Raw genomic sequence first — 57,079 nt, 5'->3', positions numbered from 1 at the left:
GTATTGAAGCTTCAAAAACAATTTCTGATTATAATGATTATAAGTGTAGTTTTAAGAATACTTTCATTTGTGATAGGAGGATATTATGACAATGTTTATTTAGCTTTATACTGTTTTAGTTTTTCGAGCATACTGATTTACCTTTATCAAATGTTCTATCTTTTAGATAATGTAGGGGCAAAGCCTATAAATGTTCTCAGTTCTCTTTTAGAAGAATTAAAACCTCTTTTACTACCTTCTGTTCTATTGATTGTATTGAGTTTCTTAAACTTAAACATTTATATAAATTTAGGTTGCGTAGCGATAATTGCAGCATTCAGCTACTATAAAAAGGTTAGAAAAGTTATTTTGAAAAAAAATAAAAAGTAATTGTTTTAAAATTTCATGAAAAAGAAAATACTTATCATAGCCCAGTTGCAGGTGTGGGACATCAAAAAAAATGTTGGCAAAGAAGTAGTCAGCAAGACAATAGAGGCAATGTCTAAGGAATATGATGTTACAATAATTTCTCCTGATAAGAGTCTTGATTTCGAAAATGTAGATCATAAATATTTAGAAATGAATATTCAATTTAAATTGAATACCATTAAATACATAGGCTATTTGGTGAATACCGTTTTCTTTTATTTTTTCTATCAGAAAATAAAAAGTATAATAAAGAAAGAAAATATTTCTGCCGATATTGTATATTGTATTGGACACTGGTCTGGTTTTGCGGCAAAAAAAATATTCAAGAACAAAGCATTCATTGTTAATCGTTATTTTGGAATTGCATGGGACCCGAAAACCTTCTTCAGTTTCAGACAAAGGCTTAAATTTTTCTTTAAATTGATCAGCTATAAAAAGTTTGGAAATGTGGCAGTAATGACCAATGATGGTACAAAAGGAAGACAGTTCCTGGAAACTATCGGTTATCCAAAAGACAAGATATTGTTTATAAAAAATGGTATAAACAAAGAGTTTTCTATTGATGAAAAATTCATAGAAAATTTTAAAGAGAAGCATAATATTTTGCCGGATACCAATCTTTTTCTCACGGTAAGTAGGCTTGCAAAATGGAAAAGAGTAAATGTTTCTATTGAATTAATGGAGAAATTAATTGTTGATTATCCAAATTCAAAGCTCCTAATTGTTGGCTATGGAAGCGAGCTGAATGCTTTGAAAGAACTTGTAATCAAGAAAAACCTGCAGGACAATATAATTTTTGTAGGTTCTGTTTCAAGAGATGAAATCCATAATTTTTATAGTATGGCCAATATCTTTCTTTCATTTTATGATTATTCCAATGCTGGAAATCCGCTTTTTGAGGCAATGCTCCATGGAAAATGTATAATAACGCTTAATAACGGTGATACTGGAAGCTTTATAGACAAGAATTCGTGTGTTTTATTAGAAAATTTGGATGAAGATCAAATGATAAAAAAAACACAAGAGGTTTTGGCAGACAAAAAATTAAGGGATGATTTAGGGAAGGCCGCTCTAAATAAACTTAACGAAACATTTCAGAATTGGAATGAAAGAACAAGTACTGAATTTAACTTTATAGAACAGCATTATAAAAAATACAAACAGAACTGATCGTATAATGAGAAATCCAGAAAAATACATCTATTCATTTTTTGCAATACTCTTTGTTTACATTGCATCAATAGGTGTGTTGTTTCCAAAAGGTTCGATTGTTACAAAAGTGATGGGGATTTTTTTCTTCCTCTACATCCTGCTGCTCAATCTGAAGTATGTCAAACTCGTTTATTTCAAGAGCTTTGTCCTATTCCTGCTATACTTTTTTATTCTGGTGCTCTTGACCTCCGATGTTGAATCGTCCTTAAAATTATACCTGAAGTTTTCGCTGAGTTTATTGATATTTCCGCTTTCCTTTACACTCATCAATACACCAAAAAAACTAAAAGGCCTTTATTTGAGTTTGCTGGTCGTGGTGGTTTTGTATATAATAAATCTTGCTCTGTCAAATCTTCTGCACCTCGGAGGAACTTCCTATTCTGAAGATGGTATCGAGGTAGGGAATATCTTCTCTGAAGGATTGAACTCTATGGCCTATTTAGTTGTAGCAACGCCACTTTTCCTTTATTTCTTTCCAAATAGGAAAAATATTCTTTTGCCGCTGATGGTTCTTGTAATGATTTTGGTCCTTATCCAATTAAAGAGAATTTCAATCATTGCCATGGCATTTGGTATATTGATGTTTCTTATAATGTATAAAAAAAGGACTCAAGCTATCGTTGGGTTTGTGGCTGTAGCAATAACGTTCTTATTGGTCTTCCCGATATTCGAGGATATTTTTTACAAACAATTAGAAGCCAGGGAAAGAAAATTACAAGTCGAAAATTTGCAAAATGAAGGAAGGATTCTAGAAACCCAATGGATTTTAAAAGAGAATTCAGCTAATGTTTTTAACTTGCTTTTTGGTAAGGAAATGTTCAATTCTGCTGGAAATTACGGTAATCCCTTTAGCAAAGAACGACAGATTCATTCCGATTATAATGCATTCCTTCACGGTTCTGGATTTATCGGATTAATTATTTATTTGGTTTTTCAAGGCTCCATTTTTTATGCTTATTTAAAAATAAGACGGAAACTTCTGGCTTCTAAAATTAAAAGTGATTTACTAAGCTTGATGTTGTTTATATTTCCCACTTTTTTTGCCATGGGATTCATCATCATGATTTCTGGAGGAATATATTCAATGTTGTTCAACAGCATAAGATATGTAGTATTGGGGTCTTCACTCGGATTCCTGTACAACTTAAGTTATAGGTTGAAAAAACAAAAATTAAGAAGACTTTCAATAGCAAGAAATCAAGAAATACAAGCGCTATGAAAATATTTATACTCACAAACTACAAGAATAATTTTGGAAGCAAGTCCAAAGACAAACCTTACAGAAGCGGCTATGATTTGAAGCTACTCGAGAGCCTATTTCGTGAAAATGGATTTGAACCCATCATCATTTCTTTTTCGGAAATTAAATTTGAATTCGGTTTTTGGAAAGATCAGTTCGTGGTTTACACTTCTTCCGAAGAAAAGGAATATCAGTACAAATCCTATATTGAGGATGTTATTGCAGGACTCGAAAATTTAGGAGCAAGGACAATTCCTGGACATCAATTTTTAAGGGCCAATAATAATAAGGTTTTTATGGAAATTTTGTCGCAAACAATTATTCCAGAGAATCTGAATAACAATAAGGCACTGATTTTTGGAAGCTTGGAGGAAGTTGAAAACGCATACCAGAATAAAAAAATAGACCTTCCGTGCGTAATTAAAAAAGCGGCTGGTGCCAAAAGTAGGGGTGTTTTCTTGGCCAATAATTTCTCTGAATTAATTCAATATTCTAAAAAAGCGACAGACGTTTTTAACTTAAAATCCTTTCTGAAAGAGCGGATTAGAATGAAAAAACACAACGGGTATAAGCCGGAATCACAATATCAGAACAAGATTGTAATCCAGCCATTTATCCCCAATCTAAAAAACGATTGGAAGATATTGATCTATGGAGAAAAATATTTCATCTTAAAAAGGAGCATCCGTCCGAATGATTTTAGGGCAAGTGGCAGCGGTTATAATTATGCGGCCGGTTCAAAATCTGGATTTCCTTTGGAACAACTCAATTATGTGAGAAATTTTTTCAAGGCATTAAACATTCCAAACCTTTCGGTTGATTTTGCTTTTGATGGAGAGAAGCCGTATGTATTGGAATTTCAAGCATTGTATTTCGGAACATCCACCATATTGATGTCTGATGATTATTATGAATTTCAAAATGGCAATTGGGTGGTTAAAACGATAACTGAGAATTTAGAAGAAATCTATGTGAAAAGTATTGTTGAATATATCCATAAAAAATGAAAGTCCTGTTTGTCGCCAGCGGAAATAAAGGGAAAATCAATTCGCTGATAAAAGCCCAAGCTGAATCTTTAGAAAAAGTAGGAATCGAAATTGATTTTTTTCTGATTAAAGGAAAAGGAATTATCGGCTATTTAAAAAATGTTTCCCGATTGAGAAGACAATTGAAAGGCAAGCACTATCAAATCGTTCATGCACATTATTCATTTTGCGGGTATGTAGCCACATTAGCTGGCACGAGAAATTTGGTGGTTTCATTAATGGGAAGTGATATCAAAAGTAATGTGATACTTCAATTTTCAACGCAAATTTTTGCCCGTTTATTTTGGAAGGCTACAATTGTAAAATCCAAGAAAATGAGGGAAGACGTTCAAATTAAAAATGCATTTGTTATTCCAAACGGGGTAAATTTAAATCAGTTTGTACAAATATATCAGCCAGATGCTCAGCGAAATCTCAAATGGGATACTTCAAAAGTTCATTTGCTTTTTGCGGCGAATCCCAAAAGAAAAGAAAAAAATTTCGCTCTATTGGAAGGTGCTTTGAAAGGAATTGATGCATCTGAAATAAGCTTGCATACCTTGCAGGATGTGCCTTTTAGTGAAATGAATATGCTTTATAATGCTTGTGACGGCGTGCTTCTGTCGAGTCTGTGGGAAGGTTCGCCGAATGTTATCAAGGAAGCAATGGCTTGTAACAAGCCTGTAGTTTGCACAGATGTTGGGGATGTAAAGGAGAATTTCGGCAGTGTTTCAGGTTGTTTTATAAGTGGTTTTGAAGTAGATGACTATGCAGATAAGATCCAGCAATTGCTCGAATTCATCAATAATAAAAAGCAAGTAAACGGTTTGGAAAGGATTAAGGAGTTGGAAATTTCATCGAATAAAATTGCGGAGAAGATTTTAAAAATTTATCAATTAGCAGAAAAATAAGGTATTTTAAAGATATTCAAATTGAAAATATTAATCGACATAGGACATCCGGCTCACGTGCATTATTTTAAGAATTTCATTAAGATGATGCAGTCAAAAGGGCATCAATTTCTGATTACCGCAAGGGATAAGGAAGTGAGCCAGCAACTTTTGAAAGCAAACGGAATTGATTTTATTTCCCGCGGAAAAGGAAGCGATTCTGCCTTTGGAAAGATTATGTATATGTTGAAGGCTGATTGTATGCTTTTTAAATATAGTTCAAAATTCAAGCCTGATATTTATATGAGTTTTGGCTCGCCTTATGCCGCACAAGTTGCTTGGTTGAAGCGAAAGCCACACATTGTTTTTGATGATACTGAAAATGCCGTTTTGGGAAGAAAATTTTATTTGCCCTTTTCAGATGTGGTGCTAACGCCTGATTGCTTTAAACTGGATTTAGGGAAAAAACAGATCCGTTTTAGAGGATATATGGAATTGTGTTATTTGCATCCAAACTGGATTGAAAAAAGTCTTGTTTCTATAGATGATTTAGCAATTAAAGACGAAGAGTATGCAATCCTGCGATTTGTTTCCTGGAATGCAAACCATGATATAGGCCATAAAGGATTTAGCGAAAAAAATAAAAAACGAATAGCCGATTTACTTTCTGAAAATTTAAAGGTTTACATTACTTCGGAAAAGAAGCTTTCAGCGGATTTAGAGAAATATCAGATAAAAATTAGACCGGATCAGATGCATTCTGTATTGAAAAATGCCAGCATGCTATTTGGCGAAAGCGCAACAATGGCTTCTGAAAGTGCCGTTTTGGGAATTCCATCCATATACATTGATGACGCAGGAAGAGGTTATACAGATGAGGAAGAATCTAAATATAGCTTGGTATATAATTTTAAAGAATCGGAAGCCGATCAAGAATTAGCCATACAAAAAGCGGCTGAAGTTATCTCAAATGATGAAATTATTACAAATGCAAAAAAAGCCCAAGAAACGCTTTTAAAGGATAAAATTGATGTTACAAAGTTTATGATTTGGTTTGTTGAAAACTTCCCCGAATCAAAAACTATAATGCAATCCAATCCAGATTATCAATTGAATTTTAAGTGAGAACAATACTATGATTAAGATTCTAACCATCATTGGTGCTCGACCACAAATAATAAAAGCGGCGGCGATCAGCAGGGCTGTTGCAACTAAATTTCAAGACAAAATCAAAGAAATTATTGTTCATACGGGCCAGCATTATGATGCCAACATGTCGGATGTTTTTTTTGAAGAACTCAAAATTCCAAAACCAGATTACAATTTGAATATAGGTTCTGGAAAGCATGGCGATCAAACCGGGAAAATGATTTTTGGCATTGAGGAGATATTGGAAAAAGAATGTCCAAATTATATTGTCATTTATGGAGATACAAATTCTACTTTGGCCGGAGCAATAGCGGCATCAAAAATTCATATTCCAGTAGTTCATATTGAAGCAGGATTGAGGTCTTTTAATAAGCGAATGCCCGAAGAGATCAACAGGATTGTCAGCGACCATGTTTCGACCTATCTTTTTCCACCCACACAAACGGGAGTGATTAATTTAGTAAAGGAAGGTTTTAGTATAGAAAATAATCCGCCTTACAGCATAGACAATCCGGGAATATTTAATCTTGGAGATGTAATGTTTGATAACAGCTTGTTCTTTTCAGAGATTGCCGATGAAACTTCCAATATACTTTCTGATATGAATTTGGAAATCAATAATTATATTTTGGCTACCATTCATAGAAACAATAATACGGATGATAAAAATCGTTTGACACAAATTTTCAAAAGTCTTCATCATATAAGTAAACATCAGAATGTAAAAATTATTTTACCTCTTCATCCAAGAACATTAAAGCAGAAAGACAGTTTGCTTCAAAAAGAATTTTTAGAAGATTTGAATTCAAATAAGAACTTAATAATAATCGAGCCTGTATCATTTTTAGAAATGATAGCTCTTGAAAAAAATGCTAAGCTTATTATCACAGATTCAGGGGGTGTGCAAAAGGAAGCGTTCTTTTTTCAAAAGCCCTGCATCATCCTTCGGCAAGAAACAGAATGGGTCGAAATAGTTGAAAGTGGCGCTGCACATCTTTGTGATGCAGATTTTGATAAAATTATTGAAAGTTATAAATGGTTTGATGAAAATGGAGAGATCCAAGCTACAAACCTATACGGTGACGGAAATGCGGCGGAAAAAATTTTACAACATTTATTGAATGACTAACAATATTGTAATAAATAGCAACAAGGAATTAATCATTAGTCAAGTAGGTAATGAGGTTTTCGAGTTTATCAACCAAAATGTTGATGTCTCGGACAAAACCTTCATTACATCTACCAATACAAGATTCAATATCGATTCGCTTGATGACGGAGTCTATGATGCAATAGTGAATTTAAAGAGAGTAAATGATTTCCGATGGATCAATAAGTATTTCGAATCTGTAAATAAGAAACTTCCCATCGGTGGACTATTTATTGATTCTGTAGAAACCTATGCGGTAAGGAAAAATCGGCTTCTTAAAAAATTTCCAAAACCATTCAATTATATCTATTATTTTTTTGATGCTACAATAACAAGGGTTTCTCCGAAGATTAAGCTAACCCAGAATTTATATTTTTTTCTTACGAAAGGAAAAGGACGTGTTATTTCCAGGCCCGAAGTATTAGGAAGGCTCTATTCCTGTGGATTTGAAATCGTTAAAGAAGAAGTAATCAATAACAAGCTGTATTTTGTTTCAAGAAAAATTGCTGAGCCTAGTTTTAACCTTCAGCCCACTTATGGATTACTGATTAAATTGAACAGGGTAGGCAAGGGAGGAAAAGCGATAAAGGTTTACAAGTTTAGAACCATGCACCCTTATGCCGAATATTTGCAACAGTATGTCTTTGAAAAAAATAATTTAAGGGAAGGTGGAAAACTCAATGATGATTTCAGGATATCAACACCAGGAAAAATACTCCGCAAATATTGGATCGACGAATTGCCTATGATAATAAATTTATTCAAGGGAGATTTAAAAATTATCGGAGTACGACCTTTGAGTCCACATTATTTGAGTCTCTATACTTCTGAAATTCAAGAGCTCAGAAAAACTATCAAGCCTGGACTTCTGCCACCTTTTTATGCAGATATGCCAAAAACGCTCGAAGAAATCATGAATTCTGAAAAAACATATATAAATAAGTACAATAAAAACCCTCTTAAAACTGATATTGAGTATTTTTTTAAAGTTTTTTATAACATTGTTGTAAAAAAAGCGAGGAGCAATTGATTTGTTTTTGTACTGCATAAAGCTCTTAATTTACTATCCCAAGCATTGATTTTGCTGTAACCTCACATAAAAACATCTACCTGTAATATGTCAAGGTATCTTCTTGATAATTGATTTTTTTAAGAATGTTAACATAATTATTTACTAATACTTTGTTAATAATAAATTAAATTATACATTAGCTGTCAATCTAAAATTTATTAACATGATTAAGAATTACTATTCGAGTAAAAATCAGGAAGGTTTTTATTCACAAAAAAGTGATCCAGCCAAGAATTGTTGGCGATATCGCTTTTTATCGGTTTTTTTACCAATGTTTTTCCTTTTAATAGGAGAATTGGCAAATGCGCAGGTTTCTATTAATGAAACATTTGCTGGAAGTGTAACTCCAACAGGTTGGAGCTACACTGGTTTTTCTAGGAGTACAAGTCTGTCTTGTTCAGATGGGGCATTGAGAAGAAATTTCTATAGTGCAGGTACAGCTTCAGGAACTATTCAAACAACAGCTTGGGCTTCAAGTGGTCAAAATTTAGCTATTTCTTTTGATTATAAGATTCTTGATTATGATACAGAAGCTGGTTTAAGCAACACGCCTGACTGGGGAACATTAAAGACTGAAGTTTCTATTGATGGCGGAACAACTTACTCAATTGTAGCTGGTACTATAAGCGGTTCTAATCATGTTGTTAGCAGTTCATGTGCAACTGTGAATTATACAATACCTGGTAGCTCTTTGCCTTCAGGCAATAATTTAAAAGTTAGAATTAGTGGTGCTTGGAATTCAGCAAGTGGAAAGGATTATTGGATGGTTGTTGATAATGTAAAATTGACACAAGCATCTTTAACACCTCCAAACTGTGCAACGGCTTTATTGCCAGCTGCAGCGGCTACTGGTATTGCAAGAAATGCTACATTATCTTGGACGGCTGCTACTGGAGCTCCAACAAGTTATGATGTTTATTTAGGAACAGCAACAAGTCCTGCATTTGTAGCAAATGTTACAGGAACTTCATATACTCCGGCAGTTTTTACAGCTAATACAGTGTATTATTGGAAAGTTGTTGCAAAAAATGCAAATGGAAGTGCAGTTGGCTGTGCAGAGCAAAGCTTTACCACTGGAACTTCAGTAATATATTGTACATCTGCTCCAACATCTAATGATAATTCTGGGGTAACAAATGTTACAATAAACGGAACATCATTACCAATAGCTGATGTGTATTATTCAGATCAAACGGCGTCTGTAATCGATATTTATGGAGGAACTACTGTTCCTGCTTCTGTTACTTTCGCAACAGGATATGCTTATGGAACAAATATTTGGATTGATTTAAATGACAATGGTACTTTCGAAACGACTGAACTTATGTTTAGTGGAGAATCTTTGGCTACAAATCCTACTACTTTCGATACATCTTTTGCCTTGGCTGGAAGTGCTGTAGCGGGACAACATAGAATGAGAATCGGTACTGCGGATTCAGGGCAACAACCGCCAAACGCATGTTATTCAGGTACTTATGGGGTGACTATTGATCTTACAGTAAATGTAATTGCAGCAACTTTATGTGTTGGTACGCCAGATGCTGGAGCTGTTTCTCGTACAACAACAAGTGTTTGTAGTGGTGGGGCAATTCCTGCAATTTCTGTTACAGGAGTGACTACTGGAGTATCAGGGTTGCAACTTCAATGGGAACAATCTACAGATGCTGGTGCTAGCTATGTAAATGCAGTTGGAGGAAGTGGTGCTACAACCATGACTTATACTCCACCAGTATTTGGAGGTTCAAACATTCAATATCGTTTGAAAGTAACTTGTTCAGCTTCTGGTCTTTTTGATTATTCTGATGTTTCATCGGTTTCAGGGCCAACTGTGCCATCTACTCAAGCATCAGCTGTAACTGTGGTTAGCGGATTGTCAAGTGCAACGATAAGCTGGACAAATGGAAACGGAAATAGAAGACATGTTGTTGTAAATACAACCAATTCATTTACAGATCCTGTAGGAACTGCTGATGTTGCTGCCGCAAGCACAACTTATACTTCTGGGGAGCAAATTGTATATAATGGAACTGGAAATTCAGTAACCGTAACAGGTTTGACTAACGGAACATATTATGTTAGAGTTTATGAAAACTTTAGATGTACAGGAACTCCAAACACTAATTATTATAATGTTTCAACTGCTACAGATAATCCAAAATCATTTATAATTGATTCAAACGATGCTTGTGCTAATGCAAAAGTGATTGCTTGTAATGATGTAACCACAACATCTTTAGTAGGTTCTACAAATGAAAACCAAGCTGTATGTGGTATTTCGGGAGTAACTACTCAAAATTCAGGTGGTATTTGGTATAAATTTATAGGTACAGGTGGAGAAATAACAGTATCTACTGGACAAACAGTTGCTAGTGTTGATACTCGTTTAGCTGTGTTTTCAGGTGCTTGCGGTACGTTAACTTGTATTGGAGGAAATGATGATATAAACACATCTGCTAGTAATTATAGATCAGAAGTTTTATTTAGTTCAACATTGAGTACAGAATATTATATTTTATTGTATTCTTATAGTGCTACAACTCCTACTGATGCGATAACTTTATCAATTACTTGTGCGGCTCCATGTGCACCAGCAACTTCAAATGATGAATGTAGTGCTCCGGTAGCAGTTACAATTGGCACACCATTGACGACTAACAATACTTGTTCTTCTCCAAGTTCGGGAGTTGCATATCCATCAACAGGAAGTTCATTTGGAACTTATTATGACAGCTGGTATACTTTTAACTCTGGTGCTAATACAGCATTATCATTCACTACAACTTCTACAACTCCAACAGTAGTAGGTTATGCAGTATATACTGGTGCTTGTGGAACACTAACACAAGTATCTGGAAGTTCAAATTTAACAGGTACAAAGGTTACGCTAACAGGCTTAACTGCAAATACAGATTATTTGGTTAGGGCATTTTCTACTACACCAGCATCTAGAGGAACGTTTACATTATCAGTTGCGCTTCCAACCACAACAATCGCTACTGCAGATTGTGGTACAACAAAACAAGAGGTTGGATATGAAAGCATAGATGCAGTTGCAGTTACTGGAGCAGAAGACTATGAGTTTAAAATTGTAAACGGAAGTTTTTCAGCAACTGTTGTTTCTCCAGATGCTAGCGTATTCTTCTCTGAATTTGCAGGATTCCAATACGGTACAACTTATGATGTGTCTGTAAGAGCTAAATTTGCAGGAGTTTACGGTGAATATGGAGCAACTTGCCAGGTTTCTACAACTGCTACGCCAACAACAGAAATGCAATTTTGTGACGAAACTTTAGCAGCTGTGAACTCTAAAGTTTACTTTAAAGGGGTTCCATTGGCTACAGCTTACAGATATGAGGTAACTAATAAAACTTCACTTGCTGTAGTTATAACTGAAAGCGCAAACAGATATTTCTATATGAATACCTTGTCTAACTTTTCTTATGGTACAGAATTTTCTGTAAGAGCTCAAGTACAAGTAAATGGTACTTACCATCCTTATGGTGATGCTTGTGATGTTACTACACCAGCTGCGCCAACACAATTGAGAGCGGCGTATTGTGGTATTACACTAGCAACTATAACTACAAATGTTTATGCTAATTATGTTACAGGAGCAACTGCTTATAGATTTAAAGCTACAAACGGTGCAACTGTACAAGAATACACAACCACTACATCTGAGCCTAAGTTTGCAATCAGTATGTTGAACGAAGCTTTATTGAACACTACGTATTCAATTCAAGTTGCCGCTCAGGTAGGAGGTGTTTGGAGTCCTTACGGTGCAGCTTGTAACGTTACAACGCCAGCTTCTGCTCCATTGACAAAATTAAGAGATGCTTATTGTGGTGCTACATTGTCAGCTATCAATACAAATGTATATGCTAGCTATGTTACAGGTGCAACTGAGTATAGATTCAGAATAACTAATGGTGCAAACGTGCAAACAATTGATGTTACAGAGCCAAAGTTCATGTTTACAAGTCTTGGATCTTATGATCTTGGAACAACTTATACAGTTGATGTTGCATCTTTCGTAAATGGAACTTGGGGCGCTTACGGTGCAGCATGTAATGTTACTACTCCAGCTGCTCCTCTAACAAAATTAAGAGACGCTTATTGTGGAGTTACCTTAAACGCTTTAAATTCTAACATCTATGCAAAATCAATGGTAGGTGCCACAGGATTTAGATTTAAAGTAAGTAATGGAACTGCTGAAGAGGTATACGAAACAACTGGTATGCTTTTCCGTTTGACTTATTTGACAACAATTGTACCTCAAAATGGAACTACTTATTCTATTTCAGTATCTTACAATAATGGTACAGCTTGGTCTGCTTATGGTGATATTTGCTCTGTTACTACTCCAACACCTCCAGTGGCAAGACCTTCTGTAGATAATAGTGTGGTTTCATCAGAAAAATTACAAGTGAAAGCATATCCAAATCCATTTACAAACGATTTCACAGTTGGCCTTAACTTAGTTTCTGAGCTATCTTCTGAAATTTATATCTATGATATGACTGGTAAAATGATCGAAAGAAAAGTCTTAGATGCTAACCAGTTAGAAAAATCAGGACTTGGAAGCAATTTGCCAACAGGTGTCTATAATGTTCAAATTATTCAAGGAAATCAAGTTTATAACTTGAAAGTAATGAAGAATTAAGAACTATTAATTTTATTTAGGAAAGGCTGTCTTTTTAGACAGCCTTTTTTTATGAATTTATTCAATACAGCCTATAATTATTGGAGAATTTGCTTTTTTCTTAAACTTAATGTTTATACTTTTGGCTATATACTTAAATTTATAGAAAGAATTACTGAACCATTAATTTTTTTTAAGAATTATTAATTTTAAAAAGACGATTGAGGTTAACTTATTCGGGAAATTAAAGCTTTAAGCTAAACACATATTTCTGCAATAATTTAATTTTCCTTTCTCCATAAAACTATTCAAATGACAGATTACCAAGATTTTTTTGAAGATAATGACTCTAAGCAAAATAATGTTAACCTGAAGGAAAACATAGAGAAATATCTTATTCATTACAAATGGTTTCTATTCAGTATTGCAATATTTTTAGTTATTGGATTTCTTTATGTCAGATATAAGAACCCTCAATATCAGGCAACTACTACAATACTTTTGAAAAAAGACAAAGGTGGAGTGATGTCTGATTTTACATTGATGCAAGACCTGGGGTTTGGATCTAGTAATAGTTTTATAGATGATGAAATACAAATTATCAAATCGATTCCTATTGTTTCAAGTGTTGTAAGGGATTTGCAATTAAATGTACAATATTTCAAAAGAACTGAAATCACAAAAAGATTGGTTGAAGTTTACAGCAACAAACCATTTGGAGTTTTAGTAAAAAAAATAGATTCAACAAATACAAATCCTATTAATTTTTCGATTGAAATAATTGATAACAAAGAATTTATATATGTGGATTCCAATGCGAATGAAAAAAGGATGCAATACGGTCAAAACATAATAATTGGCAATAACATCTTTACCATTTTGCCTGATTTAAACTATTTAAAAAACTATCCCCAAGCTTATTTCGAAATTGTAATCAATCCCTTTGATGAAGTGGTGGAAAGCTATAGGTCTAACTTGATAGTAGAACCGATTAGTAAAACTTCAAATTCAATTCTGATCAGCTTAAAATCAAATCTTCTGGAAAAATCCAAAGACGTATTGAATAATGTGGTAGCACGTTATATAAGCGATGCCATAAACGATAAAAACAAAATTGCAAAAGCTACAGCTGAATTTATAGACAATAGAATAAATTTCCTGGATAAAGACTTAAATAAGCTTGAAAAAAGTGTTGAGGTTTTTAAAAGAGAAAACAAGCTGACGGACATAACATCTGAGGCAAAACAATTTATTCTGGGCCAATCTGAAATTGAAAAGAAAATCAACGAGACTAGTCTGCAATTGAGTCTTGTAAAATATATGAGTGAATATTTGAATGATAATAAAGAGGAACTCATACCCTCAAATATTGGACTTCAGGAGCCAAATATTGTATTGAATATCGATAAGTATAATCAGTTTCTCTTGAGGAAAAAGAACCTGTTGAAGACATCAACAGAGTCTAACCCTAATGTAATGACGTTGAATTATAATTTAAATGAAATAAGAAGTATTATTGAAGAAGGATTGAAAAATCAAAAGTCATCGTTGTTGATAACACTTAGAAATTTTTCAGAGCAGGATCAACTAGTAAATTCTAAAATAAGTAACATTCCGAGACAGGAAAGAGAATATCGAGATATCTTTAGACAGCAACAAACAAAGGAAGCCTTGTTTTTATTTTTGCTTCAAAAGCGAGAAGAAGCTACAATCTCGGCAGTATCTGCGCTTCCATCGGCAAAAGTTATCAATCATGCCTATGGTGGAAAAAAGCCTGTGTCGCCAATAAAACCACTTATTTTGTTAATTTGTATAGTTGCTGGTTTTATTATTCCATTTTTAATTATTTACATAAAAAATGCTCTAGATACAAAAATCAAAGACAGTAAGCAGCTTGAAAGACTCATCAATATTCCGATTCTTGGCAATATTGCGAGAGGGGAAAGTAATGAAAGAAAAATATTCAGCAAAAACGATAGGTCTACTGTTGGAGAGTCCTTTAGATTATTAGTAGCAAACCTTGAATTCCTGTTGAATGATAATAAAAAATGTAAATCAATTCTGGTTACCTCTACCATCAGCGGTGAAGGAAAATCTTTTGTTTCGTCAAATTTGGCTGCTAATCTTGCCTTTTCAGGCCATAAAGTAGTACTCATTGGTCTAGATTTAAGAGTTCCAAAACTGGATGAGTATTTCAACATAACTTCAAAATATGGTGTTACTCATTATATTAAGAATAATGATTTAATAGTTGATGATCTTCTGAACACGATTGAAGGTATTGAAAATTTGCAGGTTATAAATTCAGGATTGATTCTTCCAAATTTTATAGACATCATAAAAAATAACCGACTGCAGGAATTGATTAAAGAACTTCAGCAAAGATACGACTATGTTATCATTGATTCTGCTCCTATTGGACTGGTGTCAGATACTTTGCTACTGAATAATATTGCAGATTTATGCCTTTATGTTGTTAGGGCTGATTATTTGGACAAGAGATTGCTTGAAGTACCAGAAAAATTAAAGAAAGACAATCGATTTAATGATATTATATTGCTTCTAAATGATGTCGATATGAATAATTTTAAATATGGATATGGAAATGCTTATAATTATTCTGAAGATCAAAACCATAAAAATACCGGAATTTCAAAATTGATTAAAAAAATCAAGAAGAAATAATTAGCGGCGATATGTGTAACGACCTGTAATTTTATACTTAAAAAGACAATCCTCCAAAACCTGTCCGCCACCTACATTATGAACAATAAGGTTTCTTTTTCCGTCAGCCGATTTTTTATTGGTAACGATACCGATGTGGGGCAATTTGTCATTTATCATCCAAGTCACCAAATCACCTGTTTTATAATCTGAAGCATTATCTGAAATACCCAAACTTTTCCCTTTTCGGGTAAAAAATACTTGAAGATTTGGAACCCTTCGATGATCAATATTAGAATCTGTCGAACGTAATCCCCATGTTTTTGGATAAAGTGAGAAATTTCTTTTCATATCCTCGTGTACTTCTTTCTGCAAATCAATGCCGAGTTTTCTGTAGGCACGAATCACAACATCGGTGCATACGCCTGTGTTTTTAGGAACATCACCATTTGGATAGGGAATTGAAACATATTTCGGATCATAAGTCACTTTGTCTTTTGTAATGGAAATGGCGGCATCCGAAAGTTTTTCGGCGAAATCTTTTTCAACCACAAACGAAGAAAATCCCACAAAAAGAAACAAGATATAAATTGATTTCATAACTTAGTATTTGATATTCAAACGATGAAATTTCGGTTTAAGTATCAAAAAATTATAAAATCCATTTCAATAATTAAACGCCAAAAAGTATGGAAGAAAACACTCCTTTTTCAATAAAATATTGGGCGGAAGACGATAAGCCTCGTGAAAAATTAATGCTCAAAGGCAAAAGCGTTCTTAGCGATGCCGAACTTATAGCCATCCTCATTGGATCCGGAAGCCGTAACGAAAGCGCGGTTGATTTAAGCAAGCGTATCTTAGCAAGTGTCGAAAATCTGAATGCTCTCGGGAAATTATCCTTGCAGCAACTTACTGCTTTTAAAGGAATTGGAGAAGCAAAAGCGATAACCATCATTGCCGCAATGGAACTCGGAAGGCGCCGACGTTCCGAAGAAGCAGTTGAGCTTACAAAAATCACTTCGAGTAAATCGGTTTTCAATATCATGCAACCCATTATTGGAGAATTGCCTCATGAGGAATTTTGGGTTTTATATCTTAATAATTCCAATAAAGTCATTTATAAATCACAACTCAGCAAAGGTGGAATTACTGGGACGGTTGTGGATATACGCTTGATATTCAAAACGGCTTTTGAGCATAACGCCACAGCAATTATTTTAGCGCATAATCATCCATCAGGTGTTCTTCAAGCAAGCGATGCCGACAAACAAATTACGAGAAAGCTCAAGGATGCTGGTAAGAATCTGGATATAAATGTTTTGGATCACATCATTATAACCGAAAATGGTTATTTGAGTTTTATGGATGAAGGAATTTTTTGACTTTTATGGCACAATTATTGGTTCTTAGTTTTAAACCTCTTAAAACATAAAATCATGAAAGCAATTACCCTAAAGCCGTATTACTTTGTTTTGTTCTTCTTGTTTACAATCAGTGTTTCGTATGCTCAAACTGTTTTCGATCACAATGGAAATTTTGTAATTCAGCAAGATGAAGAGTATTATCCTGGTAAAATTATTCTAAAAACCAATGATACTTTGATTGGTAGGATTAGTTTGAACTATAGGATCAAAGAAAATTTTTCAGCATTGTTTAATGATGGTACCAATGATGTAAAAATTCCAAACAAAAGTATTGGAAAAATCATCCTTTTCGACAGAAATAATGAAGTGACTGAATTTGAAAGTCTTGACAACAGCAAACAACTTTATAGGATTTTATATTCTGGAAAAGTGAAAATCTACGACAGTTCTTCAAGACCTCAAGCAGGAAATCTGGTAGGGAGTGTTTTTATAAATGAAAACAATCAGGTTTACAGTCTTTTTAATTTTTGGAGTTCTGGATCAAAACAAGACCTAATCGATTACATCAATAAGAGAGATGGTGAAAATTTCAAAAGGCGTGATTTCAAAACGAATGATGCAATTTTTGCTTATCTTGACAAATAAATACTCTTTCACATAGTTGCTTTTATAAGTTTTGGTTAACATTTTTTGTCCCAAGTAATTCTTATCTTGCCGACTCTTGTAAAAAGAAATTACCTATGATTCAAACTCAAAATATCACTTTTTCATATACTGAGAAAGTGAATTTTGTTTTTCCAGATATCCGAACTGAAAACACCGAAACACTTTTGATTACAGGTGGTTCTGGAAAAGGGAAAACAACTTTACTGCATTTATTGGGAGGTTTGCTTCGTCCAAAATCCGGATCAATACTTATTGGAGAAACAGAAATTTCAAGTCTTTCTGAAAAACACTTGGATCAATTTAGAGGCAAAAATATCGGTCTTGTTCTACAGCAATCTCATTTTGTAGAAGCACTTTCGGTTTTAGAGAATGTAGTTTTATCTTCTTGGCTTGCTACAGGAAAAAAAGCGGAACAAAAAGCCAAGTCGCTTTTGAAAGCATTGGATTTGGAAGACCAAATGCATAAGCTTTCTTCGCAACTGAGTATTGGACAACAGCAACGTGTTTCAATCGCGAGAGCTTTAATCAATGAGCCGAAATTGCTTTTGGCAGATGAGCCAACTTCAAGTTTGGACGACGAAAACGCCTTTAAAGTTGCTGATTTGTTGGAAAATCTTTCAAAAGAATATAATGCTTCGCTGATAGTTGTAACCCACGACCAAAGATTAAAAGAACGTTTCCCTAACCAAATTTCTTTATAATGATAGCAAAATTAGCATGGAAAAATATTTGGTTTAAACCGTTGAACACTGCTTTAAGCGTAATTCTGTTGACAGCAAGTGTGGCGATAATCTCACTTTTGATTTTACTGCAGGAGCAATTCGAAAAGCAATTTTCAAGCAATATTGATGGCGTAGATTTGGTTATTGGTGCGAAGGGAAGTCCGTTGCAATTGATACTTTCATCCGTTTATCAAGTGGATGCACCAACGGGAAATATAAGCTACGATGAAGCCAAAATTTGGATGAAGCATCCATTCGTTAAAACGGCTATTCCATTAGCTTTTGGCGATAATTATAGAGGATTTAAAATTGTTGGAACAACACCAGATTATCTTGAAAAATACTCGGCAAAAGTTGAAACTGGAAAAATATTCGACAAGAATTTTGAAGTCGTTATCGGAAGTGAAATTGCCAAAAAATTAAATATAAAAGTAGGTGATAAATTCTTTGGTTCGCACGGAGATGCCGAAGAAGGTGAAATTCATGAAGAATTTGCCTATGTAGTTTCTGGAATCGCAAGCCCGACAGGAAAAGTAATCGATAATTTGATTTTATCCAATATTCAAAGTGTATGGGCAATGCATGATAGTCACAATCACGATGAAGCACATACAGAAAATCCTCCACATGGAGAAGAAGGTCATGTTCATGAAGAAGGCGAGGAAGAACACCATCATCATACTGCTCATGGCGAAGAAGGTCATGTTCACGAAGAAGGAGACGAGCATCATCATCACGAAGAAATCAGTGAGGAAGGAAAAGAAATAACGGCAGTTCTAATCAAGTTCAAAAACAAAATGGGATTTGTACTTTGGCCAAGATTGATTGCTCAAAATACCGATATGCAGGCCGCTTCTCCGGCTGTTGAAATCAACAGACTTTTTTCCTTATTCGGAATAGGATTGCAGGCTTTGCAGTATTTGGCTTATGGAATCATGCTGATATCAGGAATTAGTATTTTCATAGCGTTATACAACACGTTAAAAGAGAAGAAGTACGAATTTGCTCTGATGAGAGTCAGCGGAGCTAGCAGAATGCAATTGCTCGGATTAGTACTTTTTGAAAGTCTTCTGTTGTGCATAACAGGATTTGTTCTTGGTACAATTGTTGGTAGAATAGGGCTGTGGCTGATTTCATCAACAACGGAGCAAGAATACAAAATGGCTTTCGATCCTTTTGCTTTTGCCTTGGAAAAAGAAGGAGTTTTATTTTTAGTAACTATCTTTGTGGGCGTTATTGCCGCATTGATTCCAGCGATAAAAGCCTACCGATTAAACATTTCAAAAACTTTAGCAAATGCGTAAAATATATATTTTAATAGCTTTTTTAGTAATTGGTTTTATAGTTGTCGAGAATGAATTCTCTTCAAAAGAAGAAAAAATTGAAACAATAGGAAAATCAAATTCTTTAGAAACAGCATCCTTCTTTCCTGCCAATTTTGGAGCGGATGTAATTTCGGCTCCGACCGCTATCGATACCTTAAATTGGAAGTTGTTGGGTATGATCAAGTTTGTAAAAAAAGCCGACAAGGAGTATGGGGAAGTGATGTATCCGGTTATCAGTCCGCTTTTGAAACAGAAAAATAAGAAAAGAATTGCAATGACAGGTTTCATTGTTCCAATCGATAATGTTTCATTTGCTTTGAGCAAAAATGTATTTGCATCCTGTTTTTTCTGTGGAGCCGCTGGTCCGGAAACCATCATGGGAATCAAATTTAGAGGAGCAACTCCAAAATTGAAAACCGATCAATATGTTACCCTTGAAGGAAATTTCAGGGTAAATGAGAATGATGTCGAAGATTGGATTTATCATATCGAAGATGCCGTAATCGTTAAAGGAAAATAAATTGAAAGCAAAAATTTCAGACGTTTTTTTTGATTTGGATCACACGCTGTGGGATTTTGAAAAGAATTCTGCCTTGGCGTTTGAATATGTATTATCAAAGCATAAAATAGGAGTTGACATTAAGCAATTCATCGCTTACTACGTTCCAATCAACATAAAATATTGGGAGCGCTACCGCATTGATGAGATCACTCAAACGGAATTGCGTTACGGAAGATTAAAGGATACTTTTGATTTGTTGAAGTATGAAATCGAAGACGAAATGATTTTTTTTCTTGCCGATGAATACATACAGCATTTGCCAAATTACAATCATCTTTTTGAAGGAACAATTGAAATATTAGATTATCTGAAATCCAAATACAAGTTGCACATCATTACAAATGGTTTCCACGAAATTCAAAACAATAAATTGAGGAATTCCAATATTGGTAATTATTTTCAAACGATTACCAATTCAGAATCTGCAGGTGTGAAAAAGCCAAATCCTATGATTTTTGAATATGCAATTACTTCTGCCAATGTTAAAAAAGAAAACTGCATCATGATTGGCGATTGCATTGAAGCCGATGTTCGAGGCGCTCTAAACTATGGTTTGGATGCCATCTTGTTCAATGAATGTAATGCCGAAGTTCCTGAAAATATCAAGCACATCAATAATTTGCTAGCATTAAAAAACTACTTATAATATCATCATGAAAAAATACACCTACATTCTATTTTTACTATTCAGTTTTTCTTGTTTTGCGCAAAGTGTCAATGATTATGCCTATGTAATTGTTCCAACGAAATTTCAATTCCAAAAAAAGGAAAATGATTACAGATTAAACACACTAACAAAGTTCAATTTAGAGAAATACGGTTTTACAGCTTTCTATCAAACAGACAATTTAGGAATCAGTTACAATGATAGATGCAATTATTTAGCAGTAGATGTAAAAGATGATGGAAATTTCTTGACAACTAAATTGATAATTACTTTTACGGATTGCAATAATAAGGTGGTCTTTGCGTCTAAAGCGGGTAGCAGTAAAGAAAAAGATAGAAAGGTGGCTTATGTTGAAGCGCTTAATGAGGCTTTTGAATCTGTAAAAGCATTAAATTATCAATACAATGGCAATAAATCTGCTCTGGAGGTAATTGCTAAACCTGCTGAAAAACAAACTGTTGAAGTAGTAAAAACAGATGAGAAAATCAATCCAAATCAACTTTTTGCGCAAGCTATTTCAAATGGATTTCAATTGGTTGATACAACTCCAAAAGTGGTTTTAAAAATGTTTAAAACTTCACAAACAGATTATTACACTGCCGTTTCAGATTCTAAAAACGGAGTCGTTTTCAAGAAAAATAACGAGTGGTTTTTTGAATATTACGAAAACGACAAGCTTGTTTCGGAAAAATTAGATATCAAGTTCTAATAGCCGTATTTGTCTTTCCAACGGTTTTTTAGGAATTCCCTTGTTCCATTTTCCCTTGAATTATTTCCAGGTGTATAAATGGGAGTGTTGGAAATAGCGTCGGGTAAGAATTCCTGCTCGGCAAAATTATTCGCATAATCGTGTGAGTACTTGTATTCTTCCCCATATCCTAATTCCTTCATCAACTTTGTAGGAGCATTGCGCAAGTGGATCGGAACCGGCAAATCTCCCGTTTGTTTCACGATTTGTTGAGCCGTTCCGATGGCCATATAGGAAGAATTGCTTTTTGGAGATGTTGCCAAATAAACCGCACATTGGCTTAGGATTATCCTGCTTTCGGGATTTCCAATTGCCGAAACTGCCTGAAACGTATTATTGGCAATTACTAAAGCCGTTGGATTTGCATTTCCAATGTCTTCACTGGAAAGAATCAGCATCCTTCGTGCAATAAATTTCACGTCTTCACCGCCTTCAATCATTCTGGCCAGCCAATAGACTGCTCCGTTCGGGTCGCTTCCGCGGATTGATTTTATAAAAGCCGAAATAATATCGTAATGCTGTTCGCCTGTCTTGTCGTATAAAACAGTATTTTGCTGTACAAGATGCAAAACCAGCTCATTCGTAATTACAATCTTTTCCTCGTTGGAAGCATTCACGACCAACTCAAAAATATTCAGCAGTTTTCGTCCATCACCCCCAGAAAGTCTAAGCAATGCTTCGGTTTCTTTCAGTTTTATATTTTTGCTTTTCAGATGGACATCCGTTTTCATCGCCCTTTCAAGCAAGGCAATCAAATCGTCTTTGGAAAATGCATTTAAGATATATACCTGACAACGCGACAGTAAAGCGGGGATCACTTCAAAGCTTGGGTTTTCTGTGGTAGCCCCAATCAATGTAATCCAACCCCTTTCAACCGCCGCAAGCAAAGAATCTTGTTGCGATTTGCTGAAACGATGGATCTCATCAATAAACAAGATTGGGTTTTTAGCCGTGAACAATCCACCGCTTTGTTTGGCTTTTTCAATCACATCACGAATATCTTTCACACCAGAATTAATTGCACTCAGGATATAAAACGGTCGTTTTGATTCCTGTGCAATGATTTGTGCAAGCGTTGTTTTTCCCGTTCCCGGTGGACCCCAAAAAATCATCGAAGGAATAATTCCTTTTGAAATTTGGTTTGTCAACGAGCCATTTGGTCCAACTAAATGCGACTGGCTAACATAATCTTCTAATTGCTGAGGACGAATTCTTTCTGCTAAAGGTGCTTCCATTTTGTAAAATTACTCAAATATTTATTTTCAGGAGCAATGATCTTAGGTGTATTTCATAATCCTTTTTCCTGCTGTCCGTTACAATCTTTTTATCTCGTTAAAGGAACGAGATAAGAAGGATTTCCACTTCCATCAGGGCTAGAGGAATCTATGTCAATTTTTGTATGCTTCTGCCAAAATTGCATATAAAAAACTTTGGTTACATTGTTGATTCGGTGTAGAAAATAAAACCCTAATTTCCATCAACTCATGAACGACAATCATTTCAAGTTTTCACTATCCGTTTTTGCCTTGCCACTTATGTTCGTTTTGTTTTTGTGGTTGGTGTTTTGGTTTGAAATCACCTATAAAATAAACCTTACCGAATATGGAATCCATCCTCGAACCTTTACGGGATTAAGAGGAATTGTGTTCAGTCCGTTTTTGCACGGCAGTATGGAGCATCTTTATAATAATTCGATTCCTATTTTTATGCTGATTGCTGCTTTGCGATATTTTTACAGGGAGCTCTTTTTTAAGATATTGGGTTATGGTATTTTGCTTTCGGGATTTCTGACGTGGGTTATTGCAAGGGATTCCTATCATATTGGCGCCAGCGGATTGATTTATGTTTTGGTAAGTTTTATCTTTTTCAAGGGAATCATGACAAAATATTACCGCTTGGTAGCACTTTCGCTCTTGATTGTAACCTTATATGGAAGTTTGATTTGGTATGTTTTTCCTGGAGTAGAAGAGGGGATTTCTTGGGAAGGGCATTTGGCCGGATTGATTACGGGATTTGTTTTTGCAGCCATTTACAAGACGCCTGAATATGAAAAACTTATAAAATACGATTGGGAAAAACCCGATTTTGATCCAACGGGAGATAAATTTTTGGAACGATTTGATGAAAACGGAAACTTCGTAAATCCGCCGAAACCGGAGCCTGAATTGGAAATTTTTCCTGAAAACACTTCATTGCAAAACTTTAGGATAACGTATCACTTAGTGGAAAGCAAAAAACTTCCGGACGCAGAAAAGCCCGAAGATAAAAAGGATGCCTTTTGATTGTTTTCTAGCCCTGACTGGAGGGAAAATCCTTTTGTTTTTTTCTTTAAAAAAATAAAAGATTTGGAAGGAAGGCAGGAAAATGGATTTCAAACACAAACCAAGCGGTTCGCTCTTAAAAATCTAAATCTAAATCTACAATCTGAAATCTACAATCAGGATTGTCTTTGTCTTACGGTTTCGTAAAGGAAAGCGCCACAGGCCACGGAAACATTCAAAGAACCGATTGTTCCGAACATTGGGAGTTTTGCTTTTTCGTCTACGATTTTCAGTACTGAAGGGTTGATTCCTCTGTCTTCCGATCCCATGATGATGGCCAACGGTTCGTTTAGCGACAAGTCATAGAGGTTTGAGTCGGTTTTTTCGGTGGCTGCTACGGTTTTGATTCCGGAACCTTGAAGGAAAAAGATGGCGTCCTTGATGTGTTCTACTCGACAGATTGGCACGTTGAAAACGGCTCCTGCAGAAGTTTTTACGGTATCGCCATTTACGGGAGCCGCACCTGCTTTTTGAACGATGATGCCGCTTACCCCGGTACATTCTGCAGTACGGATGATGGCACCGAAGTTTCTTGCATCGGAGATTTGGTCAAGGATTAAGAACAGTGGTGTTTTGCCGCTTTCGAGTACTTGTTCGACTAGAGTTTCTAGGTTTTGGAAAGCGATTGGAGCAATGGTTGCTACGGCACCTTGGTGGTTGTTAGGTGTCAGTCGGTTCAATTTCTCTACAGGAACATAGGAGAAATTGACGTTGTTGCGTTTCATGACTTTCATCAAGTCTTTCATCAATTCGCCTTGTGCGTCTTTCTGAAGAAATACTTTGTCGACTTCTTTTCCTGCTTGAATTGCTTCTATGATTGCTCTAATTCCGAATATTTGATGCTCTTTTTCCATGGTGCAAATGTAATAAAAAAACCACCACTTTTAGGTGATGGTTTTAGAGTTATTGGGGTTGTATCTATAATGTGAGTGGAGGCCAATCCGTACCGTCAGTTCGGGTAAGGGTGGTGTCTCCAAATTCACCATATGTATTCTCCCAGTGGAATGATATCTGATTTCCAGTGACAACCAAATTTGTCATGGTATAGGTATCTCCAAAATTATCAGCACCACCAAATTTAATTTGGTTACAGATGTCAATGAGTGTCACTCCTTCTGAATCTCCAGGTCCATAAAGGGCTTCCCATCCACCAAAAGATCCATCGGAAATATCATAAACTCCACCACCTTTAGCGGTTAAAGTTACTGTTCCTGTAACGGGTCCTGCTACGGCTCCGCCGTCTGGTTCGCCAATGTTAGAAGTTGAAAATTGGTAAGTTCCTGCTAAATCTGAAGGGCATGAAACATTGTAGGATTGAACAACACTAAAAAGAGGTGAATTGGCTACATCGATTCCATAATTTGTACTTCCGTCGTCATTTAGCATCTTAATGACTGTGCCATTTTTTAGTGTAAGCTCAGTACTAACTATCATTTGGTCACCAATTTCAAAATCCTCTGGCGCATTTAATTCTGCAAAAGCGGCAATTAAATCAGTTTGTGTCAAGCTATACTCTTTAGGAAATGTGGTTACATTGGTTTCTAAAACCGCTTTATATGCTTCTTCGCCTTTGTAATAAAATAACACAACATCCATAGAGCTGACATCTCCTTGTGCTAAATCGATTGTAAAACCTATGTTGATATTTTCTCCTTCGTTAATTGCAATAAGGTTTATAAAGGAATCCGTGTTTTCGACTTTAGTGACATTTGGTACAGCTCCTGTTTGAAGATTTTGATTTGAATCTCCACCATCGTCTTGGCAACAAAGTAGAAATGTACTTATTGCTACAAGAGTGAATATTAATTTTATTTTTTTCATAATAAGTTTAATTTTTAGTTATCCCAGAATATTTTGTAAGTAGTAGGATCTTTCTGGGCCGGTGCATTTTGATTTACGTTTAGTTCATCTTGTGGCCAATAAAAAGATTGCTGGAATGCATTAGCCCCTCCGTTTAGAGTGGTTTGAGAATCAATTAGTGGGAAACCATCACCGTTATTTAGTTGATATTCCGGAGATGCTCCAATTGGATTTGCTAATACGGGATATCCGGTTCTTCTATAATCATTATATTGATCAAGAGGATCTCCGAAAGTGGCTACCCATTTTTGCGTCATGATGATTTCAAGTTTCTTTTCATCTGATCCTGCAGCAAATTCAGTCATTACATTGGTTATAAATGTTGTTACAGGTGCTTCTCCTACAAGCTTAGGGACTGTTTGAGGAGCATTATTCTGAGTAACAACTTGATCTACTTTAGCGAAACTGGCTTCCATGGCTTGCTGTAATTTATCGGCAACATTGCCACCTATCTTATTTACTTGTATCAACTCGGCTTCAATATACAAGAATTCATCATAAGTCAAAATACGATGTGGGGCTATTCCGGTTGGTCGAGGAGGTGCTCCCGTTGCCCCAGCCATGATATCGTTGATTCTGCCACCTTCATTATCATCATATCTTCCACCTGCAGGAAAAATTCCTGGATAGGTAACGGAATTTTCAACGCTGTGATCACGGTTTGGACCAACGGTTCCAAAACGAATGCTAAAGAAACCTGATTCTTGGTCCCAATAATCGGCTCTAGGGTCTCCGGTTGAAGTATTGCCTTGATCTGGCGGAAATTGTCCGTCAGCTAATTGGTTGAAAAAGTAGTATGGCATTCTTGGATCAGGATTTCCCGAATGAATGTTTGGGTTTACCCCTTTAAGAATCTCATAAAACCAAGGGCTTACATTGGATCCGAATTGTGTACTGTTGTAGGATTCAAGAAAGAGTTTGTTTCGTTCATCCGTTGGAGAAAGGTTGGCAGTTTGTTTAAATTGAAAGTCATCTTCTATTGAAGCAAAGAAATTATCTTCAGCAATTAATGCGTCAAAACCTGCTTGATCAAAATCCGGAGTCAATCTTGTTTGATTGTATAATTTCAATTTAAAAGTGTTTGCAAATCTAATCCATCTATCGGTATTTCCTTTGTAAAAGAAATCATCATTTCCAGGTTTTAGGGGTCCTTCATCGCTTGCAATATTTACTTTTGCTTCATCAATCAAAGCAAAAATTGCCGTATATATTTCTTTTTGATCGTCGAATTTTGGACTTGTAATTCCTGATTGCAATAGGAGTGCTTCTGAATAAGGAACATCCCCAAATAAATCAACAGCCACTGATAGTAAGTACGCCTTTTGCATCTGTCCAATACCTACATAAACCATATTTCCGCTCTCTGTACCTTGAAGTATGAGCGTTTCAATGTTTTTTAAAGTTAGATATATCTTGTTCCATTCATTAAGAAGTAAAATATTGTTTACACGAGTGCCGTATTGATCGTATTCTTCCCTAGTTGTCATTTGATGGGTGTATACCGATAAAATTGTGCCTGTGTAAAACTGATAATCAGTTACATCGTTAATGTTTACCTCTATGTTTGAAAGTAACAGAGATAAAGGTGCATTGGTTGGATTATCAGTATCAGTATCTACATCAATGAAATCGCTGCAACTCAAAAAAGTCATTGTTAGTCCTAATAAAACAATGCTACTTTTATTGTTTCGTATTAAATTTAAAAGTTTCATATAATTTTTTTTAGAATGTTAGGTTAAGTTTGAATCCATATCTCTTGGATGTAGGAGCTGCAGATACTTCAATACCTTGAAGGTTTGAAGAACCATAGCTTGTAGTATCAGGATCAAAGTTGGTATATTTTGGAACATTAGGAGCAAAATACCACAAATTGCTTCCCATGATGCTAAAACTGATGCCTCCAAATGGAGTTTTCTCTAAGAATTTTGATGGTACATCATAGGTTAGGCTAATTTCTCGTAACCTAAAAACAGTTCCGTCATATATGCTTGCTTCATCCACACTATTAATCCCGAATGTATTTCCGCCAGATCCACTACCTGGAGAAAAATACAGCTCGTTCATACTTAACTGTACAGTATTAGGAATTTGATTTCCGTTTCCGTCTAAAATTGGTTGTCCGGTATTTGGATCGCCATAGAAACCTGGAATGATAAACGTTTGCTCTCTGTTTTCGGTATCTCTAGTAACACCTCTTCCAAGCAAAGATTCTATAGTTGTGGATTTTACATCACCACCTTGTCTCCAATCAAATTGTGTTCTTAACGAAAATCCTTTGTACGATAAAGTATTGATAAAACTCATTTTGAAATCAGGATTAGGATCGCCAATTACACCCGGTGTAGGATCTTGAAGAATACCTCCACCAGATTGATTGATCAAGTAATTTCCATTTGCATCTCTTGCAAATTTTGTCCCGTAGAACACACCGAATGGTTGCCCTTTTATCACATACCCAATTTCATTTGCGTCTAAGGCAAAACGATCTAGACCGTCTATTAATTCAGTAACTTCATTTTTATTTTTTGTAAATGTAGTATTTAAAGTCCATCTGAAATTATCATTTTTGGTTGGTACAAGGGTTAATCCAAGTTCTACACCTTTATTAGTCATCTCACCTAAATTCGTGTTGTAGGTTGAGAAACCACTTGTTACAGGAACTGAAACTGGAGTTATTAAATCAGTAGTAACTTTATTATAAACAGTTGCATCTAAAATGATTCTACGATTAAAAAACTCTAAATCTGTTCCAAACTCAACTTCTTGAGTGAACTCTGGAGTAATCTTTTGATTACCTAAAAAAGTATTGTTTCCGATAACTGGATTATTATTGAAAGTTTGACCTAGCGAGAAAGTTGTATTCAAAAATTCAGCTGGTGCGTCGCGCCCTACTTTTGCAAACCCACCTCTAAGTTTTGCAAAGGTTAAGATCTTGCTGTCCATTTTGAAAGCTTCTGTTAAAATAATAGAAGCACTTACAGATGGATAAAAATAAGAGTTGTTGTCTTTTGGTAAAGATGAACTCCAGTCGTTTCTTGCAGTCGCATTCAGAAATAAAAAATCTCTAAACGAAAAAGTTACATCTGCAAATACACCAACATTTCTTTTTCTATCTCCTTCATCTAAAAGGCTCGAAATGTTTTTTGTGTTTTTCATTGTAAATAAATCTGGTAAGATTAATTCTTTTCCTGTAGGTTAAGCGTTGTGTTTCATTCTGTAAAACGTTATTACCAATAATTGCATTTAACCCAAAATCCTCACTCAATTTATAGTCAAAGTTTAATAAGAATGTTGATTCTAAATCTTCATTGTTAAATCTATCCGTAGTAATAGATCCGAGTCCACTTGCGGCTCTTGAGCCTAGGTCGCGAATTTCTTGTCGGTCTAAACTATATTTGTTAAAGCCTACTCTGTAAGAAGCTGAAATGTTTTCGTTGAATTTATAATTCAAATTCACACCAGCAACTGTTCTGTTGCTATTTGTGATGATTTTGTCATGTTCCCAAGACCATAAAGGATGGTCAAATTGAGCGCCGTTTGGAGTTACAGAATAACCTGTTGCTGGATGTTCATAGGGTAAATTCAAATCCCAGTTTCGAGCCAAAAATAAGACTCTAGCAAAAGATGAAGACGCGCCATCATATTGGTTCTCTCCAAAAAAAGCGCCCACTTGTTCTGTGTTTGAATAGCTCAAATTTGCACCAACGGTTAAATTATTCGCTAGTTTAAAATTACCACCAGCAGAAATGGATGTCCTGTCGTAGGTGTTAAAAGGAATGTATCCATCATGATCTAAGTCTGAAATGGTCACATTAAAGCTTCCTGCTTCACCGGAATAATTAAAGCCGATTGTATTATCAATAACTATTCCTGTACGAAATAAATCTTTTACGTTGTTTGGTTTAGCAACATAAGGAACTGTAGCTCCAAATTGATCTGGAAATGCTTCTAATATACTTGGCCACGTTGGAATTGTTTCTAAAGTGCCAAAGGCAGGTCCCCAAGAACCATTAGCATTAGAATACCCGAAGTTGTTACCTGCACCATACTTGTTTTGGTATTCGGGTAAATTTCCTATATTTTCAAAATAGGTTCCTGTTCCCACATTAATACTCATTTTCTGTCCTTTTTTTGAAGATCCAGATCCAGATTTTGTAGTGATTACAATAACACCGTTTACCGCTCTTGAACCATATAGTGCGGCTGCTGCCGAACTTTTTAGAATGTTAACAGAAGCAATATCATTTGGATCCAAGCTTGAAAGTGCAGATTCATATCCGCCACCACCATCAACTTGGCTAGAAGTTGTCAATTGTGTATTGTCATAAGCAATACCATCAACAATAAATAAAGGTTGTGTGTCACCAGTAAAGGAAGTGGTTCCTCTAATTGTAATCTGATTAGAAGCTCCTGCCACACCATTAGAAACATTCACGTTAACCCCGGCAACTTTCCCGTTCAAGGATCGAATCAAATCAGGTTCGGAGTTTTCAGTGAGTTCTTCTGCTTTTATACTGCTCACGGAATATCCAAGATCTTTAGGATTTCTTTTAATACCAAAAGCAGTTACTACAACTCCTTCTAATTCCGTAGCATCGTCGGCTAGTTTCACTTTTAAATTTGTAGATGAAGCTACAACTTCTTGGGTTTTAGTTCCAATATAACTAAAAACCAAAATTTGGTTGGGAGCTGCAGAGAGTGAAAAGTTCCCGTCAAAATCAGTCTGAGTTCCTGTAGATGTTCCTTTGATTATAATACTAACTCCCGGAAGCGGAAGCCCGTTACTGTCGGAAACATTACCAGTAACAGTCCTTTCTTGAGCAAATGTGATTTGCGCAAATAGCACTAATAGGAGTGCTAAGTAATTTGTTAATTTCGATTTCATATTAATTTGATTTAGTTATAAACCAAATTTCTTAAGAAAAAGTTAACTTTCCTATCATAAAAAAATAAAAATATTAGGAAATAATTTAGTATATTATCCGATATGGTATATTTTGATTGAAATATTCTAAAAAACAGTCTTAAAACTGATGTGAATAATGGAATTCGAAAGTTTAATCGTTTGATCCTTTGTGCTTCCATTCGCATAAACCAAATTCAACAATCCATTTTTAGTAAGCAATCCAAAACCGAAACCAAGGCCAAGTAGTCTGTCGCTGATATCTGAGGTCTTGTCTTGATAATATCCATAATCTGTTATGGTATGCACGTAAATGCTGGGTGCCAAAACATAACGGTATTCGGTAAGTATCGAAGCTAGGAAGTTTCCCTGAAGACTGTTTTCATTAAATCCCCGAATCGAGTTGATTCCGCCAAAGCGATACAATTCGTTGATGATGTAATTTTCGCTCTGCAGATAAAAATTCTGGCTTTTTATGTTGAAACTGTTTTTGTCGTTCAAGTAAATATTATGCTTAATATTGAAATCAAGAAAGCTTTGATTGTTCGATTCCAATTTTGAACTTCTTTTTCCCAAACCGCCTTTCAAGCTAATTCTTGTTTTTTCAGGAAACAGAAAATCATCTACTTTAAAATCTACAAACTCAAAAGTGCTTGTCACGAACGAATTCTCATAATCGCTGATGCTGAAATTATTCGTGTTCTGAATATCGCTCGATTCTGTTGATTGATAGCCAATATAAAGACGAGTATTATAGTTAAAGTAGTAGCCCAAGTCAATTGCGGTTTTGGTATTTTGGAACGTGCTGTCTTGTTTGAAGATATTCAAGTTGACTTTCAATCCAAACGGCGAATTAAAAATATAAGGCAATTCGATTCCTGCGTTAAAAGTACGTTGCTTGTTGCCGTCGCTTTTCCAATATAATGTAAATTCTTCACCAACATTCAAAGAATTGACGAGTAATAAATCCAAATAACCATTAAAATTTACCTTGTCCTCATCATCATTCGAAAAACCGATATAGCCGTCAAATTTATTCGGTTTTGATTTTTCCAAATAAACATACACCTTTGTCGTGTCCTTTGTAAATAAAATCTCAGGATAGCGCGTTTGGTTTACAAATCGGAACTTGTTAAAATCATCGTACACCTTCTTTAGGTTTTCCTGATTAAAAGTCTTGTTCCGATAAAGTCTCTTGATGTTTTTCTTGTGACCTTCCGGAAATTTATCATAACCATTAATCACAATATCGTTCAGCTGTCGCTGATTTCCAGTTTCCAAAACCAGTTCTGCAAAAAGAGCATTTGTGTCTTTCTTGAAATTGACCAATTTTAATCGTGCCAGCGAAAATCCTTTACGTTCCAATTTGGCCAATGTTTCATTCAAAAAGCTTTCGGTTTCTTCAAAACGCATCTTCAGGGTGTCTTTCCTTTCGTCAAAATAACTCGAAAAATCCTCACCTATATATATATGTATAAAATCCGTTTTTTTTCCTACTGCAAAACGAAACTGAAAAGTACTATCATTCGGCTTTTTCATTTCCAAAATCTCATTTTCAATAAAACCAAGCCTTGTCAGTTTTTCAGAAACTAAATTCCCTTCCTCAATAACCGATTTTGCATTTTCATGTTCCTTCTTGTAGCCTAAGGAATCAATTGTTTTTTTCGATTTCTCATTTTCGGAATCAATACTCAAACGCAAATTCTGACCGAAGCTATTCAGACAAAAAAAAGTAAAAATAAAAAGCAGAAATTTTTTCAAACTGTACAAATTATTAGGAGCAAAAGGCTTGGGTGTTTTTGGAATCCATTTTCCCGCTTTCCGTTGCAATCTTTTTATCTCGTTAAAGGAACGAGATAAAAAGGATTTCCACTTCAATCGGGGCTAGGGGATAAACCATTTGCCTTTTGGGAACCTTCGTAAAAGTAACGCAAAAAATCATCTTATAATATGTGAAAATCAAATCAATATTAATCTATTTGAAAATTAATGGATTATGATTTGTTTCATTAAAAATATTTACTACATTTGCAACCCCGTAAAAAGCGGGAATTTTAAAAAACATAAGAAATTTTTAGTATTAATTATGCCAACAATTCAACAATTAGTAAGAACTGGAAGAACTCAGATAACTAAGAAGAGTAAATCGGTTGCTTTAGATTCTTGTCCTCAAAGAAGAGGTGTTTGTACGCGTGTTTACACAACGACGCCAAAAAAACCAAACTCTGCAATGCGTAAAGTAGCGCGTGTACGTTTGACAAATGGTAACGAAGTGAATGCCTACATCCCTGGAGAAGGACATAATCTACAAGAGCACTCGATAGTATTAGTTAGGGGTGGAAGGGTAAAAGATTTACCAGGAGTTAGATACCACATCGTTCGTGGAGCGCTTGATACATCAGGTGTTGCAGGAAGAACGCAAAGAAGATCTAAGTATGGTGCTAAACGCCCAAAAGAAGCAAAAAAGTAATCTTAAAACCGTTATGAATTAGAGGATGAAACTGATAAGGAGTAACAAAAAAACGAAGAAATGAGAAAAAGACAGGCCAAGAAAAGACCTCTTTTACCAGATCCAAGGTTTAACGACCAATTAGTAACACGTTTCGTGAACAACTTGATGTGGGATGGTAAAAAATCAACTGCTTTTAAAGTTTTTTATGATGCAATGGACATCGTAGAAGCAAAAAAACAAGACGCTGAAAAATCTTCAGTAGAAATCTGGAAAGATGCTTTAACAAACGTTATGCCTCACGTAGAAGTACGTAGCCGTAGAGTAGGTGGAGCTACATTCCAAATTCCAATGCAAATCAGACCAGACCGTAAGATCTCTATGGCAATGAAGTGGATGATACTTTATGCACGTAGAAGAAATGAGAAATCTATGGCTCAAAAACTAGCTTCTGAAGTTTTAGCTGCTGCTAAAGAAGAAGGTGCTGCTGTTAAGAAGAGAATGGATACTCACAAAATGGCTGAAGCAAACAAAGCATTCTCTCACTTTAGATTTTAATTTTTAAGAAATGGCTAGAGATTTAAAATTTACAAGAAATATCGGAATTGCTGCTCACATTGATGCTGGTAAAACAACAACAACTGAGCGTATCCTTTTTTATACTGGAAAATCACACAAAATTGGTGAGGTGCACGATGGTGCTGCAACAATGGACTGGATGGCACAAGAGCAAGAAAGAGGTATTACCATTACTTCAGCTGCTACAACATGTGAGTGGAGCTTTCCTACAATTCAAGGAAAGACTACTCCAGATTCTAAGTCTTACCACTTTAACATCATCGATACTCCTGGACACGTTGACTTTACCGTAGAGGTAAACCGTTCTTTGAGAGTATTGGATGGATTGGTTTTCTTGTTTAGTGCTGTTGATGGTGTTGAGCCACAATCAGAAACTAACTGGAGACTTGCAGATCAGTACAGAGTTCCACGTATGGGATTCGTAAACAAAATGGACCGTCAAGGTTCTAACTTCTTGGCAGTTTGTCAACAAGTAAGAGACATGCTAAAATCAAACGCAGTTGCAATCACTTTGCCAATTGGTGAAGAGAATGATTTCAAAGGTGTTGTGGATTTGGTAAAAAACCAAGCTATCGTTTGGCATGATGCTACTCAAGGAGCTACTTTTGATATTATCGACATTCCAGCTGATATGGTGGATGAGGTAAAAGAATACAGAGATATCCTTATTGAAGCAGTTGCTGATTATGATGAGAACTTGCTTGATAAGTACATGGAAGATCCGGATTCTATCACAGAAGAGGAAATCAATGTTGCTTTAAGAGCTGCTACAATCGATATGGCGATCATTCCTATGATTGCTGGTTCTTCTTTCAAAAACAAAGGTGTTCAGTTCATGCTAGATGCAGTATGTAAATACTTGCCATCTCCATTGGATAAAGAAGGTATCGAAGGAATTCACCCTGATGATGCTGAATTGTTAGAAGAAGATCAAAAGAAAATCTTACGTCGTCCTGATGTAAAAGAGCCGTTCGCAGCTCTTGCATTTAAGATTGCTACTGACCCATTCGTAGGTCGTTTGGCTTTCTTCCGTGCCTATTCGGGTCGTTTGGATGCTGGTTCTTATATCTTGAACACTCGTTCTGGAAACAAAGAAAGAATTTCTCGTATCTACCAAATGCACGCTAACAAGCAAAACCCAATCGAATATATCGAGGCAGGTGATATTGGAGCTGCAGTTGGATTTAAAGATATCAAGACTGGAGATACAATGTGTGATGAAAAACATCCTATCATTCTTGAGTCAATGAAATTCCCTGCACCGGTAATTGGTATCGCTATCGAGCCTAAAACAAAAGCTGACGTAGATAAAATGGGTATGGCTTTGGCTAAATTGGCTGAAGAGGATCCAACGTTTACAGTTAGAACTGATGAGGCTTCTGGTCAAACAATTATCTCTGGTATGGGTGAGCTTCACTTGGATATCCTTGTAGATCGTATGAAACGTGAATTCAAAGTTGAAGTAAACCAAGGTGAGCCTCAAGTTGAATATAAAGAAGCATTTACAAGATCTGCTCAACATAGAGAAACTTACAAGAAACAATCAGGTGGACGTGGTAAATTCGGTGATATCGTATTTAGATTAGAGCCTGCTGATGAAGTTGACGGTAAAGTTCCAGTTGGATTACAGTTCGTAAATGAAGTTAAAGGTGGTAACGTTCCTAAAGAATATATTCCATCTGTAGAAAAAGGTTTCAGAGAAGCTATGAAAACTGGTCCTTTAGCAGGATACCAAGTTGATAGTTTGAAAGTAACTTTGTTGGATGGATCTTTCCACCCTGTGGATTCTGATGCACTTTCTTTTGAATTAGCGGCAAGAATGGGTTATAGAGAAGTAGCTAAAGCTGCTGGAGCTGTAATTCTTGAGCCAATCATGAAAATGGAAGTAATCACACCAGAAGAAAACATGGGAGATATCGTTGGTGATATCAACCGTCGTAGAGGTCAGGTGAATGATATGGGTGACAGAAATGGTGCTAAAACAATCAAAGCTGATGTGCCTTTGTCTGAAATGTTTGGATATGTAACTACATTGAGAACATTGTCATCAGGTAGAGCAACTTCAACAATGGAGTTTTCACATTACACTGAAACGCCTTCTAATATTTCGGAAGCGGTAATCAAAAAAGCAAAAGGTAACGCTTAATTCTAAAGAAAATGAGTCAAAAAATCAGAATAAAACTAAAATCTTACGATCACATGTTGGTAGATAAATCTGCTGAAAAGATTGTAAAAACCGTAAAAAGTACGGGTGCAGTGGTAACTGGTCCAATTCCGTTGCCAACTCACAAAAAACTTTTCACTGTATTGCGTTCTCCGCACGTTAACAAAAAAGCAAGAGAGCAATTCGAGGTAATGTCATACAAGAGATTGATTGATATTTACTCTTCATCTTCAAAAACTATTGACGCTCTAATGAAATTAGAGTTGCCAAGTGGTGTTGAAGTAGAGATCAAAGTATAATTATATTTTGAATTTATACAAGGGCGAAACATAGTTTTTTCTATGTTTCGCCTTTTTTTATGGAGTTTTTTTAGGTGCGAATTTTTATATGAAAAATATTCTTGCTTAATGCGTTGTAAATCAAAAAAAAGCAATACATTTGCAAACTTTTTGGGGTCAAATACGCCCAAAAGTAATTGTTTAATTAATAAATGTTTAATATGTCTGGGTTAATCGGAAGAAAAATTGGCATGACTAGTATCTTTGACGAGAATGGAAAAAACATTCCATGTACTGTTATTGAAGCTGGACCATGCGTTGTTACCCAAGTCAGAACCAATGCGGTTGACGGGTACGAAGCGTTGCAACTTGGTTTCGATGACAAAACTGAGAAACATTCCACACAAGCGGCCGTAGGTCACTTTAAAAAGGCTGGAACTGTAGCGAAGAAAAAAGTCGTTGAATTTCAAGAATTTGCAACTGAACAAAAATTAGGTGACATTATCGATGTTTCTATTTTTGAAGAAGGAGAATTTGTAGATGTACAAGGTGTCTCAAAAGGTAAAGGTTTTCAAGGTGTTGTGAAGCGTCACGGATTTGGTGGTGTTGGACAAGCAACTCATGGTCAGCACAACCGTTTAAGAGCGCCAGGTTCTGTAGGAGCTTCTTCTTATCCATCTAGAGTATTCAAAGGAATGCGTATGGCTGGAAGAATGGGAGGAGATAATGTGAAAGTACAAAATCTTAGAGTTTTAAAAGTAGTGGCTGATAAGAACCTACTTGTTATCAAAGGATGTGTTCCTGGACATAAAAACTCTTATGTAATCATTCAGAAGTAATGGAAGTAAAAGTTTTAAATTTCAACGGAAAAGAAACTGGCAGAACGATCACTCTTTCTGATTCAGTATTCGCAATCGAGCCAAACAATCACGCAGTATACCTTGATGTGAAGCAATATCTTGCTAATCAAAGACAAGGAACGCACAAAGCTAAAGAAAGAGCTGAAGTTGCGGGATCTACTCGTAAGATTAAAAAGCAAAAAGGTACTGGTACAGCTCGTGCTGGTAGTGCAAAGAACCCTTTGTTTAAAGGTGGAGGTACAGTTTTCGGACCAAGACCAAGAAGTTATTCATTCAAATTGAATAAAAACTTGAAAAGATTGGCAAGAAAATCTGCTTTCTCTATCAAAGCAAAAGAGTCAAATATTATCGTTTTAGAAGACTTCAATTTTGAAACTCCAAACACTAAAAATTTCATTAACGTTTTGAAAGCTTTAGGGTTAGAGAATAAAAAATCATTATTTGTGTTGGGTGATTCGAATAAAAATGTATATTTGTCGTCACGCAATTTAAAAGCTTCTAACGTTGTAAGTAGCTCAGAATTAAGTACTTACGCCATTCTTAACGCTAATAATTTAGTGCTTTTGGAAGGTTCTTTAGAAGGAATTGAAGAAAATTTAAGCAAATAATAGGAATATGAGCATCATAATTAAACCTATAGTAACTGAAAAAGTAACCAAAGAAAGTGAAGTTTCTAACCGTTTCGGTTTCGTTGTAGATAAAAAAGCAAACAAAGTACAAATTAAGAAAGCTGTTGAGGCTGCTTACGGAGTAAATGTAGTAGCTGTTAATACAATGAATGTTAGACCGGATAGAACTACAAAATACACTAAAAGTGGTTTGATCAGTGGAAAGTCTAATGCTTACAAAAAAGCAATGGTACAAGTACAAGAAGGAGAAACAATCGATTTTTATAATAATATCTAATAAATAAGGCAGTATTATGTCAGTTAGAAAATTAAAACCTATTACCCCGGGTCAGCGATTTAGAGTTGTGAATGGTTATGACGCCATTACAACTGATAAGCCGGAACGCTCTTTGATAGCGCCGATAAAAAACTCTGGAGGTAGAAATAGTCAGGGAAAGATGACCATGCGTTATACGGGTGGTGGTCACAAGCAGAGATATCGTATCATTGATTTCAAAAGAACTAAAGACGGGATTCCGGCTACTGTGAAATCAATTGAATACGATCCAAATCGTACTGCATTTATCGCTTTGTTGGCTTATGCTGATGGAGAGAAAACGTATATTATCGCTCAAAACGGTTTGCAAGTAGGTCAGAAATTAGTTTCTGGAGCTGAAGCACAACCGGAAATCGGTAATACATTACCATTGAGTAGAATTCCTTTGGGAACTGTTATCTCTTGTATTGAGTTGCGTCCAGGACAAGGAGCTGTAATCGCTCGTTCTGCTGGAACTTTCGCTCAATTAATGGCAAGAGATGGAAAATATGCTACAATCAAAATGCCATCAGGTGAAACAAGATTGATCTTGCTTACTTGTTCGGCTACAATTGGAGCAGTATCTAATTCTGATCATCAATTAGTAGTATCTGGAAAAGCAGGTAGGACTAGATGGTTAGGTAGAAGACCTAGAACAAGACCAGTTGCGATGAACCCTGTTGATCACCCAATGGGTGGTGGAGAAGGACGTTCTTCAGGAGGACACCCACGTTCAAGAAACGGAGTTCCTGCTAAAGGTTATAGAACACGTTCTAAGCAAAATCCGAGTAACAAGTATATCGTAGAACGTAGAAAGAAATAATAAGATATGGCACGTTCATTAAAAAAAGGACCTTTTGTTCATTATAAATTAGATAAGAAAGTTCAAGAAAATATTGAGAAAGGTAATAAAGGAGTTGTAAAGACATGGTCTAGAGCTTCTATGATTACTCCAGATTTTGTTGGACAAACTATCGCAGTTCACAACGGTCGTCAGTTTGTACCAGTTTACGTAACAGAAAACATGGTAGGTCACAAATTAGGAGAATTTTCACCAACAAGATCTTTTAGAGGTCACGCTGGAGCAAAAAATAAAGGTAAAAAATAAGAAGCAATGGGAGTTCGTAAAAGAGAAAGAGCTGAAGGCATCAAAGAAGCTAACAAGCAGATTGCCTTCGCAAAATTGAATAACTGCCCTACTTCACCTAGAAAAATGCGCTTAGTAGCAGATCTAGTAAGAGGTCAGAAAGTGGAAAGAGCTTTGAATATATTAAGATTCAGCTCTAAAGAAGCTTCAAGAAAGTTAGAAAAACTTTTGTTATCTGCAATCAACAACTGGGAGCAGAAAAATGCAGAAGGTAACGTAGCTGAAGCAGGCTTAATCGTTAAAGAGATCAGAGTAGATGGTGGAATGATGTTGAAAAGACTTCGTCCAGCTCCACAAGGTCGTGCACACAGAATTAGAAAACGTTCAAACCACGTTACAATCGTGTTAGGACAATTAGATAACACACAAGCAAAATAATTAAGATGGGACAAAAGACAAATCCAATTGGAAACAGACTTGGGATCATCAGAGGATGGGATTCTAACTGGTATGGTGGAAATGACTACGGTGATAAACTTGCCGAAGACTACAAAATCAGAAAGTATATCCACGCTCGTTTATCAAAAGCTAGTGTATCAAAAGTAATCATCGAGAGAACTTTGAAACTTGTAACCGTTACTATCACTACTGCTAGACCTGGTATCATTATCGGAAAAGGTGGACAAGAGGTAGACAAGTTGAAAGAAGAACTTAAGAAAGTTACTGACAAAGAGGTTCAAATTAACATCTTTGAAATTAAAAGACCTGAATTAGATGCTTACTTGGTAGGTACTTCTATCGCACGTCAAATTGAAAGCAGAATTTCTTACAGAAGAGCGATCAAAATGGCAATTGCGGCTGCAATGCGTATGAATGCTGAAGGTATCAAAGTTTTAATTTCTGGTCGTTTGAATGGTGCTGAAATGGCACGTTCAGAAGGTTTCAAAGAAGGACGTATTCCTCTATCAACTTTCAGAGCTGACATTGATTATGCACTTGCTGAAGCACATACTACTTATGGTAGAATGGGTATCAAAGTGTGGATCATGAAAGGTGAAGTTTACGGAAAGAGAGATCTTTCTCCACTTGTAGGCATGGATAAAAAACAAGCTGGTCAAGGTGGTGGAAAAGGTGGAGATTCTCCAAGAGGAGATCGTAAGCCTTTCAACAAGGACAGAAAACCAGGTGGAGACCGTAAAAGAAAGTAAATTTTTAAACTAAAGAAAAATGTTACAGCCTAAAAGAACAAAATACCGTAAGGTACAGAAGGGTAAAATGAAAGGGAATGCTAACAGAGGGCACGAACTTTCAAATGGAATGTTTGGAATTAAATCTGTACATGAAGATGGAATGTTCCTAACTTCTCGTCAAATCGAGGCGGCTCGTATCGCAGCAACTCGTTTTATGAAGAGAGAGGGACAGTTATGGATTAAAATATTCCCAGACAAACCTATCACAAAGAAGCCTCTTGAAGTACGTATGGGTAAAGGTAAAGGTGCAGTTGAATATTGGGCTGCCGTTGTTAAACCTGGAAGAATTATGTTTGAAGTTGGAGGAGTTCCTTTGTCAGTTGCAAAAGAGGCGTTACGTCTTGCGGCTCAAAAGCTTCCAGTAAAAACTAAATTCGTCGTTGCTAGAGATTTCGAAGCATAATCTATATTATTATGAAACAATCAGAAATAAAGAATCTTTCTGTAACTGAATTACAGGAAAAGCTAAGCCAATCTAAAAAAGCGTATGCTGATTTGAAAATGGCTCACGCTATTTCTCCAATTGAAAATCCGCTTCAAATTAGAAGTGCTAGACGTGTGGTTGCAAGAATAGCAACTGAACTAACTAAAAGAGAGTTGCAATAATTGTATTCTACTGAAAGATGGAAGAAAAAAGAAATTTAAGAAAAGAAAGAATTGGTGTAGTTACTTCAAACAAAATGGATAAGTCTATTGTTGTTGCTCAAGTAACTAGAGTAAAACACCCATTATACGGTAAGTTCGTGTTGAAAACAAAGAAATTTGTTGCACACGACGAAACAAACGACTGTAACATTGGAGATACTGTAAGAATTAGCGAAACGCGTCCTTTGAGTAAATCAAAATGTTGGAGATTAGTTGAAATCTTAGAAAGAGCTAAATAATTATGGTACAACAGGAATCAAGACTAAAAGTAGCAGATAACACGGGAGCAAAAGAAGTTTTAACTATCCGTGTTTTAGGAGGTACCAAAAGAAGGTATGCCTCTGTTGGAGACAAGATTGTAGTATCAATTAAAGATGCGACTCCAAACGGAAACGTAAAAAAAGGAGCTGTTTCAACTGCAGTAGTGGTACGTACTAAAAAAGAAGTGAGAAGAGCTGATGGTTCTTATATCCGTTTCGATGACAATGCATGTGTTCTTTTGAACGCTGCAGGGGAAATGAGAGGAACTCGTGTTTTTGGTCCGGTAGCAAGAGAACTTCGTGAAAAACAATTCATGAAAATTGTATCATTAGCACCAGAAGTGCTTTAATTATTTGCAAGATGATAAAGCTAAAAATAAAAACAGGAGATATCGTTAGAGTTATTGCTGGAGACCATAAAGGTGCTGAAGGTAAAGTTGTAAAGGTAGATCGTGAGAAAAACAAAGCGATTGTTGAAGGTGTAAACATGGTTTCGAAACATACAAAACCAAGTGCAAAAAGCCCTCAAGGAGGAATCGTTAAGAAAGAAGCTCCTATTCAAATTTCTAACATTGCTCTTATAGATCCTAAAACAAAGGAAACTACAAGAACAGGAGTTAGAGTAGAAGGAGATAAGAAAGTAAGATTTTCAAAAAAATCTAATCAAGTACTATAGTAATGGCATATACACCTAGACTAAAAGATGAATATAAGAACAGAGTAATCTCTGCTCTTAAAGAAGAGTTCGGTTACAAAAACGTAATGCAAGTTCCAAAACTTGAAAAAATCGTTTTGAGCCGTGGAGTTGGTGCAGCAGTATCTGACAAGAAACTTATTGACTATGCAGTTGATGAGTTGACAAAGATTACTGGACAAAAAGCAGTTTCTACAATCTCTAAGAAAGACGTTGCGTCTTTCAAATTGAGAAAAGGAATGCCAATTGGAGCAAAAGTTACTTTGCGTGGAGAAAGAATGTATGAGTTTTTAGATAGACTTATTACTTCTGCCTTGCCTCGTGTTAGAGATTTCAGTGGTATCAAAGCTACAGGATTCGACGGAAGAGGTAATTATAACCTTGGGGTTTTAGAGCAAATTATCTTCCCAGAGATTGACATTGATAAAGTGAACAAAATCTCAGGTATGGATATTACTTTTGTTACTACTGCACAAACAGATAAGGAAGCAAAGTCATTATTGGCTGAATTAGGATTACCTTTTAAAAAGAATTAAGACATGGCTAAAGAATCAATGAAAGCCCGTGAGGTGAAAAGAGCTAAAACGGTAGCGAAGTATGCTGAGAAAAGAAAAGCTTTATTAGAAGCTGGAGATTACGAAGGTTTACAAAAATTACCAAAAAATGCTTCACCAGTTCGTATGCACAATCGTTGCAAATTAACTGGAAGACCAAGAGGGTATATGCGTCAATTCGGTATTTCTCGTGTTACTTTCCGTGAAATGGCCAATAATGGATTAATTCCAGGAGTTAAAAAAGCAAGTTGGTAAAATATTAGTTCCAATTTTGATATTTCAACAGATAGTTGTATGTTTGCCGGATTTTTGTCGGCAACGTACAATTATCTGTTTAATTAATTAGTAGAGTTTAATGGTTTCAGGTTCTACCGGATGGTCCGGAACGAATACCAAAACCGCAATTTCAATTATATGTACACAGATCCTATTGCGGATTATTTGACAAGGGTGAGAAACGCTGTGGCTGCAAACCACAAAGTCGTTGAAATTCCTGCATCTAATCTGAAAAAAGAGATTACCAAGATCTTATTTGATCAAGGATACATCTTGAGTTACAAGTTTGAGGACAACGCCGTTCAGGGTTCAATCAAAATTGCTTTGAAGTATGATAAAGATACTAAAGAGCCTGTAATCAAGGATATCCAAAGAATTAGTAAGCCAGGTTTACGTAAGTATGCAGGTGCTTCAAAATTACCTAGAATCCTTAACGGTTTAGGTATTGCAATTGTTTCTACATCAAAAGGTTTGATGACTGGAAAACAAGCCAAACAACTTAATGTTGGTGGTGAAGTAATTTGTTACGTATACTAATAAAAAGCTAAACATGTCAAGAATAGGTAAAAACCCCGTTACAATCCCTGCTGGAGTAACTGTTACAGTAGCAGAAGGAGTAATTACGGTAAAAGGAAAATTAGGTCAACTAACACAGGAATATTCAGATGTTTCTGTAACTGTTGAAGGTGATCAAGTTCAAGTTGAAAGATCATCTGATCAAAAAGACCAGAGAGCAAAACACGGATTATACAGATCTCTAATCAATAACATGATTATTGGTGTATCTGAAGGCTTTACAAAAGAATTGGAACTAGTTGGAGTAGGTTACAGAGCTTCTAATCAAGGACAAAAACTTGATTTGGCTTTAGGTTTTTCTCACAACATCATTTTGGAAGTAGCCGAAGAGGTAAAATTGGAGACAATTTCTGAAAAAGGTAAAAACCCAATCGTGAAATTAACTTCTTTTGACAAGCAATTGTTAGGAGCTGTAGCAGCGAAAATCAGAGGTTTCCGCAAGCCAGAGCCTTACAAAGGAAAAGGTGTTAAATTCGTAGGTGAAGTATTAAGAAGAAAAGCAGGTAAATCCGCTTAATAAAATATAAGATTATGTCATTAACAAAATCTGATAGAAGACAGAGAATTAAATTCAGAATTAGAAAGATTGTTAGCGGTACTGCTGCGAAGCCAAGACTTTCTGTATTCAGAAGCAATAAAGAGATCTACGCACAACTAATTGATGATGTGAACGGAGTAACTTTATTGGCTGCATCTTCAAGAGAAAAAGAAGTAGGAAATGGTACTAACGTAGAAGTTGCATCAGCAGTTGGAAAACTTGTTGCAGAAAAAGCGTTAAAAGCCGGGATCGATACAGTAACTTTCGATAGAGGAGGATACTTGTACCACGGTCGAGTTCAATCATTAGCAGAAGGCGCTAGAGCCGCTGGACTTAAATTCTAATTTATTATGAAAAATAGAAATATAGAATCTGTAAAACCAAGCGGACTAGAATTAAAAGATCGTCTGGTAAGTGTAAATCGTGTTACAAAAGTTACAAAAGGTGGTAGAGCATTTGGTTTTTCTGCTATTGTAGTTGTTGGAGACGAAAATGGTGTTGTAGGACATGGATTAGGAAAGTCGAAAGACGTTTCTGAAGCTATTGCAAAAGCAGTTGAAGATGCAAAGAAAAATCTTGTAAAGATTCCTTTGAACGGACAATCTGTTCCTCACGAACAAAAAGGTAAATTTGGTGGTGCACGTGTATTCCTAATGCCAGCTTCGCATGGTACAGGAGTTATCGCTGGTGGAGCTGTTCGTTCGGTTCTTGAATCAGTTGGTATTCACGACGTATTATCAAAATCTCAAGGATCATCAAATCCTCACAACGTAGTTAAAGCAACTTTTGATGCTTTGCTTCAAATGAGAAGCGCTCACACTGTTGCAAAACAAAGAGGTGTTTCTTTAGAGAAAGTTTTTAAAGGTTAATTCAAGGAAATTATGGCTAAGTTATTAGTAAAACAAGTTAGAAGTAAAATCAACTGTCCTCTTACTCAAAAAAGAGGTTTGGAAGCTTTAGGACTTCGTAAAATGGGCCAAGTTGTAGAGCACGAGTCAAATCCTGCAATCCTTGGAATGATAAACAAAGTTAAACACTTAGTTTCTGTAGAAGAAGCTAAATAACAAATTATAGTTATGAATTTAAGTAACTTACAACCTGCTGAAGGTTCTACACACAATCAAAATAAGAGATTAGGTAGAGGAGAAGGTTCTGGTAAAGGTGGTACTTCTGCAAGAGGTCACAAAGGAGCAAAATCTCGTTCTGGTTATTCTAAAAAGATTGGTTTTGAAGGTGGACAAATGCCGCTTCAAAGACGTGTGCCTAAGTTTGGTTTTACAAACATCAATCGTAAAGAATACGAAGGTGTGAACCTTGATACGCTTCAAGCTTTAGTTGATAATGGATTGATTACAGATACTGTAGATATGTCAGTTTTTGTTTCAAACCGTTTGGCTACCAAAAATGAAATCGTTAAGATTTTAGGTAGAGGGGAATTGAAAGCGAAATTAAAGGTAACTGCTCACAAATTTACTGCTACTGCAAAAGCTGCTATCGAAGCTGCTGGTGGAGAAGCTGTAACATTATAATTTTTCTAGTAAGATGAAGAAATTTATTGAATCATTTATTAATGTTTGGAAAATTGAGGAACTAAAAAACAGAATCCTATTGACTATAGGTTTGTTATTGGTTTATCGTTTTGGGGCTCAAGTGACTCTTCCAGGTATTGATGCGACACAATTAGCAAATTTGGCTGGACAAACAGAAAACGGAATTGGTTCAATTCTAGACATGTTTACTGGTGGAGCTTTTTCTCAAGCATCAGTTTTCGCCTTGGGGATTATGCCTTATATTTCTGCATCTATTGTTGTTCAGCTTATGGGAATCGCGGTTCCTTATTTGCAAAAACTACAAAAAGACGGTGAGAGCGGTAGAAAGAAATTAAATCAAATCACACGTTGGTTAACAATTGGTATCACTCTAGTTCAAGCTCCAGGTTACATCTATAACCTTTACAGAACTATACCAAATGCTATCATTGCTGGAACTAATCCTGAAATGATTTCTCAATTCTCATTCTTGTTTTCTTCTGTGACTATCTTAGTTACAGGGACAATATTTGCAATGTGGTTGGGTGAAAAAATTACTGATAAAGGAATCGGAAACGGTATATCGCTATTGATTATGGTGGGTATATTGGCAAGACTTCCTCAAGCTTTTATTCAAGAATTTACATCTACAATTACCAATAATAATGGTGGTCCGATGTTGTTGGTTCTTGAAATTATCATTTGGTTATTGGTTATTATAGCTTGTATCCTTTTGGTAATGGCGGTAAGAAAAATTCCAGTTCAATATGCAAGAAGAACAGTTTCTGGCGAATTTGAACAAGACGGTAACAGACAATGGATTCCATTAAAGCTTAATGCATCTGGTGTAATGCCAATCATTTTTGCACAAGCTATTATGTTTATTCCGGCAGCTGTTGCAGGATTGTCAGACTCAGAAACATCTCAGTCAATTGCTGGAGCTTTCAGTAACATGTTCGGATTTTGGTACAACTTTGTATTTGCAACATTGATTGTAGTATTTACTTATTTCTATACAGCAATTACAGTTCCTACCAATAAGATGGCAGATGATTTGAAAAGAAGCGGTGGTTTTATTCCAGGTATCAGACCAGGAGTTGAAACATCAGACTTTTTAGATAAAGTGATGTCTTTAATAACTTTCCCAGGTTCTTTATTCCTTGCGCTAATAGCTGTGTTCCCAGCGATTCTTGTAAGTATTATGAACGTACAGCAATCTTGGGCAATGTTTTTTGGTGGTACATCATTGATTATTATGGTTGGAGTTGCTATAGATACTATACAGCAAATCAATTCATATTTGTTGAACAAACATTATGATGGATTGATGAAAAGTGGTAAAAACAGAAAAGCAGTAGCTTAATTTATGGCTAAACAATCAGCAATAGAACAAGACGGATCAATCATTGAAGCATTGTCAAATGCAATGTTCCGTGTAGAATTAGAGAATGGACATATTGTAATCGCACACATTTCTGGAAAGATGCGTATGCACTACATCAAATTATTACCAGGTGATAAAGTGAAACTGGAAATGAGCCCTTACGATTTGTCAAAAGCAAGAATTACTTATAGATATTAAAGGATATGAAAGTTAGAGCTTCAGTAAAAAAGAGAAGTGCCGAGTGCATCATTGTGCGTAGAAAAGGCAGATTATATGTGATCAACAAAAAGAATCCTAGATTTAAACAAAGACAAGGATAATTATGGCAAGAATAGCAGGGGTAGATATCCCGAAAAACAAAAGAGGAGTTATCGCTTTGACTTATATCTTCGGAATAGGAAGAAGTAGAGCTATTGAGATTTTAGAAAAAGCTCAGGTAAGCCAAGATAAAAAAGTTCAAGATTGGAATGACGACGAGATCGGAGCAATTCGTGAAGCTGTATCGTTCTTTAAAATTGAAGGTGAACTACGTTCAGAAATTTCTTTAAACATCAAACGTTTAATGGATATCGGATGTTACAGAGGAATCCGTCACAGATCTGGTCTTCCATTAAGAGGACAAAGAACTAAGAACAACTCTAGAACAAGAAAAGGTAAAAGAAAAACTGTTGCTAACAAGAAAAAAGCAACTAAATAATAAGTAGTATGGCTAAAGCAAGTGTAAAAAAACGTAAAGTTATCGTTGAATCAACGGGTGAAGCTCATATTTCTGCTACCTTCAATAACATCATCATTTCTTTGACTAACAAAAAAGGTGAAGTTATCTCTTGGTCTTCAGCTGGTAAAATGGGTTTCAGAGGTTCTAAAAAGAACACTCCGTATGCAGCTCAAATGGCAGCAGAAGATTGCAGTAAAGTAGCTTTAGAGGCTGGACTTAAAAAAGTGAAAGTTTATGTAAAAGGACCAGGAAACGGACGTGAGTCTGCTATCCGTTCTATTCATAACGGTGGAATTGAAGTAACAGAAATCATTGACGTTACTCCAATGCCTCACAACGGATGTCGTCCTCCAAAAAGACGTAGAGTTTAATTTTTGCATCTCGCAAAGATTAAAAACATAAATTAATAAGTATAACGAAAAGGTAGAACAAGATTATCGGAGGATTTGACCTGAATTCATAATCTCTACCTTAATTTAAAATTTTAAAATGGCAAGATATACTGGTCCTAGTACAAGAATCGCTCGTAAATTTGGTGAAGCGATCTTCGGAGATGACAAATCTTTCGAAAAAAGAAATTACCCTCCTGGACAACACGGGATGGCTAAAAAAAGAGGTAAAAAATCTGAATATGCTGTCCAGTTGATGGAAAAGCAAAAAGCTAAATATTCTTACGGAATTTTAGAAAAACAATTCAGAAACCTTTTTGAAAAAGCATCTGCTTCTAAAGGAGTTACAGGTGAAATCTTATTACAATTATGTGAAGCAAGACTTGACAACGTAGTATTCAGAATGGGGATTGCTCCATCTAGAAGAGGTGCTCGTCAAATCGTATCTCATAGACACGTTACCGTAAATGGAGAAATTGTAAACATTCCTTCATACCACTTGAAACCAGGTGACGTTGTTGCTGTTCGTGAAAAATCTAAATCTTTAGAAGCTATCGAACGTTCTTTATCAAATTCAAGTAAAGTTTACGAGTGGATCACTTGGAATAACGAAACAAAACAAGGTACTTTTGTTTCTGTTCCTGCAAGATTGCAAATTCCAGAAAACATTAAAGAACAACTAATCGTCGAATTGTACAACAAATAATAATTGACTTAGTCGAAATTATGGCAATATTTAATTTTCAGAAGCCCGATAAAGTTATCATGATCGATTCAACCGATTTTGAAGGTAAATTTGAATTTAGACCTTTGGAACCAGGTTATGGATTGACTGTTGGTAATGCACTTAGAAGAGTTTTGCTATCTGCTTTAGAAGGATATGCAATTACATCTGTTAGAATTGAAGGTGTAGACCACGAATTTTCTACTATCTCAGGAGTTGTTGAAGACGTTACAGAAATTATCCTTAATCTAAAACAAGTACGTTTCAAACGTCAAATTGAAGATATCGATAACGAATCAGTTACCATCTCGGTTTCTGGTAAAGACCAACTTACGGCTGGCGATTTTCAAAAATATATCTCAGGTTTTCAAGTACTAAATCCAGAACTAGTTATCTGTAATTTAGACAGCAAAGTAAACCTTAATATCGAATTGACTATCGAAAAAGGTAGAGGTTACGTTCCTGCAGAGGAAAACAAAAAACAAAATGCGGCAATCGGAACAATCTTTACAGATTCTATTTTCACACCAGTGAAGAATGTAAAGTATGCAATCGAAAACTTCCGTGTAGAGCAAAAAACAGATTACGAAAAATTAGTTTTTGAAATCAAAACTGATGGTTCAATTAATCCAAAAGATGCCCTTACTGAAGCAGCAAAAGTTTTGATCCACCACTTTATGTTGTTTTCTGATGAGAGAATTACACTAGAGGCCGACGAAATCGCACAAACTGAATCATACGATGAGGAATCATTGCACATGAGACAATTGCTTAAAACTAAGCTTGTTGATATGGATCTTTCAGTTAGAGCATTAAATTGCTTGAAAGCGGCTGAAGTTGATACACTTGGAGATTTAGTATCCTTCAATAAAAATGACCTGATGAAATTCCGTAACTTCGGTAAGAAATCTTTAACTGAACTTGATGAACTTGTAGCAGTTAAGAATCTAACTTTCGGAATGGATTTGGCAAAATACAAATTAGATAAAGAATAAATTACTTCATATTTTGCTCTCCAAAGAGGATTGAAGCAAGATGAAGTTAAAAAACACACGTCATGAGACACGGAAAAAAATTCAATCACTTAAGCAGACAGAAAGGGCATAGAGCCGCAATGTTGTCTAATATGGCTTGTTCTCTAATCGAGCACAAACGTATCAACACTACTGTTGCTAAAGCAAAAGCGCTTAAACAATTCGTTGAGCCTTTGATTACAAAATCAAAAGAAGATACAACTCACAACCGTCGTATCGTTTTCTCTTACCTAAAAAGCAAATATGCCGTAACTGACTTGTTCAGAGACGTAGCTGCAAAAGTAGGAGATCGTCCAGGTGGTTACACACGTATCATCAAAGTTGGAAATCGTTTAGGAGATAACGCTGATATGGCGATGATCGAATTAGTAGATTTCAACGAACTATACAACGGTGGTAAAAAAGAAGTTAAAAAAGCAAAAAGCCGTCGTGGTGGTAAAGCTAAAAAAGATGCTGTTGAAGCAACTCCAGAAGCTAAAGCACCAGAAGCTCCAGTTGCTGAAACTGAAAACACTGAGTCAGCTGAATAATGAAATTCACTATTCAATAAAAATCAAGGATAAACTTTTATTAGTTTGTCCTTTTTTTTTGTTCAGAAGCGAAGCGCTTGGGCATTTTCAGCAATCCATGTTCCTGCCTTCCTTCCAAATCTTTTTATTTTTTTAAATAAAAAAACAAAAAGGATTTTCCCTCCAGTCAGGGCTAAGGAGGAAACAAGAGGAATACTTTTAAACTTTAGGCTTTTTAAAATTGCAACCTTTAGCCGAAACAACTAAATTTGCAAACCGTAACTACAACTACACACAACAACTACAACTAATGAAATATACAACACGACAAAAAGCCATCCTGCTACTAGCTGACGGAACCATCTTCCACGGAAAATCAATCGGAATCGAAGGAACAACCTTTGGAGAAGTTTGCTTCAACACCGGAATGACAGGCTATCAGGAAATCTTTACCGATCCGTCTTATTTCGGACAAATCATGATCACCACCAATCCACACATTGGAAATTATGGTGTAAACGAAAAGGAAGTAGAGTCCGATTCCATCAAGATTGCCGGATTGGTTTGCAAGAATTTTAGTTTCAACTATTCACGTCCAGATGCTTCTGAAAGTCTGGAAGATTATTTCAAGAAACAAAACCTGATTTGTATTTCGGATGTCGATACAAGAGCACTTGTAGCGTATATCCGTGACAATGGAGCAATGAATGCTGTCATTTCAACCGACGGAAAATCTATTGAAGAATTGAAAGCGGCACTTTCTGAAGTACCTGATATGAAAGGACTTGAATTGGCTTCAAAGGTTTCTACAAAAGAACCTTATTTCTATGGAAATGAAAATGCAAAATATAAAATCTCGGCACTTGATTTAGGAATTAAGGAAAATATCCTGCGCAACTTCGCCAAAAGAGATTGCTACATCAAGGTATTTCCTTATAATGCAACTTATAGCGATTTGGCTGAATTCAATCCAGACGGATTCTTTCTTTCAAACGGACCTGGTGACCCAGAACCTTTGACGGGTGTAATTGAAGTGGCTAAAGAGATTTTGGCAAACAACAAACCGCTTTTCGGAATTTGTCTTGGACACCAGATTATAGGATTGGCCAACGGAATCTCTACTTTCAAGATGTTTGGAGGACACAGGGGAATCAATCATCCTGTGAAGAACCTTTTGACTGGTAAAGGAGAAATCACTTCGCAGAACCACGGTTTTGCCGTAAGCAGAGAAGGAGTAGAAAGCCATCCAGATTTAGAAATCACGCACGTACACATCAACGATAATACTGTGGCGGGAATGCGAATGAAGAGCAAGAATTGCTTTTCGGTACAATACCATCCAGAAGCAAGTCCTGGACCACACGATTCAAGCTATTTGTTTGATGAGTTTATCGAGAGAATATAATAAAATTTACAAAAACCTGCAGGTCGATGATTTGCAGGTTTTTTATTGGAGTTTTGGAAATGTTTCCAAAGGGCAAATGATTTTCCCTCTAGCCCTGATGGAGCCATTGTCTGAGCTCTTGAACTGCCTGATAAGGCAGGGCAAAGCGAGTGGCTCCAGCAGGAAAATGGATTCCAAGAAGCCCGAAAGATTCGCTTCTACTAATTTTTAAAAACCAAATTTTACTAAAACGTTTGAGTTGATAAGATTCTATTTTTTACTGAAATCATTGCTAAACTTATAATATATTTGTAGATATAAATGTGTAATTCATAATTTAAACAAACAAAAAATGAGCATTATTATTAAAATTCACGCTAGACAAATTCTAGATTCAAGAGGAAATCCTACGATAGAAGTTGATGTTATTACTGAAAACGGTGTGCTTGGAAGAGCAGCAGTTCCTTCTGGAGCATCGACTGGAGAGCACGAAGCGGTAGAGTTGCGTGATGGCGGTAAGGCATTTATGGGGAAAGGAGTTTTGAAGGCTGTTGAAAATGTAAACTTGAGAATCGCTGAGGAATTGGTGGGAACTTCAGTTTTTGAACAAAACTTGATCGACCAGACGATGATTGAATTGGATGGTACTCATAATAAGTCGAACCTTGGTGCCAATGCTATTTTGGGAGTTTCTTTGGCTGTAGCCAAAGCTGCCGCAGCAGAATTAGGATTGCCATTGTACAGATATGTTGGTGGGGTTTCTGGAAATACATTGCCGGTTCCGATGATGAACATCATCAATGGAGGTTCGCACTCTGATGCTCCGATTGCTTTCCAGGAGTTTATGATTATGCCGGTTAAGGCAAAATCATTCACGCATGCAATGCAAATGGGAACAGAAATTTTTCACAATTTGAAAAAAGAATTACACGATAGAGGTTTGAGTACGGCTGTTGGAGACGAGGGTGGTTTTGCACCCAACTTGGCTGGTGGTACTGAAGATGCTTTGGATTCTATTAAAAAAGCAGTTGAAAAGGCTGGATATAAATTTGGTGAGGAAGTAATGATTGCACTTGACTGTGCAGCTTCTGAGTTTTATGTAAACGGAAATTACGATTACAAGAAATTTGAAGGCGAAGGCGGAAAAATCAGAAGTTCGAAAGAGCAGGCGGAATATTTGGCTGAATTGAGCCAGAAATACCCAATCATTTCAATTGAAGACGGTATGTATGAAGACGACTGGGACGGATGGAAATACTTGACAACTTTGATTGGCGATAAAGTACAGTTGGTTGGAGACGATTTGTTTGTAACGAATGTGCAACGTTTGAAAACCGGAATCGATAAAGGAATTGCCAATTCAATCTTGGTAAAAGTAAACCAGATTGGTACTTTGACTGAAACTATTGCAGCGGTAAATATGGCACACAATGCGGGCTATACTTCTGTAATGTCGCACCGTTCTGGAGAAACTGAGGATAATACAATTGCAGACTTGGCGGTTGCATTGAACTGTGGTCAAATCAAGACTGGTTCGGCTTCACGTTCTGACCGTATGGCAAAATACAATCAATTGTTGCGTATTGAAGAGGAATTGGGAAGCACGGCTTACTTTCCTGGAGTAAACGCTTTCAAGATCAAGAAATAATAAGCTTTAGGTTTTTTTATAGAAGGCCCGGACAAAAGTTCGGGCTTTTTTTTATATAACTTTTTGAAAAGCATCTCTCGGCGTGCCGTCGCTGACATAAATAACACCACAATAGACAAAACCATTTTTCTTCAAGAAGTTTTGCATTGGAATATTTTCGTGTAAAGTATCCACCCGAATATTATTGGTTTTTGTAAATGCAAAATCAAAGGCTTTCTGGGCAATTCCTTTATGAGTTCTTCCCGAAGCCAATCTGTGGATGACACCGTAAGGTTTGTCGTTGAGCCAATTTCCTTCAATGATGGTATAATTAGGGTCAGGATTATCGCCTAACATCAAACAAAAATAGCCCACCACTTCATTGTCTGCACTACATATAAAAGCATGTTTATTTGCAATGTCTTCCAAGATCGTTTCTCTTGATGGATAACCGTTTGTCCACTGGGTGGTGTTGCCGTTTTCCCTCATGATGATTCTAGCTTGGTCAATGATGTTTAGGATAGTATCAATATTGACTTTAGTCGCTTCTTGTATCTGCATGAATTGAATTTTAGTATTCAAAAATACTACTATAAAAGGAAAAAGCCGACGCTGTTAACATCGGCTTTGGTATTATTTCTTTTTTTTATTTGATTTCTTTTTGCTCTTCGCTTTTGCCTTGACTTTGCGTTTTTTAGCCTTTTCTTTGGCTTTGCTTTTCTTAGCGTTGGCTTTCTTCTTCTTTTTCTTTGCCTTTAGTTTCTTCGCCAATTCTTTTTTTGCCTTCTTGATTTCTGCCTTCTTCTTATCCTCTTTTTTAGAAGCTAATTTTGCCGGTTTTGATTGTTTTTTGGGCTTCTCTATTGGCTCTTCCTCAATTTTAGGTTCTTCTTTCGGCTCTTCTATTTTTGTTTCTTCGATGATTTCTGAATTTTCATCCTTCTTCTCTTCAACTTGTATCTCTTCTGAAGGAGTTGTTTCTATTTGTTCGGAAACGGTTGCCATATTTTGAACAGTTTCTTGTGTTGTATCTTCAATAGGGGCAGCAGGGGTAGCTTTTCTCATACTTTAAAATGTAAATGGGTTTAAAATTCAATGTTAAGTAAATGTTATCTGAATGTAAATTTACAGTCAACAAAGATAACGCATAAAACTATTCGCCAATGTTAAGTTTTTACGTGCAAAATTTCAGTTTGAATGAAATATATCTATCAAAGTTTCGTTTTGGATTTAACCAATCTTTTAAAGTATGAAACCAACTATTACTTTGTCTATCCTATTAGCATTTTTCTTTGGCACCTCGCATGCCCAGCTTAAAAAAAGTCTCGATTATGATACGGCAAAGATCGAAGCCAAAGCCAACAATAAAGATATCATGATTGTACTTACAGGCTCTGAATGGTGCAAGCCTTGTGTAAAGATGAAAAAAAATGTCTTCGAAAACCAAGAATTCATTGATTATGCAACAGAAAGGTTTGTGATTTTTGAAGTAAACCTCGACCGTCATTGGGATATGGATTCAAAAGTATATAAAGATTACTCTTATTTCAAGGATAAGTACCAATCGAATGCCTTGCCAACCTTGATTATACTTGGTTCCGATGAAACGAAAAAAGCGGTCATTTCGGAGAAATTAACTTCTTTTGAAAAAACCATGGAACACTTGAAACAAATAAAATAGCAGAAGTAGCTATAATAAAGAAAGCCGATACAAACTGTATCGGCTTTCTTTTTATTTAAGAATTAAGATTAAAGATCTCCTTGGATGTAGACTGAAACAGGGAAGTATCCTTCGTTGTTTGCAAATACTGCATCTGGAACTTCAATTTTAAAGGAGTGATTTCCTTGGTTCAGATCTGGCAAATCATAGGCGCGGATTGGAATTATATCTCCAGGACACCAGTTGCTAAAAGACAGCCATGTAGCCAGCGAGCGAGGCGAAGGACCGTAAATTCCATTTGGTTGTGTGTTGTACATTCTATAAGGCTCGCATGATTTTCCTCCTGGGATGTAAGTATCTACCAAGGAACCGTCAAAGTATATGAAATGTTCTCTTCGATTGTATTCCTCACCATTGGCATTTGCCCCGTGATTTGAAGTAATTACATATAGCTTGGCATTTGTAATGCCAGACGGAACATTGAAGTTATAGGTTCTTACCGTTTGTCCTACAATATCTGTTCCTGATGCATCGTATTTTTTAAGTTCAGTGTAGGTAACGATTGGAACAAAAAGCTGGTTTGTGTGCTCGTAGCTTTCATCTGTAGATATGAATTTCAAGGTTCCTTCAAAAACGTCGTTTCTTCCTGCACATCCTTGAACTTCCTGATTTGCCGCATACGGTACTCCGAAAACATTAAGCTCAATCCAGAAATCATACATATCATTGATGGCAGGATCGTTGAAAAGTAGCGCAAGATTATCGGTATCGAAAACATAATCTACTTGTGTAGGAGCGATATTCTTGTTCATAAAAGGGGTAATGAAACGACCTACTTCAAGACGCTTTACAACATTGTCAACATCGAAAGCATTTCCTTTGCTTACCATATTTACAAAAACACCACCAATCCTATCATAGTTGTCGCATAAAGCACCGATGGTAACTTTCAGTTTTAGCTTGTTGCTTAATGATGCAATTTGCGTAGGTGTAAGTTTTGTAACATAAGAGGCATTGCTCTTACGGATAGTTCCGGCTTGCACTGGATTGCTTACTGTAGCGGCATATCCGTCATAGAAAACAACCTTATTGAATATGGTTACTTCGGTAGATACTGCAGTTACGGTAACTGTAATTGGAGCAGATGTAAGCAATTGTCCATTATTGTCGAAAGTAGCTTTCACTTGATAAGTTCCAGTTGCGGCAGGTGTAAAAATATTCGAGTCGATAGGAGTATCGTTTACGAAATAGGTAACTCCGGTTGTCAATTGCGCCATATTACTGGCCACGACGCCTAATGTGAAATTTTGTCCGATTTCAATAATTTCTGGAGTAGCCGTCACTGTGATTCCTGTGATTGGAATTGCTGTAGCTGTAATTGTGATTTCGTTGCTTACCAAAGTTTTGTCTTCAAGCATGTATTTTGCAACCACTTTGTATTCTCCTGCTGCTTCGGGAGAGAAAACATTGTTTGTGATTTGAGTGTCATTTACATAGAATGTAGATACTGCTGTAAGATCTTCATTGGTATTTGAAAGCACGCTCAAAGTTGTGGTATCGTCCACTTGAACTGTAGTGGCGGTAGCCGATAGCACAATTGCGCTGAGGCCAACGGTGTCGTCTTCCTTGTTGCAGGAAACTATCAATAGGAATGAGGCAAAAAAGGTTAGAAACCTAGTGGAGATTTTCTTCATAATTAAAAGTTTGGTTGTTAGGTTGGGTTTAAGTTGCGTAAAGCTATGATAAAAATTTGAATTGTAAATTGTAAATTGTGAATTGGTTCCGCAAGGGTATGTTGCTCCAGAAGGATAATGTAGCTTTTGAGCATGTTTTTTCAAATTCTCGGTCAAAACGCTCAAATTCTAAATGGTTGATTCTTTATTGAAAGTAAACACTATTTTTGTTTGAAGCAATCTGCAGTTATTTGGCTATGAAAAAAAATACCTCACTTCTATTATTCTTTTTCTTCGGACTCTTTTCGGTGTTGGCTTTTGGTCAAAATAAAGCCATCGACAGTCTTCAACTTGCCTTGAAAAATGCTAAAAATGATATTGATAAAGCCCAGTTGCTGAATGCGATTTCGGTGGAATATCAATCGAGCAATCCGAAATTGGTTTTGGAATTTGGGAACAAAGCCTTGCAATTATCCAAGAAAATAAAATTCAGGCTGGCGGAGGGGACTTCCTATCTTAATATAGGAAACGGGAATATCCTGCTGGGGAATTATCCGGATGCGCTGAGAAGTTTTAGCGATGCGCAAGCGGTATTTGAAAAAGAACTTGAAAGCAATTCATCTGATAGGAAACAAGAAATCAAGAACGGACTGGCCAGGGCCTACGGAAGTATCGGGATTGTTTTTTCGGAACAGAGCAATTATACAAAGGCTTTGCATTATCA

Annotated in this window: 66 protein-coding genes (2 of these 66 only partly in view); 55 read left to right on the top strand and 11 right to left on the bottom strand. The window is 36.0% G+C overall.

Features of this window, described 5'->3' with window-relative positions; translation table 11 throughout:
* The 10 genes from ACI6PS_RS05690 to ACI6PS_RS05645 form a co-directional block, all read left to right on the top strand.
* A protein-coding gene (locus ACI6PS_RS05690) for an oligosaccharide flippase family protein (protein ID WP_421011579.1) crosses the window boundary here: on the top strand, positions 1–369 show its final stretch. The gene continues 1,068 nt to the left of window position 1, outside the view; only the last 369 of its 1,437 coding nucleotides appear in the window; its start codon lies beyond the left edge, outside the window; its stop codon occupies positions 367–369.
* Positions 370–384: 15 nt separating this feature from the next.
* The gene (locus ACI6PS_RS05685) at positions 385–1,578 is read left to right on the top strand and encodes a glycosyltransferase family 4 protein (protein ID WP_421011578.1); all 1,194 of its coding nucleotides are present in this window, start codon (positions 385–387) and stop codon (positions 1,576–1,578) included.
* Between the two features lie 7 nt (positions 1,579–1,585).
* Complete coding sequence (locus ACI6PS_RS05680) at positions 1,586–2,839, top strand: hypothetical protein (protein ID WP_421011577.1); 1,254 nt, start codon at positions 1,586–1,588, stop codon at positions 2,837–2,839.
* Positions 2,836–3,867, top strand: coding sequence for an ATP-grasp domain-containing protein (locus ACI6PS_RS05675; RefSeq protein ID WP_421011576.1), 1,032 nt, complete (start codon positions 2,836–2,838; stop codon positions 3,865–3,867). Before ACI6PS_RS05680 ends, ACI6PS_RS05675 begins: the two co-directional genes overlap by 4 nt.
* Positions 3,864–4,796 carry a glycosyltransferase gene (locus ACI6PS_RS05670; RefSeq protein WP_421011575.1) on the top strand — a complete coding sequence of 311 codons (933 nt, stop codon included), beginning with the start codon at positions 3,864–3,866 and terminating at the stop codon, positions 4,794–4,796. The genes ACI6PS_RS05675 and ACI6PS_RS05670 overlap by 4 nt, the downstream gene beginning before the upstream one ends.
* 21 nt (positions 4,797–4,817) lie before the next feature.
* Positions 4,818–5,900: a DUF354 domain-containing protein gene (locus tag ACI6PS_RS05665; protein WP_421011574.1), complete on the top strand. Its 1,083-nt coding sequence runs from the start codon at positions 4,818–4,820 to the stop codon at positions 5,898–5,900.
* Between the two features lie 10 nt (positions 5,901–5,910).
* Entirely contained in the window at positions 5,911–7,053 is a 1,143-nt protein-coding gene (gene wecB, locus ACI6PS_RS05660; protein ID WP_421011573.1) for a non-hydrolyzing UDP-N-acetylglucosamine 2-epimerase, read from the top strand.
* Positions 7,046–8,104: a sugar transferase gene (locus ACI6PS_RS05655; RefSeq protein WP_421011572.1), complete on the top strand. Its 1,059-nt coding sequence runs from the start codon at positions 7,046–7,048 to the stop codon at positions 8,102–8,104. The genes wecB and ACI6PS_RS05655 overlap by 8 nt, the downstream gene beginning before the upstream one ends.
* 205 nt (positions 8,105–8,309) lie before the next feature.
* Positions 8,310–12,809 carry a GEVED domain-containing protein gene (locus tag ACI6PS_RS05650; protein ID WP_421011571.1) on the top strand — a complete coding sequence of 1,500 codons (4,500 nt, stop codon included), beginning with the start codon at positions 8,310–8,312 and terminating at the stop codon, positions 12,807–12,809.
* Between the two features lie 291 nt (positions 12,810–13,100).
* The gene (locus ACI6PS_RS05645) at positions 13,101–15,473 is read left to right on the top strand and encodes a GumC family protein (protein WP_421011570.1); all 2,373 of its coding nucleotides are present in this window, start codon (positions 13,101–13,103) and stop codon (positions 15,471–15,473) included.
* Here ACI6PS_RS05645 and ACI6PS_RS05640 read toward each other — a convergent pair whose 3' ends face one another.
* Entirely contained in the window at positions 15,474–16,052 is a 579-nt protein-coding gene (locus ACI6PS_RS05640) for a DUF1287 domain-containing protein (RefSeq protein ID WP_421011569.1), read from the bottom strand.
* Between the two features lie 89 nt (positions 16,053–16,141).
* Here ACI6PS_RS05640 and radC point away from each other — a divergent pair, with 89 nt between their 5' ends.
* From radC to ACI6PS_RS05605, 7 genes are all read left to right on the top strand, one after another.
* Positions 16,142–16,834: a RadC family protein gene (radC, locus tag ACI6PS_RS05635; RefSeq protein ID WP_421011568.1), complete on the top strand. Its 693-nt coding sequence runs from the start codon at positions 16,142–16,144 to the stop codon at positions 16,832–16,834.
* A 54-nt stretch (positions 16,835–16,888) separates the two neighbouring features.
* Complete coding sequence (locus ACI6PS_RS05630; protein WP_421011567.1) at positions 16,889–17,461, top strand: hypothetical protein; 573 nt, start codon at positions 16,889–16,891, stop codon at positions 17,459–17,461.
* Positions 17,462–17,556: 95 nt separating this feature from the next.
* Positions 17,557–18,183 carry an ABC transporter ATP-binding protein gene (locus tag ACI6PS_RS05625; RefSeq protein ID WP_421011566.1) on the top strand — a complete coding sequence of 209 codons (627 nt, stop codon included), beginning with the start codon at positions 17,557–17,559 and terminating at the stop codon, positions 18,181–18,183.
* A complete protein-coding gene (locus ACI6PS_RS05620) occupies positions 18,183–19,508 on the top strand; it encodes an ABC transporter permease (RefSeq protein ID WP_421011565.1) in 1,326 nt (441 codons plus the stop codon). The genes ACI6PS_RS05625 and ACI6PS_RS05620 overlap by 1 nt, the downstream gene beginning before the upstream one ends.
* Entirely contained in the window at positions 19,501–20,049 is a 549-nt protein-coding gene (locus ACI6PS_RS05615) for a hypothetical protein (protein WP_421011564.1), read from the top strand. Before ACI6PS_RS05620 ends, ACI6PS_RS05615 begins: the two co-directional genes overlap by 8 nt.
* A gap of 1 nt (position 20,050) precedes the next feature.
* On the top strand, positions 20,051–20,737 hold the full coding sequence (locus tag ACI6PS_RS05610; RefSeq protein ID WP_421011563.1) for a YjjG family noncanonical pyrimidine nucleotidase: 687 nt from the start codon (positions 20,051–20,053) through the stop codon (positions 20,735–20,737).
* A gap of 7 nt (positions 20,738–20,744) precedes the next feature.
* Entirely contained in the window at positions 20,745–21,467 is a 723-nt protein-coding gene (locus tag ACI6PS_RS05605) for a hypothetical protein (RefSeq protein ID WP_421011562.1), read from the top strand.
* Here ACI6PS_RS05605 and ACI6PS_RS05600 read toward each other — a convergent pair.
* The gene (locus tag ACI6PS_RS05600) at positions 21,464–22,741 is read right to left on the bottom strand and encodes a replication-associated recombination protein A (protein WP_421011561.1); all 1,278 of its coding nucleotides are present in this window, start codon (positions 22,739–22,741) and stop codon (positions 21,464–21,466) included. The genes ACI6PS_RS05605 and ACI6PS_RS05600 overlap by 4 nt on opposite strands.
* 249 nt (positions 22,742–22,990) lie before the next feature.
* Between ACI6PS_RS05600 and ACI6PS_RS05595 the strand changes: the two genes are divergently transcribed.
* Entirely contained in the window at positions 22,991–23,788 is a 798-nt protein-coding gene (locus ACI6PS_RS05595; protein ID WP_421011560.1) for a rhomboid family intramembrane serine protease, read from the top strand.
* 155 nt (positions 23,789–23,943) lie between these two features.
* On the opposite strand, the gene rlmB is transcribed toward ACI6PS_RS05595, so the two are convergent.
* The 6 genes from rlmB to ACI6PS_RS05565 all read right to left on the bottom strand — a co-directional run bounded on the left by rlmB (position 23,944) and on the right by ACI6PS_RS05565 (position 32,420).
* The gene (rlmB, locus tag ACI6PS_RS05590) at positions 23,944–24,681 is read right to left on the bottom strand and encodes a 23S rRNA (guanosine(2251)-2'-O)-methyltransferase RlmB (RefSeq protein ID WP_421011559.1); all 738 of its coding nucleotides are present in this window, start codon (positions 24,679–24,681) and stop codon (positions 23,944–23,946) included.
* Between the two features lie 64 nt (positions 24,682–24,745).
* Positions 24,746–25,648, bottom strand: coding sequence for a hypothetical protein (locus ACI6PS_RS05585; protein ID WP_421011558.1), 903 nt, complete (start codon positions 25,646–25,648; stop codon positions 24,746–24,748).
* A 14-nt stretch (positions 25,649–25,662) separates the two neighbouring features.
* Positions 25,663–27,399 carry a SusD/RagB family nutrient-binding outer membrane lipoprotein gene (locus ACI6PS_RS05580; RefSeq protein ID WP_421011557.1) on the bottom strand — a complete coding sequence of 579 codons (1,737 nt, stop codon included), beginning with the start codon at positions 27,397–27,399 and terminating at the stop codon, positions 25,663–25,665.
* A 10-nt stretch (positions 27,400–27,409) separates the two neighbouring features.
* Positions 27,410–28,843: a TonB-dependent receptor domain-containing protein gene (locus ACI6PS_RS05575; RefSeq protein WP_421011556.1), complete on the bottom strand. Its 1,434-nt coding sequence runs from the start codon at positions 28,841–28,843 to the stop codon at positions 27,410–27,412.
* A complete protein-coding gene (locus ACI6PS_RS05570; RefSeq protein ID WP_421011555.1) occupies positions 28,806–30,572 on the bottom strand; it encodes a TonB-dependent receptor plug domain-containing protein in 1,767 nt (588 codons plus the stop codon). The genes ACI6PS_RS05575 and ACI6PS_RS05570 overlap by 38 nt, the downstream gene beginning before the upstream one ends.
* 126 nt (positions 30,573–30,698) lie before the next feature.
* The gene (locus ACI6PS_RS05565) at positions 30,699–32,420 is read right to left on the bottom strand and encodes a hypothetical protein (RefSeq protein WP_421011554.1); all 1,722 of its coding nucleotides are present in this window, start codon (positions 32,418–32,420) and stop codon (positions 30,699–30,701) included.
* Between the two features lie 256 nt (positions 32,421–32,676).
* On the opposite strand from ACI6PS_RS05565, the gene rpsL reads away from it, so the two are divergent.
* The 35 genes from rpsL to eno all read left to right on the top strand — a co-directional run bounded on the left by rpsL (position 32,677) and on the right by eno (position 53,043).
* Positions 32,677–33,060 (top strand): 30S ribosomal protein S12, encoded by a 384-nt coding sequence (gene rpsL, locus ACI6PS_RS05560; RefSeq protein ID WP_007136570.1) that lies wholly within the window; start codon positions 32,677–32,679, stop codon positions 33,058–33,060.
* 60 nt (positions 33,061–33,120) lie between these two features.
* Positions 33,121–33,597 carry a 30S ribosomal protein S7 gene (rpsG, locus tag ACI6PS_RS05555; protein WP_026706238.1) on the top strand — a complete coding sequence of 159 codons (477 nt, stop codon included), beginning with the start codon at positions 33,121–33,123 and terminating at the stop codon, positions 33,595–33,597.
* Positions 33,598–33,607: 10 nt separating this feature from the next.
* Positions 33,608–35,764: an elongation factor G gene (gene fusA / locus ACI6PS_RS05550; protein WP_421011553.1), complete on the top strand. Its 2,157-nt coding sequence runs from the start codon at positions 33,608–33,610 to the stop codon at positions 35,762–35,764.
* Positions 35,765–35,775: 11 nt separating this feature from the next.
* Positions 35,776–36,081 carry a 30S ribosomal protein S10 gene (rpsJ, locus tag ACI6PS_RS05545; RefSeq protein ID WP_011963470.1) on the top strand — a complete coding sequence of 102 codons (306 nt, stop codon included), beginning with the start codon at positions 35,776–35,778 and terminating at the stop codon, positions 36,079–36,081.
* Positions 36,082–36,281: 200 nt separating this feature from the next.
* Complete coding sequence (rplC, locus tag ACI6PS_RS05540; RefSeq protein ID WP_421011552.1) at positions 36,282–36,899, top strand: 50S ribosomal protein L3; 618 nt, start codon at positions 36,282–36,284, stop codon at positions 36,897–36,899.
* The gene (gene rplD / locus ACI6PS_RS05535; protein WP_421011551.1) at positions 36,899–37,528 is read left to right on the top strand and encodes a 50S ribosomal protein L4; all 630 of its coding nucleotides are present in this window, start codon (positions 36,899–36,901) and stop codon (positions 37,526–37,528) included. Before rplC ends, rplD begins: the two co-directional genes overlap by 1 nt.
* A 7-nt stretch (positions 37,529–37,535) precedes the next feature.
* Entirely contained in the window at positions 37,536–37,826 is a 291-nt protein-coding gene (gene rplW / locus ACI6PS_RS05530; protein ID WP_421011550.1) for a 50S ribosomal protein L23, read from the top strand.
* 16 nt (positions 37,827–37,842) lie between these two features.
* A complete protein-coding gene (gene rplB, locus ACI6PS_RS05525; RefSeq protein WP_421011549.1) occupies positions 37,843–38,667 on the top strand; it encodes a 50S ribosomal protein L2 in 825 nt (274 codons plus the stop codon).
* A 6-nt stretch (positions 38,668–38,673) separates the two neighbouring features.
* On the top strand, positions 38,674–38,952 hold the full coding sequence (gene rpsS / locus ACI6PS_RS05520) for a 30S ribosomal protein S19 (protein ID WP_014085019.1): 279 nt from the start codon (positions 38,674–38,676) through the stop codon (positions 38,950–38,952).
* Positions 38,953–38,958: 6 nt separating this feature from the next.
* A complete protein-coding gene (gene rplV, locus ACI6PS_RS05515; RefSeq protein ID WP_421011548.1) occupies positions 38,959–39,369 on the top strand; it encodes a 50S ribosomal protein L22 in 411 nt (136 codons plus the stop codon).
* A 5-nt stretch (positions 39,370–39,374) separates the two neighbouring features.
* The gene (gene rpsC, locus ACI6PS_RS05510; RefSeq protein WP_421011547.1) at positions 39,375–40,139 is read left to right on the top strand and encodes a 30S ribosomal protein S3; all 765 of its coding nucleotides are present in this window, start codon (positions 39,375–39,377) and stop codon (positions 40,137–40,139) included.
* A gap of 19 nt (positions 40,140–40,158) precedes the next feature.
* Positions 40,159–40,584, top strand: coding sequence for a 50S ribosomal protein L16 (gene rplP / locus ACI6PS_RS05505; protein WP_125011407.1), 426 nt, complete (start codon positions 40,159–40,161; stop codon positions 40,582–40,584).
* Positions 40,585–40,595: 11 nt separating this feature from the next.
* Positions 40,596–40,787: a 50S ribosomal protein L29 gene (rpmC, locus tag ACI6PS_RS05500; protein ID WP_421011546.1), complete on the top strand. Its 192-nt coding sequence runs from the start codon at positions 40,596–40,598 to the stop codon at positions 40,785–40,787.
* Positions 40,788–40,804: 17 nt separating this feature from the next.
* A complete protein-coding gene (gene rpsQ, locus ACI6PS_RS05495; RefSeq protein ID WP_115813677.1) occupies positions 40,805–41,065 on the top strand; it encodes a 30S ribosomal protein S17 in 261 nt (86 codons plus the stop codon).
* Positions 41,066–41,067: 2 nt separating this feature from the next.
* A complete protein-coding gene (gene rplN / locus ACI6PS_RS05490) occupies positions 41,068–41,436 on the top strand; it encodes a 50S ribosomal protein L14 (RefSeq protein WP_007803649.1) in 369 nt (122 codons plus the stop codon).
* 11 nt (positions 41,437–41,447) lie between these two features.
* The gene (gene rplX, locus ACI6PS_RS05485) at positions 41,448–41,762 is read left to right on the top strand and encodes a 50S ribosomal protein L24 (RefSeq protein ID WP_026706248.1); all 315 of its coding nucleotides are present in this window, start codon (positions 41,448–41,450) and stop codon (positions 41,760–41,762) included.
* 2 nt (positions 41,763–41,764) lie between these two features.
* Complete coding sequence (rplE, locus tag ACI6PS_RS05480; RefSeq protein WP_421011545.1) at positions 41,765–42,316, top strand: 50S ribosomal protein L5; 552 nt, start codon at positions 41,765–41,767, stop codon at positions 42,314–42,316.
* Positions 42,317–42,319: 3 nt separating this feature from the next.
* Positions 42,320–42,589, top strand: a complete 270-nt coding sequence (gene rpsN, locus ACI6PS_RS05475) for an uS14 family ribosomal protein (protein ID WP_421011544.1) — start codon at positions 42,320–42,322, stop codon at positions 42,587–42,589.
* A gap of 159 nt (positions 42,590–42,748) precedes the next feature.
* Positions 42,749–43,147, top strand: a complete 399-nt coding sequence (gene rpsH, locus ACI6PS_RS05470; protein WP_026706251.1) for a 30S ribosomal protein S8 — start codon at positions 42,749–42,751, stop codon at positions 43,145–43,147.
* Between the two features lie 13 nt (positions 43,148–43,160).
* On the top strand, positions 43,161–43,703 hold the full coding sequence (gene rplF / locus ACI6PS_RS05465; protein ID WP_421011543.1) for a 50S ribosomal protein L6: 543 nt from the start codon (positions 43,161–43,163) through the stop codon (positions 43,701–43,703).
* 14 nt (positions 43,704–43,717) lie between these two features.
* Positions 43,718–44,068, top strand: a complete 351-nt coding sequence (gene rplR / locus ACI6PS_RS05460; RefSeq protein ID WP_421011542.1) for a 50S ribosomal protein L18 — start codon at positions 43,718–43,720, stop codon at positions 44,066–44,068.
* Between the two features lie 6 nt (positions 44,069–44,074).
* On the top strand, positions 44,075–44,593 hold the full coding sequence (gene rpsE, locus ACI6PS_RS05455; protein WP_421011541.1) for a 30S ribosomal protein S5: 519 nt from the start codon (positions 44,075–44,077) through the stop codon (positions 44,591–44,593).
* 12 nt (positions 44,594–44,605) lie between these two features.
* Positions 44,606–44,788: a 50S ribosomal protein L30 gene (gene rpmD / locus ACI6PS_RS05450; RefSeq protein ID WP_035637325.1), complete on the top strand. Its 183-nt coding sequence runs from the start codon at positions 44,606–44,608 to the stop codon at positions 44,786–44,788.
* Positions 44,789–44,800: 12 nt separating this feature from the next.
* The gene (gene rplO, locus ACI6PS_RS05445) at positions 44,801–45,253 is read left to right on the top strand and encodes a 50S ribosomal protein L15 (RefSeq protein WP_421011540.1); all 453 of its coding nucleotides are present in this window, start codon (positions 44,801–44,803) and stop codon (positions 45,251–45,253) included.
* 13 nt (positions 45,254–45,266) lie between these two features.
* A complete protein-coding gene (gene secY / locus ACI6PS_RS05440; RefSeq protein ID WP_421011539.1) occupies positions 45,267–46,616 on the top strand; it encodes a preprotein translocase subunit SecY in 1,350 nt (449 codons plus the stop codon).
* A gap of 3 nt (positions 46,617–46,619) precedes the next feature.
* Positions 46,620–46,835: a translation initiation factor IF-1 gene (gene infA / locus ACI6PS_RS05435; protein WP_007136545.1), complete on the top strand. Its 216-nt coding sequence runs from the start codon at positions 46,620–46,622 to the stop codon at positions 46,833–46,835.
* A 5-nt stretch (positions 46,836–46,840) separates the two neighbouring features.
* Positions 46,841–46,957 (top strand): type B 50S ribosomal protein L36, encoded by a 117-nt coding sequence (gene ykgO, locus ACI6PS_RS05430; protein ID WP_002987490.1) that lies wholly within the window; start codon positions 46,841–46,843, stop codon positions 46,955–46,957.
* 2 nt (positions 46,958–46,959) lie between these two features.
* Positions 46,960–47,334: a 30S ribosomal protein S13 gene (rpsM, locus tag ACI6PS_RS05425; RefSeq protein WP_421011538.1), complete on the top strand. Its 375-nt coding sequence runs from the start codon at positions 46,960–46,962 to the stop codon at positions 47,332–47,334.
* 8 nt (positions 47,335–47,342) lie between these two features.
* Positions 47,343–47,726, top strand: a complete 384-nt coding sequence (gene rpsK, locus ACI6PS_RS05420) for a 30S ribosomal protein S11 (protein WP_421011537.1) — start codon at positions 47,343–47,345, stop codon at positions 47,724–47,726.
* 118 nt (positions 47,727–47,844) lie between these two features.
* Positions 47,845–48,450 (top strand): 30S ribosomal protein S4, encoded by a 606-nt coding sequence (gene rpsD / locus ACI6PS_RS05415; protein WP_421011536.1) that lies wholly within the window; start codon positions 47,845–47,847, stop codon positions 48,448–48,450.
* Positions 48,451–48,470: 20 nt separating this feature from the next.
* Positions 48,471–49,463 (top strand): DNA-directed RNA polymerase subunit alpha, encoded by a 993-nt coding sequence (locus ACI6PS_RS05410; protein ID WP_421011535.1) that lies wholly within the window; start codon positions 48,471–48,473, stop codon positions 49,461–49,463.
* 62 nt (positions 49,464–49,525) lie between these two features.
* Positions 49,526–50,032: a 50S ribosomal protein L17 gene (gene rplQ, locus ACI6PS_RS05405; protein WP_421011534.1), complete on the top strand. Its 507-nt coding sequence runs from the start codon at positions 49,526–49,528 to the stop codon at positions 50,030–50,032.
* Positions 50,033–50,321: 289 nt separating this feature from the next.
* A complete protein-coding gene (gene carA / locus ACI6PS_RS05400) occupies positions 50,322–51,416 on the top strand; it encodes a glutamine-hydrolyzing carbamoyl-phosphate synthase small subunit (RefSeq protein ID WP_421011533.1) in 1,095 nt (364 codons plus the stop codon).
* Positions 51,394–51,627, top strand: coding sequence for a hypothetical protein (locus tag ACI6PS_RS05395; RefSeq protein WP_421011532.1), 234 nt, complete (start codon positions 51,394–51,396; stop codon positions 51,625–51,627). Before carA ends, ACI6PS_RS05395 begins: the two co-directional genes overlap by 23 nt.
* A gap of 120 nt (positions 51,628–51,747) precedes the next feature.
* A complete protein-coding gene (gene eno, locus ACI6PS_RS05390) occupies positions 51,748–53,043 on the top strand; it encodes a phosphopyruvate hydratase (protein WP_421011531.1) in 1,296 nt (431 codons plus the stop codon).
* A gap of 51 nt (positions 53,044–53,094) precedes the next feature.
* On the opposite strand, the gene ACI6PS_RS05385 is transcribed toward eno, so the two are convergent.
* A complete protein-coding gene (locus ACI6PS_RS05385; RefSeq protein ID WP_421011530.1) occupies positions 53,095–53,583 on the bottom strand; it encodes a GNAT family N-acetyltransferase in 489 nt (162 codons plus the stop codon).
* A gap of 72 nt (positions 53,584–53,655) precedes the next feature.
* Complete coding sequence (locus ACI6PS_RS05380; RefSeq protein ID WP_421011529.1) at positions 53,656–54,087, bottom strand: hypothetical protein; 432 nt, start codon at positions 54,085–54,087, stop codon at positions 53,656–53,658.
* 184 nt (positions 54,088–54,271) lie between these two features.
* Between ACI6PS_RS05380 and ACI6PS_RS05375 the strand changes: the two genes are divergently transcribed.
* The gene (locus ACI6PS_RS05375; protein WP_421011528.1) at positions 54,272–54,703 is read left to right on the top strand and encodes a thioredoxin family protein; all 432 of its coding nucleotides are present in this window, start codon (positions 54,272–54,274) and stop codon (positions 54,701–54,703) included.
* 68 nt (positions 54,704–54,771) lie between these two features.
* Here the strand turns inward: ACI6PS_RS05375 and ACI6PS_RS05370 are convergent, their stop codons facing one another.
* Positions 54,772–56,376, bottom strand: a complete 1,605-nt coding sequence (locus ACI6PS_RS05370) for a peptide-N-glycosidase F-related protein (RefSeq protein ID WP_421011527.1) — start codon at positions 56,374–56,376, stop codon at positions 54,772–54,774.
* A 236-nt stretch (positions 56,377–56,612) separates the two neighbouring features.
* On the opposite strand from ACI6PS_RS05370, the gene ACI6PS_RS05365 reads away from it, so the two are divergent.
* A protein-coding gene (locus ACI6PS_RS05365) for a tetratricopeptide repeat protein (protein WP_421011526.1) crosses the window boundary here: on the top strand, positions 56,613–57,079 show its start. It continues 1,510 nt past the right edge of the window; 467 of the gene's 1,977 nt are visible here — the first part of the coding sequence; it begins with the start codon at positions 56,613–56,615; its stop codon lies off the right edge, out of view.

It is taken from the genome of Flavobacterium sp. PLA-1-15 (assembly GCF_049060005.1).
Classification (GTDB): Bacteria; Bacteroidota; Bacteroidia; order Flavobacteriales; family Flavobacteriaceae; genus Flavobacterium.
This window is presented reverse-complemented; position numbering and strand designations above follow the sequence as displayed.

Coding starts and splice junctions, on each gene's coding strand:
- ACI6PS_RS05685 (WP_421011578.1), top strand. CDS start 385: ATGAAAAAGAAAATACTTATCATAGCCCAGTTGCAGGTGTGGGACATC.
- ACI6PS_RS05680 (WP_421011577.1), top strand. CDS start 1,586: ATGAGAAATCCAGAAAAATACATCTATTCATTTTTTGCAATACTCTTT.
- ACI6PS_RS05675 (WP_421011576.1), top strand. CDS start 2,836: ATGAAAATATTTATACTCACAAACTACAAGAATAATTTTGGAAGCAAG.
- ACI6PS_RS05670 (WP_421011575.1), top strand. CDS start 3,864: ATGAAAGTCCTGTTTGTCGCCAGCGGAAATAAAGGGAAAATCAATTCG.
- wecB (WP_421011573.1), top strand. CDS start 5,911: ATGATTAAGATTCTAACCATCATTGGTGCTCGACCACAAATAATAAAA.
- ACI6PS_RS05655 (WP_421011572.1), top strand. CDS start 7,046: ATGACTAACAATATTGTAATAAATAGCAACAAGGAATTAATCATTAGT.
- ACI6PS_RS05650 (WP_421011571.1), top strand. CDS start 8,310: ATGATTAAGAATTACTATTCGAGTAAAAATCAGGAAGGTTTTTATTCA.
- ACI6PS_RS05645 (WP_421011570.1), top strand. CDS start 13,101: ATGACAGATTACCAAGATTTTTTTGAAGATAATGACTCTAAGCAAAAT.
- ACI6PS_RS05640 (WP_421011569.1), bottom strand. CDS start 16,052: ATGAAATCAATTTATATCTTGTTTCTTTTTGTGGGATTTTCTTCGTTT.
- radC (WP_421011568.1), top strand. CDS start 16,142: ATGGAAGAAAACACTCCTTTTTCAATAAAATATTGGGCGGAAGACGAT.
- ACI6PS_RS05630 (WP_421011567.1), top strand. CDS start 16,889: ATGAAAGCAATTACCCTAAAGCCGTATTACTTTGTTTTGTTCTTCTTG.
- ACI6PS_RS05625 (WP_421011566.1), top strand. CDS start 17,557: ATGATTCAAACTCAAAATATCACTTTTTCATATACTGAGAAAGTGAAT.
- ACI6PS_RS05620 (WP_421011565.1), top strand. CDS start 18,183: ATGATAGCAAAATTAGCATGGAAAAATATTTGGTTTAAACCGTTGAAC.
- ACI6PS_RS05615 (WP_421011564.1), top strand. CDS start 19,501: ATGCGTAAAATATATATTTTAATAGCTTTTTTAGTAATTGGTTTTATA.
- ACI6PS_RS05605 (WP_421011562.1), top strand. CDS start 20,745: ATGAAAAAATACACCTACATTCTATTTTTACTATTCAGTTTTTCTTGT.
- ACI6PS_RS05600 (WP_421011561.1), bottom strand. CDS start 22,741: ATGGAAGCACCTTTAGCAGAAAGAATTCGTCCTCAGCAATTAGAAGAT.
- ACI6PS_RS05595 (WP_421011560.1), top strand. CDS start 22,991: ATGAACGACAATCATTTCAAGTTTTCACTATCCGTTTTTGCCTTGCCA.
- rlmB (WP_421011559.1), bottom strand. CDS start 24,681: ATGGAAAAAGAGCATCAAATATTCGGAATTAGAGCAATCATAGAAGCA.
- ACI6PS_RS05585 (WP_421011558.1), bottom strand. CDS start 25,648: ATGAAAAAAATAAAATTAATATTCACTCTTGTAGCAATAAGTACATTT.
- ACI6PS_RS05580 (WP_421011557.1), bottom strand. CDS start 27,399: ATGAAACTTTTAAATTTAATACGAAACAATAAAAGTAGCATTGTTTTA.
- ACI6PS_RS05575 (WP_421011556.1), bottom strand. CDS start 28,843: ATGAAAAACACAAAAAACATTTCGAGCCTTTTAGATGAAGGAGATAGA.
- ACI6PS_RS05570 (WP_421011555.1), bottom strand. CDS start 30,572: ATGAAATCGAAATTAACAAATTACTTAGCACTCCTATTAGTGCTATTT.
- rpsL (WP_007136570.1), top strand. CDS start 32,677: ATGCCAACAATTCAACAATTAGTAAGAACTGGAAGAACTCAGATAACT.
- rpsG (WP_026706238.1), top strand. CDS start 33,121: ATGAGAAAAAGACAGGCCAAGAAAAGACCTCTTTTACCAGATCCAAGG.
- fusA (WP_421011553.1), top strand. CDS start 33,608: ATGGCTAGAGATTTAAAATTTACAAGAAATATCGGAATTGCTGCTCAC.
- rpsJ (WP_011963470.1), top strand. CDS start 35,776: ATGAGTCAAAAAATCAGAATAAAACTAAAATCTTACGATCACATGTTG.
- rplC (WP_421011552.1), top strand. CDS start 36,282: ATGTCTGGGTTAATCGGAAGAAAAATTGGCATGACTAGTATCTTTGAC.
- rplD (WP_421011551.1), top strand. CDS start 36,899: ATGGAAGTAAAAGTTTTAAATTTCAACGGAAAAGAAACTGGCAGAACG.
- rplW (WP_421011550.1), top strand. CDS start 37,536: ATGAGCATCATAATTAAACCTATAGTAACTGAAAAAGTAACCAAAGAA.
- rplB (WP_421011549.1), top strand. CDS start 37,843: ATGTCAGTTAGAAAATTAAAACCTATTACCCCGGGTCAGCGATTTAGA.
- rpsS (WP_014085019.1), top strand. CDS start 38,674: ATGGCACGTTCATTAAAAAAAGGACCTTTTGTTCATTATAAATTAGAT.
- rplV (WP_421011548.1), top strand. CDS start 38,959: ATGGGAGTTCGTAAAAGAGAAAGAGCTGAAGGCATCAAAGAAGCTAAC.
- rpsC (WP_421011547.1), top strand. CDS start 39,375: ATGGGACAAAAGACAAATCCAATTGGAAACAGACTTGGGATCATCAGA.
- rplP (WP_125011407.1), top strand. CDS start 40,159: ATGTTACAGCCTAAAAGAACAAAATACCGTAAGGTACAGAAGGGTAAA.
- rpmC (WP_421011546.1), top strand. CDS start 40,596: ATGAAACAATCAGAAATAAAGAATCTTTCTGTAACTGAATTACAGGAA.
- rpsQ (WP_115813677.1), top strand. CDS start 40,805: ATGGAAGAAAAAAGAAATTTAAGAAAAGAAAGAATTGGTGTAGTTACT.
- rplN (WP_007803649.1), top strand. CDS start 41,068: ATGGTACAACAGGAATCAAGACTAAAAGTAGCAGATAACACGGGAGCA.
- rplX (WP_026706248.1), top strand. CDS start 41,448: ATGATAAAGCTAAAAATAAAAACAGGAGATATCGTTAGAGTTATTGCT.
- rplE (WP_421011545.1), top strand. CDS start 41,765: ATGGCATATACACCTAGACTAAAAGATGAATATAAGAACAGAGTAATC.
- rpsN (WP_421011544.1), top strand. CDS start 42,320: ATGGCTAAAGAATCAATGAAAGCCCGTGAGGTGAAAAGAGCTAAAACG.
- rpsH (WP_026706251.1), top strand. CDS start 42,749: ATGTACACAGATCCTATTGCGGATTATTTGACAAGGGTGAGAAACGCT.
- rplF (WP_421011543.1), top strand. CDS start 43,161: ATGTCAAGAATAGGTAAAAACCCCGTTACAATCCCTGCTGGAGTAACT.
- rplR (WP_421011542.1), top strand. CDS start 43,718: ATGTCATTAACAAAATCTGATAGAAGACAGAGAATTAAATTCAGAATT.
- rpsE (WP_421011541.1), top strand. CDS start 44,075: ATGAAAAATAGAAATATAGAATCTGTAAAACCAAGCGGACTAGAATTA.
- rpmD (WP_035637325.1), top strand. CDS start 44,606: ATGGCTAAGTTATTAGTAAAACAAGTTAGAAGTAAAATCAACTGTCCT.
- rplO (WP_421011540.1), top strand. CDS start 44,801: ATGAATTTAAGTAACTTACAACCTGCTGAAGGTTCTACACACAATCAA.
- secY (WP_421011539.1), top strand. CDS start 45,267: ATGAAGAAATTTATTGAATCATTTATTAATGTTTGGAAAATTGAGGAA.
- infA (WP_007136545.1), top strand. CDS start 46,620: ATGGCTAAACAATCAGCAATAGAACAAGACGGATCAATCATTGAAGCA.
- ykgO (WP_002987490.1), top strand. CDS start 46,841: ATGAAAGTTAGAGCTTCAGTAAAAAAGAGAAGTGCCGAGTGCATCATT.
- rpsM (WP_421011538.1), top strand. CDS start 46,960: ATGGCAAGAATAGCAGGGGTAGATATCCCGAAAAACAAAAGAGGAGTT.
- rpsK (WP_421011537.1), top strand. CDS start 47,343: ATGGCTAAAGCAAGTGTAAAAAAACGTAAAGTTATCGTTGAATCAACG.
- rpsD (WP_421011536.1), top strand. CDS start 47,845: ATGGCAAGATATACTGGTCCTAGTACAAGAATCGCTCGTAAATTTGGT.
- ACI6PS_RS05410 (WP_421011535.1), top strand. CDS start 48,471: ATGGCAATATTTAATTTTCAGAAGCCCGATAAAGTTATCATGATCGAT.
- rplQ (WP_421011534.1), top strand. CDS start 49,526: ATGAGACACGGAAAAAAATTCAATCACTTAAGCAGACAGAAAGGGCAT.
- carA (WP_421011533.1), top strand. CDS start 50,322: ATGAAATATACAACACGACAAAAAGCCATCCTGCTACTAGCTGACGGA.
- ACI6PS_RS05395 (WP_421011532.1), top strand. CDS start 51,394: ATGAGTTTATCGAGAGAATATAATAAAATTTACAAAAACCTGCAGGTC.
- eno (WP_421011531.1), top strand. CDS start 51,748: ATGAGCATTATTATTAAAATTCACGCTAGACAAATTCTAGATTCAAGA.
- ACI6PS_RS05385 (WP_421011530.1), bottom strand. CDS start 53,583: ATGCAGATACAAGAAGCGACTAAAGTCAATATTGATACTATCCTAAAC.
- ACI6PS_RS05380 (WP_421011529.1), bottom strand. CDS start 54,087: ATGAGAAAAGCTACCCCTGCTGCCCCTATTGAAGATACAACACAAGAA.
- ACI6PS_RS05375 (WP_421011528.1), top strand. CDS start 54,272: ATGAAACCAACTATTACTTTGTCTATCCTATTAGCATTTTTCTTTGGC.
- ACI6PS_RS05370 (WP_421011527.1), bottom strand. CDS start 56,376: ATGAAGAAAATCTCCACTAGGTTTCTAACCTTTTTTGCCTCATTCCTA.